55 protein-coding genes (1 of these 55 cut by a window edge) are annotated in these 56,497 nt (G+C 72.3%); 39 read left to right on the top strand and 16 right to left on the bottom strand.

Annotated features, from left to right (window positions below; genetic code table 11):
* Positions 1-74 precede the first annotated feature (74 nt).
* On the bottom strand, positions 75-1,025 hold the full coding sequence (locus tag AC4BGE_RS12725; RefSeq protein WP_490575524.1) for a tyrosine-type recombinase/integrase: 951 nt from the start codon (positions 1,023-1,025) through the stop codon (positions 75-77).
* Entirely contained in the window at positions 1,022-1,117 is a 96-nt protein-coding gene (locus AC4BGE_RS12730; protein WP_490575525.1) for a hypothetical protein, read from the bottom strand. Before AC4BGE_RS12730 ends, AC4BGE_RS12725 begins: the two co-directional genes overlap by 4 nt.
* Positions 1,118-1,597: 480 nt before the next feature.
* On the opposite strand from AC4BGE_RS12730, the gene AC4BGE_RS12735 reads away from it, so the two are divergent.
* Positions 1,598-3,097, top strand: a complete 1,500-nt coding sequence (locus tag AC4BGE_RS12735; protein WP_490575526.1) for a hypothetical protein — start codon at positions 1,598-1,600, stop codon at positions 3,095-3,097.
* Positions 3,098-3,134: 37 nt separating this feature from the next.
* Here AC4BGE_RS12735 and AC4BGE_RS12740 read toward each other — a convergent pair whose 3' ends face one another.
* The 4 genes from AC4BGE_RS12740 to AC4BGE_RS12755 form a co-directional block, all read right to left on the bottom strand.
* Positions 3,135-3,917, bottom strand: coding sequence for a sulfite exporter TauE/SafE family protein (locus AC4BGE_RS12740; protein WP_490575527.1), 783 nt, complete (start codon positions 3,915-3,917; stop codon positions 3,135-3,137).
* A gap of 55 nt (positions 3,918-3,972) precedes the next feature.
* On the bottom strand, positions 3,973-5,022 hold the full coding sequence (locus AC4BGE_RS12745; protein WP_490575528.1) for a phosphatase PAP2 family protein: 1,050 nt from the start codon (positions 5,020-5,022) through the stop codon (positions 3,973-3,975).
* 98 nt (positions 5,023-5,120) lie between these two features.
* Positions 5,121-5,729, bottom strand: a complete 609-nt coding sequence (locus tag AC4BGE_RS12750) for a DedA family protein (RefSeq protein ID WP_490575529.1) — start codon at positions 5,727-5,729, stop codon at positions 5,121-5,123.
* A 5-nt stretch (positions 5,730-5,734) separates the two neighbouring features.
* Complete coding sequence (locus AC4BGE_RS12755) at positions 5,735-6,910, bottom strand: AI-2E family transporter (RefSeq protein WP_490575530.1); 1,176 nt, start codon at positions 6,908-6,910, stop codon at positions 5,735-5,737.
* Positions 6,911-7,122: 212 nt separating this feature from the next.
* Here AC4BGE_RS12755 and thrS point away from each other — a divergent pair, with 212 nt between their 5' ends.
* The 6 genes from thrS to pdxS all read left to right on the top strand — a co-directional run bounded on the left by thrS (position 7,123) and on the right by pdxS (position 12,919).
* Positions 7,123-9,114, top strand: coding sequence for a threonine--tRNA ligase (gene thrS, locus AC4BGE_RS12760; RefSeq protein ID WP_490575531.1), 1,992 nt, complete (start codon positions 7,123-7,125; stop codon positions 9,112-9,114).
* The gene (locus AC4BGE_RS12765; protein WP_490571503.1) at positions 9,114-9,674 is read left to right on the top strand and encodes an HIT family protein; all 561 of its coding nucleotides are present in this window, start codon (positions 9,114-9,116) and stop codon (positions 9,672-9,674) included. The genes thrS and AC4BGE_RS12765 overlap by 1 nt, the downstream gene beginning before the upstream one ends.
* On the top strand, positions 9,671-10,462 hold the full coding sequence (locus AC4BGE_RS12770; RefSeq protein ID WP_490575532.1) for an inositol monophosphatase family protein: 792 nt from the start codon (positions 9,671-9,673) through the stop codon (positions 10,460-10,462). Before AC4BGE_RS12765 ends, AC4BGE_RS12770 begins: the two co-directional genes overlap by 4 nt.
* A 12-nt stretch (positions 10,463-10,474) precedes the next feature.
* Positions 10,475-11,104 (top strand): phosphatidylinositol phosphate synthase, encoded by a 630-nt coding sequence (gene pgsA, locus AC4BGE_RS12775; RefSeq protein WP_490575533.1) that lies wholly within the window; start codon positions 10,475-10,477, stop codon positions 11,102-11,104.
* Positions 11,105-11,109: 5 nt separating this feature from the next.
* On the top strand, positions 11,110-11,913 hold the full coding sequence (locus AC4BGE_RS12780; RefSeq protein WP_490575534.1) for a spermidine synthase: 804 nt from the start codon (positions 11,110-11,112) through the stop codon (positions 11,911-11,913).
* Positions 11,914-12,007: 94 nt separating this feature from the next.
* Entirely contained in the window at positions 12,008-12,919 is a 912-nt protein-coding gene (pdxS, locus tag AC4BGE_RS12785; RefSeq protein WP_490571499.1) for a pyridoxal 5'-phosphate synthase lyase subunit PdxS, read from the top strand.
* Between the two features lie 40 nt (positions 12,920-12,959).
* Here pdxS and AC4BGE_RS12790 read toward each other — a convergent pair whose 3' ends face one another.
* On the bottom strand, positions 12,960-13,358 hold the full coding sequence (locus tag AC4BGE_RS12790; RefSeq protein ID WP_490575535.1) for a VOC family protein: 399 nt from the start codon (positions 13,356-13,358) through the stop codon (positions 12,960-12,962).
* Positions 13,355-14,233 carry an AraC family transcriptional regulator gene (locus tag AC4BGE_RS12795; RefSeq protein ID WP_490575536.1) on the bottom strand — a complete coding sequence of 293 codons (879 nt, stop codon included), beginning with the start codon at positions 14,231-14,233 and terminating at the stop codon, positions 13,355-13,357. The genes AC4BGE_RS12790 and AC4BGE_RS12795 overlap by 4 nt, the downstream gene beginning before the upstream one ends.
* A 66-nt stretch (positions 14,234-14,299) precedes the next feature.
* On the opposite strand from AC4BGE_RS12795, the gene pdxT reads away from it, so the two are divergent.
* From pdxT to AC4BGE_RS12835, 8 genes are all read left to right on the top strand, one after another.
* Positions 14,300-14,896: a pyridoxal 5'-phosphate synthase glutaminase subunit PdxT gene (pdxT, locus tag AC4BGE_RS12800; RefSeq protein WP_490575537.1), complete on the top strand. Its 597-nt coding sequence runs from the start codon at positions 14,300-14,302 to the stop codon at positions 14,894-14,896.
* 60 nt (positions 14,897-14,956) lie between these two features.
* Positions 14,957-15,721 carry a YebC/PmpR family DNA-binding transcriptional regulator gene (locus AC4BGE_RS12805; RefSeq protein ID WP_490571495.1) on the top strand — a complete coding sequence of 255 codons (765 nt, stop codon included), beginning with the start codon at positions 14,957-14,959 and terminating at the stop codon, positions 15,719-15,721.
* A gap of 108 nt (positions 15,722-15,829) precedes the next feature.
* Positions 15,830-16,369: a crossover junction endodeoxyribonuclease RuvC gene (ruvC, locus tag AC4BGE_RS12810; protein ID WP_490571634.1), complete on the top strand. Its 540-nt coding sequence runs from the start codon at positions 15,830-15,832 to the stop codon at positions 16,367-16,369.
* Positions 16,366-16,965 (top strand): Holliday junction branch migration protein RuvA, encoded by a 600-nt coding sequence (gene ruvA, locus AC4BGE_RS12815; protein WP_490571494.1) that lies wholly within the window; start codon positions 16,366-16,368, stop codon positions 16,963-16,965. Before ruvC ends, ruvA begins: the two co-directional genes overlap by 4 nt.
* A gap of 1 nt (position 16,966) precedes the next feature.
* On the top strand, positions 16,967-18,043 hold the full coding sequence (ruvB, locus tag AC4BGE_RS12820; protein ID WP_490571493.1) for a Holliday junction branch migration DNA helicase RuvB: 1,077 nt from the start codon (positions 16,967-16,969) through the stop codon (positions 18,041-18,043).
* Positions 18,044-18,095: 52 nt separating this feature from the next.
* Positions 18,096-18,401 carry a preprotein translocase subunit YajC gene (gene yajC, locus AC4BGE_RS12825; protein ID WP_490571492.1) on the top strand — a complete coding sequence of 102 codons (306 nt, stop codon included), beginning with the start codon at positions 18,096-18,098 and terminating at the stop codon, positions 18,399-18,401.
* 37 nt (positions 18,402-18,438) lie between these two features.
* Positions 18,439-18,957, top strand: a complete 519-nt coding sequence (locus AC4BGE_RS12830) for an adenine phosphoribosyltransferase (RefSeq protein WP_490571633.1) — start codon at positions 18,439-18,441, stop codon at positions 18,955-18,957.
* 92 nt (positions 18,958-19,049) lie between these two features.
* Positions 19,050-21,284 (top strand): RelA/SpoT family protein, encoded by a 2,235-nt coding sequence (locus AC4BGE_RS12835; RefSeq protein WP_490571632.1) that lies wholly within the window; start codon positions 19,050-19,052, stop codon positions 21,282-21,284.
* A gap of 59 nt (positions 21,285-21,343) precedes the next feature.
* Here the strand turns inward: AC4BGE_RS12835 and AC4BGE_RS12840 are convergent, their stop codons facing one another.
* Positions 21,344-22,582, bottom strand: coding sequence for a DUF349 domain-containing protein (locus tag AC4BGE_RS12840; RefSeq protein ID WP_490575538.1), 1,239 nt, complete (start codon positions 22,580-22,582; stop codon positions 21,344-21,346).
* Positions 22,583-22,668: 86 nt separating this feature from the next.
* On the opposite strand from AC4BGE_RS12840, the gene AC4BGE_RS12845 reads away from it, so the two are divergent.
* The 18 genes from AC4BGE_RS12845 (at position 22,669) to nusB (ending at position 41,037) form a co-directional block, all read left to right on the top strand.
* Positions 22,669-23,391 carry an MBL fold metallo-hydrolase gene (locus AC4BGE_RS12845; protein WP_490575539.1) on the top strand — a complete coding sequence of 241 codons (723 nt, stop codon included), beginning with the start codon at positions 22,669-22,671 and terminating at the stop codon, positions 23,389-23,391.
* 1 nt (position 23,392) lies between these two features.
* Entirely contained in the window at positions 23,393-24,745 is a 1,353-nt protein-coding gene (gene hisS / locus AC4BGE_RS12850; protein WP_490575540.1) for a histidine--tRNA ligase, read from the top strand.
* Complete coding sequence (aspS, locus tag AC4BGE_RS12855; protein WP_490575541.1) at positions 24,742-26,556, top strand: aspartate--tRNA ligase; 1,815 nt, start codon at positions 24,742-24,744, stop codon at positions 26,554-26,556. The genes hisS and aspS overlap by 4 nt, the downstream gene beginning before the upstream one ends.
* A gap of 144 nt (positions 26,557-26,700) precedes the next feature.
* Positions 26,701-28,452, top strand: coding sequence for an ABC transporter substrate-binding protein (locus AC4BGE_RS12860; RefSeq protein ID WP_490575542.1), 1,752 nt, complete (start codon positions 26,701-26,703; stop codon positions 28,450-28,452).
* A gap of 38 nt (positions 28,453-28,490) precedes the next feature.
* Positions 28,491-29,870, top strand: coding sequence for a replication-associated recombination protein A (locus tag AC4BGE_RS12865; protein WP_490575543.1), 1,380 nt, complete (start codon positions 28,491-28,493; stop codon positions 29,868-29,870).
* Positions 29,871-29,881: 11 nt separating this feature from the next.
* On the top strand, positions 29,882-30,364 hold the full coding sequence (locus tag AC4BGE_RS12870; protein WP_490575544.1) for a hypothetical protein: 483 nt from the start codon (positions 29,882-29,884) through the stop codon (positions 30,362-30,364).
* Positions 30,361-30,702 carry a DUF6167 family protein gene (locus AC4BGE_RS12875; protein ID WP_490575545.1) on the top strand — a complete coding sequence of 114 codons (342 nt, stop codon included), beginning with the start codon at positions 30,361-30,363 and terminating at the stop codon, positions 30,700-30,702. The genes AC4BGE_RS12870 and AC4BGE_RS12875 overlap by 4 nt, the downstream gene beginning before the upstream one ends.
* The gene (alaS, locus tag AC4BGE_RS12880; RefSeq protein ID WP_490575546.1) at positions 30,702-33,419 is read left to right on the top strand and encodes an alanine--tRNA ligase; all 2,718 of its coding nucleotides are present in this window, start codon (positions 30,702-30,704) and stop codon (positions 33,417-33,419) included. Before AC4BGE_RS12875 ends, alaS begins: the two co-directional genes overlap by 1 nt.
* A 1-nt stretch (position 33,420) precedes the next feature.
* Complete coding sequence (ruvX, locus tag AC4BGE_RS12885) at positions 33,421-33,882, top strand: Holliday junction resolvase RuvX (RefSeq protein WP_490571482.1); 462 nt, start codon at positions 33,421-33,423, stop codon at positions 33,880-33,882.
* Positions 33,875-35,035, top strand: coding sequence for an endolytic transglycosylase MltG (gene mltG / locus AC4BGE_RS12890; RefSeq protein WP_490575547.1), 1,161 nt, complete (start codon positions 33,875-33,877; stop codon positions 35,033-35,035). The genes ruvX and mltG overlap by 8 nt, the downstream gene beginning before the upstream one ends.
* A gap of 4 nt (positions 35,036-35,039) precedes the next feature.
* Positions 35,040-35,897, top strand: a complete 858-nt coding sequence (locus AC4BGE_RS12895; RefSeq protein ID WP_490575548.1) for a shikimate dehydrogenase — start codon at positions 35,040-35,042, stop codon at positions 35,895-35,897.
* Positions 35,894-36,655 (top strand): prepilin peptidase, encoded by a 762-nt coding sequence (locus tag AC4BGE_RS12900; protein WP_490575549.1) that lies wholly within the window; start codon positions 35,894-35,896, stop codon positions 36,653-36,655. Before AC4BGE_RS12895 ends, AC4BGE_RS12900 begins: the two co-directional genes overlap by 4 nt.
* Positions 36,656-36,689: 34 nt before the next feature.
* Entirely contained in the window at positions 36,690-37,868 is a 1,179-nt protein-coding gene (aroC, locus tag AC4BGE_RS12905) for a chorismate synthase (RefSeq protein ID WP_490575550.1), read from the top strand.
* A complete protein-coding gene (locus AC4BGE_RS12910; protein ID WP_490575551.1) occupies positions 37,865-38,401 on the top strand; it encodes a shikimate kinase in 537 nt (178 codons plus the stop codon). The genes aroC and AC4BGE_RS12910 overlap by 4 nt, the downstream gene beginning before the upstream one ends.
* Positions 38,398-39,510, top strand: a complete 1,113-nt coding sequence (gene aroB / locus AC4BGE_RS12915; protein WP_490575552.1) for a 3-dehydroquinate synthase — start codon at positions 38,398-38,400, stop codon at positions 39,508-39,510. Before AC4BGE_RS12910 ends, aroB begins: the two co-directional genes overlap by 4 nt.
* Positions 39,507-39,962 (top strand): type II 3-dehydroquinate dehydratase, encoded by a 456-nt coding sequence (locus AC4BGE_RS12920; protein WP_490575553.1) that lies wholly within the window; start codon positions 39,507-39,509, stop codon positions 39,960-39,962. Before aroB ends, AC4BGE_RS12920 begins: the two co-directional genes overlap by 4 nt.
* A gap of 76 nt (positions 39,963-40,038) precedes the next feature.
* Entirely contained in the window at positions 40,039-40,602 is a 564-nt protein-coding gene (efp, locus tag AC4BGE_RS12925; RefSeq protein ID WP_490571474.1) for an elongation factor P, read from the top strand.
* Between the two features lie 27 nt (positions 40,603-40,629).
* Positions 40,630-41,037: a transcription antitermination factor NusB gene (nusB, locus tag AC4BGE_RS12930; protein WP_490575554.1), complete on the top strand. Its 408-nt coding sequence runs from the start codon at positions 40,630-40,632 to the stop codon at positions 41,035-41,037.
* Between the two features lie 28 nt (positions 41,038-41,065).
* Here nusB and AC4BGE_RS12935 read toward each other — a convergent pair whose 3' ends face one another.
* The 5 genes from AC4BGE_RS12935 to AC4BGE_RS12955 all read right to left on the bottom strand — a co-directional run bounded on the left by AC4BGE_RS12935 (position 41,066) and on the right by AC4BGE_RS12955 (position 47,012).
* Positions 41,066-42,754: a glycosyltransferase family 2 protein gene (locus AC4BGE_RS12935; RefSeq protein WP_490575555.1), complete on the bottom strand. Its 1,689-nt coding sequence runs from the start codon at positions 42,752-42,754 to the stop codon at positions 41,066-41,068.
* Positions 42,755-42,761: 7 nt separating this feature from the next.
* Positions 42,762-43,739: a class I SAM-dependent methyltransferase gene (locus tag AC4BGE_RS12940; protein ID WP_490571471.1), complete on the bottom strand. Its 978-nt coding sequence runs from the start codon at positions 43,737-43,739 to the stop codon at positions 42,762-42,764.
* 134 nt (positions 43,740-43,873) lie between these two features.
* The gene (locus AC4BGE_RS12945) at positions 43,874-44,578 is read right to left on the bottom strand and encodes a TetR/AcrR family transcriptional regulator (RefSeq protein WP_490571470.1); all 705 of its coding nucleotides are present in this window, start codon (positions 44,576-44,578) and stop codon (positions 43,874-43,876) included.
* Positions 44,579-44,647: 69 nt separating this feature from the next.
* Positions 44,648-46,153 (bottom strand): ATP-dependent DNA ligase, encoded by a 1,506-nt coding sequence (locus AC4BGE_RS12950; RefSeq protein WP_490575556.1) that lies wholly within the window; start codon positions 46,151-46,153, stop codon positions 44,648-44,650.
* Between the two features lie 4 nt (positions 46,154-46,157).
* Positions 46,158-47,012, bottom strand: a complete 855-nt coding sequence (locus AC4BGE_RS12955) for a tryptophan 2,3-dioxygenase (protein ID WP_490571468.1) — start codon at positions 47,010-47,012, stop codon at positions 46,158-46,160.
* Between the two features lie 167 nt (positions 47,013-47,179).
* Here AC4BGE_RS12955 and AC4BGE_RS12960 point away from each other — a divergent pair, with 167 nt between their 5' ends.
* Positions 47,180-48,886 carry an FAD-binding dehydrogenase gene (locus AC4BGE_RS12960; protein WP_490575557.1) on the top strand — a complete coding sequence of 569 codons (1,707 nt, stop codon included), beginning with the start codon at positions 47,180-47,182 and terminating at the stop codon, positions 48,884-48,886.
* A gap of 31 nt (positions 48,887-48,917) precedes the next feature.
* Positions 48,918-49,853: a DNA-3-methyladenine glycosylase family protein gene (locus AC4BGE_RS12965; RefSeq protein WP_490575558.1), complete on the top strand. Its 936-nt coding sequence runs from the start codon at positions 48,918-48,920 to the stop codon at positions 49,851-49,853.
* A gap of 30 nt (positions 49,854-49,883) precedes the next feature.
* On the opposite strand, the gene AC4BGE_RS12970 is transcribed toward AC4BGE_RS12965, so the two are convergent.
* A complete protein-coding gene (locus AC4BGE_RS12970; protein WP_490575559.1) occupies positions 49,884-51,140 on the bottom strand; it encodes a phospholipase D-like domain-containing protein in 1,257 nt (418 codons plus the stop codon).
* A gap of 96 nt (positions 51,141-51,236) precedes the next feature.
* Here AC4BGE_RS12970 and uvrB point away from each other — a divergent pair, with 96 nt between their 5' ends.
* Positions 51,237-53,369, top strand: coding sequence for an excinuclease ABC subunit UvrB (gene uvrB / locus AC4BGE_RS12975; protein ID WP_490571464.1), 2,133 nt, complete (start codon positions 51,237-51,239; stop codon positions 53,367-53,369).
* Complete coding sequence (locus tag AC4BGE_RS12980; RefSeq protein ID WP_490575560.1) at positions 53,366-53,815, top strand: VOC family protein; 450 nt, start codon at positions 53,366-53,368, stop codon at positions 53,813-53,815. The genes uvrB and AC4BGE_RS12980 overlap by 4 nt, the downstream gene beginning before the upstream one ends.
* A gap of 53 nt (positions 53,816-53,868) precedes the next feature.
* Here the strand turns inward: AC4BGE_RS12980 and AC4BGE_RS12985 are convergent, their stop codons facing one another.
* Complete coding sequence (locus AC4BGE_RS12985) at positions 53,869-54,588, bottom strand: ion channel (protein ID WP_490575561.1); 720 nt, start codon at positions 54,586-54,588, stop codon at positions 53,869-53,871.
* Positions 54,589-54,708: 120 nt separating this feature from the next.
* Between AC4BGE_RS12985 and AC4BGE_RS12990 the strand changes: the two genes are divergently transcribed.
* Together AC4BGE_RS12990 and AC4BGE_RS12995 are read left to right on the top strand one after the other, a co-directional pair.
* Positions 54,709-55,680: an NAD(P)/FAD-dependent oxidoreductase gene (locus AC4BGE_RS12990; protein ID WP_490571461.1), complete on the top strand. Its 972-nt coding sequence runs from the start codon at positions 54,709-54,711 to the stop codon at positions 55,678-55,680.
* A 174-nt stretch (positions 55,681-55,854) separates the two neighbouring features.
* Positions 55,855-56,497: the 5' portion of a glycosyltransferase family 4 protein gene (locus tag AC4BGE_RS12995; protein WP_490575562.1), read on the top strand. The gene runs 626 nt beyond the window's last position; only the first 643 of its 1,269 coding nucleotides appear in the window; its start codon is at positions 55,855-55,857; its stop codon lies beyond the right edge, outside the window.

Consider the following 56,497-nt stretch of genomic DNA (forward strand, 5'->3'; position numbering starts at 1 on the left):
CCCGGGGTGGTGTCCTTCGGCATGAATCCATCCTCGTTTCCAAACGATGGAGCCTCCAACCAACCCAGTGCGATTCAGAGGTCCTCGCGACCCGCGAGGCGTCGAGCTTCGTGCCAACCGAACCCTTGGGTGTCGGGCTTGCCTCGGCGCTTTTTGGAGACCTTGCCGTAGAACGCGCTGGGGGCCAGGTGGCCTCCGTTCGTGCCCGGGAACATGAGGCCTTGGTGCCCCGGGGCGGCGTATTGCGCCTTGTGTTCGGTGATGGCGTCGATGATGTCGGGCGGGATGGGGACGTCGCGGATCCCGGCTTCGCTCTTGGGCGCCTTGGCCACCACGCCGGCGGAGACGGAGCGGACGACGCTACGGCGGACGTGGATGACGGCGTTCTTGACATCGACGTCCATCCGCCGAAGCTCAGCCAGTTCACCGAAGCGCAGGGCGCAACTGTCGGCCAGGATCACCATGAGCCGGTACCGCTCCGGCATGTGGGCCACGATCGTGAGGATCTCCTCGACCGTGGCGGGTCGGATCTTGCGTTTGGCACCCGAGGACCCCCCACCCCTGATCCCGCAGGGGTTGAAGGGAATGAGGGGAGTGCCGTCGTTCTGGGTGGGGTCGGCCGCGCTCCGCATGATCGCGCGAAGTAGCGAGTAGCCATGTGCTCGGGCGGTGGGACGGCCGGGAGCCACTGTGTCGTACCAATCGGCCACGGCCTCAGTGGTGATGTCGCGCAACTGCATGGAGCCGAACGTCGGGAGAAGGAATCGGTCGAGCGCGTACCGGTAGTGGTCGATGGTGCGGTCTGCGAGCGGCCGACCCTTGACTCTTCGATTCCGCAGCCAGCGCTCCGCGTAGGGGGCGAACGTTTCGGTGGCGCGAGCGCGTTCCGCGCGCCGGATCGCCGGGGGCTTCCACTGGTCCGCGACGATGAGACGGCGTTCGTCGGCGAGCCACCCTTCAGCGTCGACCTTGCTGTCGAACGTGTGCGGAGCGTTGTGGCGCAGGACCTCGCCGTCGGCGGTCATGCGTCCGTCGGGTCGGCGTATCGTGCTCGGTAGCGGCCGCTGGGCAACTTGCTGATCTGCCCGAACTGCCGTCGTTCCGCTCGTCGAGGCATGGTCCCGAGACCTCATTTCGTGTCCACTACGTGTCCATAGATCCGGGTTTCGTGTCCATAAGTGCTCATATCTGGACAAGGCTTGAAATCAGCATAACCTCAGGTCAGAGGCCATTTTGGCACGTCATGTGAGGGGGGTCCAGAGGGCCAAATCTCACCTTCGAACCCAGTATCGCCCACCTCGAACAGCCTCTGTCCTGCGGAAACGCGGCCAGAGGCCGTTCTCGTTCCGATGTCGCATCGGATTGAAACCCTCACTGGCCAGTTCCGGCGCTTGGAATGCGGTGGCCGGATGCCTCCAGCTGTCGAGAAGTGTCGACGACCTCGAGATCGCGTCGCGGAGTACATCGACTGGTGCAACCACCGACGCCTTCAGGGCGAGATCGGACTCGTCCCCCCGTCGTGCGAAGACGGAAACTCAGGCACACCCCCCGGCCGAGCGCGGAGCCGGATCGTGCGCAGACCCTTAGGATCGCGCTCGTGCGCCTGATATCGGCTGTTCTCGGGTTCGCCCTGAGGAAGCTGGGTCTGCTCGGGGCGCTGGTGGTGTCGCTGTTCCTCGCCTACCTGCTCGTCCAGGTCCTGGTCCCCAGTCTGCGCGAGGCCGTGGCAGACCATGAACGCCTCGAGAAGGTGTCCGAGGAACGAGCAGCTCTGGAGGACGACCTCGCCCAGCTGCGGCGCACTGCCGCGGAGGGCCGAAGCGAGGCGGTCGAGTCGCTGGAGGGCAAGATCGGCGCCGAGATCGAGGAGGGGCGCCGCAACGTCGCGACGAAGAAGGCGGAGATCGAGCGGCTGCGTGCGGACCAGCAGGACCTTTGTGGCCTCGTGCAGGAGGTCATCGCCTGGTTGACCCCGGGCAACGCGTGCAGGTCCGCTGAGGCGGCCGTCGAGAAGGCGGACGAAGCGCTCGACACCCTGGAGGGAACCCTCGACCAGGCTGAGCAGGACGCCGCCGTCCTCGCCGACCCCACCCTGAGCCCTGAGCAGAAGCTGGACCGCCTCGGCGTCGGCGGCGAGAACTCCCTGATCGAGAGGGAGATCGACAACAAGGAATCCGAGCTTGGCCAGAAGAACGCCGAGGAGGAGAGCCTGGAGCAGTCCCAGGCGTCCGGGGTGGGATGGGTCCTCAACCAGTGGCTCCAGTCGTGGAGATGGTTGGCCGCCGTCGCCCTGCTCGTGCTCGTCCTGCCAGGAGCCCTGCGCACCTTCAGCTACTTCGTGCTGATGCCGCTGGTGAGTCGGGTGCACACCCCGATCCGGCTGGCGGAGGGCTCTGAGCGCTCGACCGCCGACCTGCGCACCAGTGCCGCGCAGCGGACCCTGAATATCGAGCTGGGGACCGATGAGGTGCTGTCCGCGCGGTCGGAGTACGTACGCCCGGTGCAGGGCAAGATCCGCAGCCGGCTCCTCTACGACTCCACGGCGCCCTTCATCAGCTTCGCGGCCGGGCTCTACTTCCTGAGCCGGATCACCGGCGACGGGGGCGTCACCTCGGCGACGCTGGCCTCGCCCGACCCGGACTCCTACCTGATGCGCATCGACTTCCAGGACCATCCGGGTCTGGTGATGCATCCCAAGCACGTGGTGGGCGTCATTGGCACGCCGGACCTGCAGACGCGCTGGCGGTGGGGCATCCAGTCCTTCGCGACCTGGCAGGTGCGCTACATCATGTTCGCGGGCACCGGCAGCCTCATCGTCCAGGGCATCGGCGACGTCGCGGCCACGGACCCCCGCGGCCGGTCCACCAGGATGGAGCAGCACCTGGTGATGGGGTTCGACTCCCGCCTGAGCGTGGGGGTCAACCGGACCGAGGTGTTCTGGCCCTACCTGCGGGGCAAGACCCCGCTCGTCGACGACGAGTTCACCGGTCACGACCCCCTCTTCTGGCAGAAGTCCAGCACCAGCGGGACCAGCAGCCCTGTCGCCAGGGCGTTCGGCGCGTTCTTCTCGGGGTTCGGCAAGCTGTTGGGCTTCTGATCTCCCTCGAGCCGGGGAACCACCCCGCCCAGAAGCGTCAGCGGGACTGGAGCGCGTACGCGAGCGCGAGCGCCGTGGCGGTGACACCCAGCATCAGCGCCAGCACCCGGTCCGGCATCCGGCTGTGCCAGCGCGCCCCCAGATAGCCACCGACCAACCCGCCCAGCCCGCAGGCGATCCCCACGGCCCAGTCCGGTGCCACCGAGCCGTCGGTGCGCACCGCGAGGACCGCGAACGCGATCGCGCCGACGATCGAGGTCACGAACGTCGAGGCCAGCGCCGCGGGCGCAACCCTGGCCACCGGCAGGCCGCGCGCGACCAGGATCGGCGCCAGCAGCGACCCGCCGCCGATCCCGTAGACGCCACCGACGACGCCCACCGCCAGTCCGAGCCCGGCGATCAGGCGGAGCGGGGGATCGTCCTCTCGCCGCACTGCCGGAGCAGGCCGCAGAGTGCGCCAGATCAACCACAGCCCCACGGGCAGCAGGACCGCTGCCGCCACCACGCGGAAGGTCCGGACATCGGGGATCGCATAGACCCGCACGAGCGCGCCGACGACCACCCCCGGGACCGTGCCCGCCAGCATGTACCGCGTCAGCTCACCGGGGCGCTGACCCTGCGCCCGGTAGCGCAGCAACGCCCCCGGGCCGGACACGACGTTGTAGAGCAGGTTCGTCGGCGTCACCGCCGGGCTCGGGATCTTCAGCAGGTCCATCTGGACCGGCAACAGGAAGACCGCGCCGGAGACACCCACCGGTGCGGTGAGCGTCGCGATCACCAGTCCCGCGACCAGTCCCAGCGCCAGATGTCCCCAGTCCACCGCCCGATCCTCGCAGCGCGGACCGAGGGACCCGTGCACCCCTCGCCGGTCCGGGTCAGGCCTTCCGCTCGGCGAGCCGGCCGGGGACGAGTCGGTGCCCGGTCGCGGTGGCCCCGAGACGGAAGGCGACCAGCGCGATCGCGATGCCGCCGAGGTCGTCGGCGATGTAGTGCCAGCCGAAGTAGAGGGTGGCCACGACGGTGGCGGCGAAGTTGACCCAGAAGACGACCCGGAGGAGCCGGCTCCGCACGGTGTACTGGACCATCAGCGCCCACAGCAGGCTGATCGCGGTGTGCAGGCTCGCGAAGCCCGCCACGCCCTGGTAGTCCTTGTCGGCCCACAGGAAGCCCTGCCGGGCATAGACCAGCGAGTCCATCAGCTGGGAGGTGGCGTTCGGTGCCAGGTCCATGACCAGGGAGGGGTACATGATGCCCGGGCCCAGCGTGGGCAGCAGGTAGTAGGAGAGCGCGCCGAGCGACCACGCGATCGCCTGGGCGGTGACGAACCACCAGCCGTAGCCGATGTTGTTCGACCACACCAGCCAGACGGTGACCAGGATGGCCACCAGGGGGATGTAGGCCAGGTAGACCGCGGAGAGCACGTGGGCCGAGATGTCGGTCCCGAGCAGGTCGTGCAGCACCCTCGCGGGGTCGTGGCCGAAGAGGATCGACCGGTCGAGGACGCGCATCTCGCGGTCGAACTTCTCCTCGCGCACCAGCGGCAGCAGCGACTTGAGGTTCCGGTAGGAGACGTAGACGACGTAGAAGCACGAGATGCCCACGACCACGAGCTGGAGCCGGCTCTGGGTCCAGTGCGTCCGGATCCGCTCGCGGATCTCGCTGATGGTCCGGGCGGGGTGCAGCCGGCCGCGCCACAGGGCGCGGGGGAGCAGGTCGACGATGATCGCGGAGCCGCAGAGCACCGGCAGCCGCACCCACGAGGGACCCAGGAAGCTGCCTTCCGGGTCGGCGATCGGCTGGTCGAGGACCAGGCTGGCGATCAGCGCGGCCAACCCGCTGACGACCGCGAGGCAGACCAGGACCAGGTAGTCACGCCGCCACCGGGAGCGGGTCCCTTCCGACCCGGGAGCGGACGAGGTTGACACGAGAGATCTCCTGAGAGGCGGCCGGGCGGGTCGGCATGAAGGTACTTGCCGGGCCCAAGGGTGCCTTCCCCCAGGGTGGTTCGCGCGACTCCGATCGCTCAGGCCCGACCGTCGTCCTCGTGTCGTCGGCTGCGTACCCACCAGACGGCTCCCAGCACGACGAGGGCGGTCAGGACGACGTCGCCGAAGACGCCGAGGTCCCTGGCCAGGGACTCGTACGAGGCGCCCAGGACGTAGCCCGCCCCGGCGATCACGACCGCCCAGAGGGTGCCGCCGACGACGTTCGCCACCGTGAACCGTCCCCGCGCCATGCCGCTGACACCGGCAGCACCGGGCGCCAGGGCCCGCAGCACGGCTGTCCACCGGGCGAGCACCACCGCCACGGCCCCGCGCCTGCGGATCAGGTCGAAGGCGCGGTCGAGACCTCCCGAGCCGCGGACCGAGGCAGGCAGGCGGTCCACGAGCCGGTCGCCGTAGCGGCGCCCGACCAGGAACCCGACCTGGTCCCCGGCCGCCGCACCGGTCGCGGCGGCCACGATGACCGCCCACAGCGGAAGTCCGCCGCCGTGTGCGACGACGCCCCCGATCAGCACCGCGATCTCGCCGGGCACGAAGACCCCGAGCAGGAGTCCGGCCTCGGCGGCGGGGAGGGCGAAGACGAGGGCCAGCACCAGCCAGGGCGGGAGGCCGAGGAGTGCCTCGACCACGGTCCTCAGCCGTCGCTCCGGGGGCCGGCGGCGTCTCCCTGCCCCGGCCCGGTGGCCACGGAAGCCGCCACCGGGGTCGCCTCGCGACCGGCCACCAGCGGGGTGAGCCACCGGCTGGCCGGGTCGGCGTCGATCAGCAGCGACCGGACCAGCAGGGAGAGCGGCACCGCCAGGATCGCCCCGATCGGGCCGATGACCCCGGCCCAGAAGATCAGGGAGACGAACGTCAGGGTGGTGGTCAGCCCGACCGAGTTGCCGACGACCCTCGGGTGGATCACGGACTGGATGGTGAAGTTGACCGCGAGGTAGACCAGCGCCACCCACAGCAGCAGCGACGGCCCGCCCTCGAGCAGGCCCAGCACGGCGGGCGGCACCAGCCCGATGAGGAAGCCGATGTGGGGGATGTAGCTGGTGAGGAAGGCCAACAGGCCCCACACCAGTGGCGCGGGGACGTCCAGCAGCGCCAGGGCGACCGTGTCGAGGACGGCGATGATCAGCCCGAAGACGGTGGAGACCAGGATGTACCGGCGGGTGTCGGTCGCGAAGCCGGAGAGCGCGGCCACCAGCTGGGGTCGCTCTTCGCGCACCGCCGCCAGCTGCGCGGGGAAGGCCCGCCCGTCGATGGTCATGAACAGCACCAGCGTCAGCAGCAGGACCAGGCCCGAGACGAGCCCGTAGGCGTCGGAGAGCGTGGCGGTGAGCACGTCCACGAGCTTGCCGGCGTCCAGCCCGCCGCCCAGGTGCTCGATCTGCTCGCGGGAGACCCCGGCCCTGTCGAGCAGGCTCGTCCCCTCCGAGACCAGGTCGTTGAAGTCGTCCTTGTACTGCGGGAGCAGCGTGGCGAAGCGGGCGGTGGCGGCCACGATCGAGACGGCCAGCCCGAGCAGCGTCGAGGCGACCAGCAGCACGCACACGACGGTCGAGACCCAGCCCCACACGTGCCGGTCGAGGCGGACCCGCAGGGGGTGGGCGACGATGACCAGGACCAGGGCGAGGAAGGTGGGTCCGATCAGGCTCGCCGAGGTGCGCATCCCGGAGATCACCAGGAAGGCCGCAGCCACCCCCAGCAGCACGACGATGGCCCGGGGCAGGCCCGCGGGGCGGGGCGGCGCGGGCGGGGGAGTGCCCGGCGGCTCCGGCGGAGGCGGGGCGTCGGAACTGTCGGAGGACAAGGTGGGCACGGGGCTCCCTCCCGCACGGCAGCGTCGCGACGCACCCGAGCTGGTCCGGCTCTGAGTGCCTGCCGATCCGCCGGCGCCGGGGTGACGGATCCCACTACCGCTCTCGACGATACGCCGTTGCGCCGGCGCGCGTCCCACCTGCGCGTCCGGCCACCCGCAGGACGACGGATAGCATCGTGGGCGAGACCAGCCCACCGAGACCAGGAGTAGCCGTGCCCGAGATCAAGGTCGTCCGCGTCCACGCCGCCGAGCGTCAGGAGCAGACCACCGCCACGGGCACCAAGGCGTGGGAGCTGTTCGCCGACGCCCCCGAGGTGATCGCCGCCCGGATCGGCGGCGAGCTGAAGGACCTGGCCACCCCCCTGGCCGACGGCGACGAGGTCGAGTCGGTGGCGATCGACAGTCCCGACGGCCGCGACATCCTGCGCCACTCCACCGCCCACGTGATGGCCCAGGCGGTCCAGCAGCTCTTCCCCGAGGCCAAGCTCGGCATCGGCCCGCCGGTGGAGAACGGCTTCTACTACGACTTCGACGTGGAGACGCCGTTCGTCCCCGAGGACCTCGCCAAGATCGAGACCGCGATGCGCAAGATCATCAAGGAGGGGCAGCGGTTCGAGCGCCGGGTCACCACCGACGCGGACGCGCTCGACGAGCTCCAGGACGAGCCCTACAAGGTCGAGCTGATCGGGCTCAAGGGCTCCGGGCACGCCGAGGGTGCGGCCGAGGGCGCCTCGGTCGAGGTCGGTGCCGGCGAGCTGACCATCTACGACAACGTGCGCCGCAACGGCGACGTGGCGTGGTCGGACCTGTGCCGAGGCCCGCACCTGCCCACCACCAAGCGGATCCCGGCCTTCAAGCTGATGCGCTCCGCCGCGGCCTACTGGCGCGGCGACGAGAAGAACAAGCAGCTCCAGCGCATCTACGGCACCGCGTGGGAGTCGAAGGAGGCGCTCGAGGCCCACCTGCACCGGATCGAGGAGGCCGAGCGCCGCGACCACCGCAAGCTCGGGCGCGACCTCGACCTGTTCAGCTTCCCCGACGAGATCGGCTCGGGCCTGCCGGTCTTCCACCCCAAGGGTGGCGTGATCAAGCGGGCGATGGAGGACTACGTCCGCCAGCGGCACATCGAGGAGGGCTTCGACTACGTCGGGACCCCGCACATCGCCAAGGAGGGGCTCTTCCACACCTCCGGACACCTGCCCTACTACGGGGAGGGGATGTTCCCCGCCCTCGACGTCGACGGCATGGACTACCGCCTCAAGGCGATGAACTGCCCGATGCACAACCTGATCTACCGCTCCCGGCAGCGCTCCTACCGTGAGCTGCCGCTGCGGCTCTTCGAGTTCGGCAGCGTCTACCGCCACGAGAAGTCCGGCGTCGTCCACGGCCTCACCCGGGTCCGCGGCTTCGCCCAGGACGACTCCCACTCCTACTGCACCCCGGAGCAGGCGCCCGACGAGGTCGAGCACCTGCTCAACTTCATGCTCAGCGTGCTCCGCGACTTCGGCCTCGACGACTTCTACCTCGAGCTCTCCACCCGCGACGCCGGCAAGGACAAGTTCATCGGCTCCGACGAGGACTGGGCGACCGCCACCAAGGTGCTCGAGGACGTGGCCACCCGGACCGGGCTCGAGCTGGTGCCGGACCCGGGCGGGGCCGCCTACTACGGCCCCAAGATCTCCGTCCAGGCCAAGGACGCGATCGGCCGGACCTGGCAGATGGGGACCGTCCAGTACGACTTCAACCAGCCCTCGGCCGACCGCTTCAACCTCGAGTACGTCGCCGCCGACGGCTCCCGGCAGCAGCCGGTGATGATCCACTCGGCCAAGTTCGGCTCGATCGAGCGGTTCCTCGGCGTGCTGGTCGAGCACTACGCGGGCGCCTTCCCGCCCTGGCTCGCCCCGGTCCAGGTGGCGGCGATCCCGATCGCCGAGCGGCACAACGACTACCTCTTCGACGTGGCCAAGCGGATGAAGACGCTGGGCCTGCGGGTGGAGGTCGACGACTCCGACGACCGGATGCAGAAGAAGATCCGCAACGCCCAGCTGCAGAAGGTCCCGTTCATGATCATCGCCGGGGACCAGGACGTCGAGGCGGGCGCGGTCTCCTTCCGCTACCGCGACGGGCGGCAGGACAACGGGGTGCCGCTCGAGGAGGCGATCGAGCGGGTCGCCGCCGCCGTGACGAGCCGCGAGCAGGTCTGATGGTGCCGGGCGGGACGGAGTCGGGGGAGAGCGCGCACCAGGACGGCATCGGCCGCCCCGACGACCTCGAGCGGCTCTGGACGCCCTACCGGATGGCCTACATCCGGGGGGAGAACAAGCCGAGCGACCCGTCCAGCCGGGAGTGTCCGTTCTGCCGGGTGCCGGGACTCGCCGACCCCGACGGTCTGGTGGTGCACCGGGGTGAGACCGCGTACGTGGTGCTCAACCTCTACCCGTACTCCTCGGGTCACCTGATGGTCTGCCCCTACCGGCACATCGCCGACTGGACCGAGACCACCGACGAGGAGGCCGTCGAGATCGGCCGGCTGACCAAGGAGGCGATGCGGACGCTGCGCAGGGTCTCGCGCGCCGAGGGGTTCAACATCGGGATGAACCAGGGCACCGCCGGGGGAGCCGGCATCGCCGCGCACCTGCACCAGCACGTGGTGCCCCGGTGGGTCGGCGACGCCAACTTCATGCCGATCATCGGCCACACCAAGACGCTGCCCCAGCTGCTGACCGACACCCGGGAGCTGCTCGCGGAAGCCTGGGACGCATGAGCCCGTTCCCCGCGGTGGGCGACGTCGGACCGCCCGACGACGCCCGTCTGGCCGCGGACCTGGTGCGCGAGGCCGCCGGCCTGGCCGCGCGGATGCGGGCCGAGGGCCTGGCGGTCGAGACCAAGACGTCGGTCTCCGACGTGGTCACCGCGGCGGACCGGGCGGCGGAGGAGCTGGTGGTGCGGACCCTGCGCCGGCTGCGACCGGACGACTCGATCCTGGGGGAGGAGGGTGCCGACCACGTCGGGAGCAGCGGCCGGACCTGGGTCATCGACCCGGTCGACGGGACCTACAACTTCGCGGCCGGCCTGGACTGGTGGTGCTCCGCGCTGGCCCTGCGCGACGGTGAGCGGCTGCTGCTCGGCGCCGTGCACCACGAGGCCTCCTCCGCGACGTACGTGGGCGGCCCGGACCTCCCCCCGACGGTCGAGGGCCGCCCGCTGGCACCGCTGGTCGACCGTGCCCTCGGCGAGTCGTGCCTGACGACCTACCTGCACCCGCCGTTCTACGGCGGCCCGGTGGGGGAGGCGTTCGGGCGGATGGCCAACGGCGCCGCCACGGTGCGGATGCTGGGGTCGGGCACGATGGACGCGATGGCGATCGCCTCGGGCCGGCTGCACGTGCTGTGCCAGCACTCGGTCCCGCCGTGGGACGAGCTGCCCGGGGCCGCGATCATCCGCGGGGTCGGCGGCCGGACCGAACGGGTGCGCGCCGCCGGCGTGGACTGGTACGTCGCGGGCGTGCCGACCGCGGTGGCCGAGGTCTGTGCGGCGCTCGCCGACCGATAGCCTGCTGACGCCATGCTCGAACATCTCCGGGGTCTCGTCACGAAGATCCTCATCGCGCCCATCGCCCGCCTGCTGCTGCGCCTGGGCCTGGGCCCCGACGCGATCACCGTGATCGGGACGGTGCTCACCTGCGCCTCGGCGCTCTGGTTCGCCCCCCGCGGCGAGCTGATGACCGCGCTGGTGCTGGTGACGGTCTTCGCCCTCTTCGACCTGCTCGACGGCACCATGGCCCGCATCAGCGGACGGACCAGCGCGTTCGGCGCGTTCCTCGACTCGACGCTGGACCGGATCGCGGACGCCGTCATCTTCGGCTCCGTGCTGCTCTACTTCGCGGGGCCCGGCGACACCGTCCTCGGGCAGGCCGCAGCCCTGTGGTGCCTGGTCACGGGGATCTCCACCTCCTACGCCCGGGCTCGGGCCGAGTCGGTGGGCTTCACGGCCCGGGTGGGGATCATGGAGCGGGCCGACCGCCTCGTCCTGCTCGCCCTGTCGGCCGTCGCCGCCGAGATCGCCGGCGACCCGCTCGTCTTCGCCTGGGGCCTGGTGCTGCTCGGGGCGCTCAGCACGGTCACCGTCCTGCAGCGCATCCTCAGCGTGCGACGGCAGGCGCTGGCAGCGGCGGCGCCGCCCGCCCGGGGCTGAGCCCCGTGGGCGATCGGCTCGGTGGCGCCGAGATCGTCGCGACCGAGCGGCGCTCGGCGCTCGTGCTGCGCCTCGACGGCCAGGCCCAGTCCTACGTGGACCTCGACGACCCCACCTTCCTCGCCTTCGACTACGTCCGCCGGCTCGGCGACGTGCTCGACGGGTTCACCGAGCCCGGCCGTGCCGTCCGGATCGTCCACGTGGGCGGAGCCGGCCTCACGCTGCCCCGCTACGTGGCCGCCACCCGGCCGCGCTCCGCGCAGATCGTGCTGGAGCCGGACGAGGCGCTGACGGCGCTGGTGCGCGCCGAGCTCCCGCTGCCGGCGCGCAGCGGCATCAAGGTGCGCCCGCTCGACGGCAGGACCGGGCTCGCCGGGCTCCGGACCGACAGCGCCGAGGTGATCCTGGTCGACGCCTTCGCCGACGGGCGGGTGCCCGGCGACCTGGTCACCACGGAGGCGTTCGCGGAGGCGGGCCGGGTCCTCGAGCCGGGGGGCCTGCTGCTCCTCAACGTCGCGGACCGAGCGCCGTTCGCCTGGACCCGTCGGGTGCTCGCCGCGCTGCTCACCTCCTTCGGCGCTGCGTCGGTCCACCTCGAGGCGGCGACCCGGCGGGGCCGCCGGGCGGGCAACCTCCTGCTGGTGGTCTCGCAGCAGGACGGCCCGGTGGACCGGGTGACGGCTCACCTGCAGGCGCGGCCCGGCGAGTTCCAGGTCGTGGCGGGGCGCAGCGTGGCCGACTCCTTCGGTGGCGGACAGGCCTTCACCGACGCCGACACTGAGCCCTCCCCGCGACCAGGGCAGCAGTAGCCGCGACCTGTCGAGGCAGCGCCCGGCGGGCAGCCGGCGGGTGGCCGGCGAGACCGCCCTTGCGCCGGGTCCGCCGGGGCCTACGCTGAAAGGCATGACCGAGGAGAGCACCGAGACGACCGGCGGCACCACCGGGACCTCGCGCGTCAAGCGCGGCATGGCCGAGATGCTGAAGGGCGGCGTCATCATGGACGTCGTCACTCCCGACCAGGCCAAGGTCGCCGAGGACGCGGGCGCGGTTGCGGTGATGGCGCTGGAGCGCGTCCCCGCCGACATCCGGGCTCAGGGCGGGGTGTCGCGGATGAGCGACCCCGACATGGTCGAGGGCATCAAGGAGGCGGTGTCGATCCCGGTGATGGCCAAGGCCCGCATCGGGCACTTCGCCGAGGCGCAGGTCCTGCAGAGTCTCGGGGTCGACTACATCGACGAGTCCGAGGTGCTCACCCCGGCCGACTACGCCCACCACATCGACAAGTGGTCCTTCACCGTTCCCTTCGTCTGCGGGGCCACCAACCTCGGCGAGGCGCTGCGCCGGATCACCGAGGGCGCCGCGATGATCCGCTCCAAGGGCGAGGCCGGCACGGGCGACGTGTCGAACGCCGTCACCCACATGCGCACGATCCGCGCCGAGCTGCGCCGGCTCCACGCCCTCGACCCCGAGGAGCTCTACCTGGCCGCCAAGGAGCTGCAGGCGCCCTACCCGCTCGTCCAGGAGGTCGCCGCCACCGGGACGCTCCCCGTCGTCCTCTTCACCGCGGGCGGCATCGCCACCCCGGCCGACGCCGCGATGATGATGCAGCTCGGGGCCCAGGGCGTCTTCGTCGGCTCGGGCATCTTCAAGTCCGGCAACCCGGCCCAGCGCGCCGAGGCGATCGTGAAGGCGACCACCTTCTACGACGACCCCGAGGTGGTGGCCAAGGTCTCCCGGGGGCTGGGCGAGGCGATGGTGGGCATCAACGTCGACGAGATCCCGCAGCCGCACCGGCTGGCCGAGCGCGGCTGGTGAACGGGGCGCCGACCTGAGGCGGTGACGGGACCGGGTGGGCTCAGCCGCGTCGGGGCTCTCCGGCGTAGGTGCCGAAGGACCACTGGTTGCCCTCGGGATCGCGGAGGAGGAACTCCCGGCTCCCGTACGACTTCTCGTCGATGTCCCCGGGCTCCAGGCCGGCGTCCTTGGCCCGCTGCCAGACGGCGTCGACGTCCGAGGTGACGACGTAGGCCGCGGTGGTGCCGGGTTGCTGCGTGAACGGGCCCTCCGGCTTGTGGCGGCCCAGCATCACGCCTCCGCCCTCGGGCCAGTCGAGCTGGGCGTGCTCCACCACGCCGCTCTCGTCGCGGTAGACCGCGGTCTCCTCGAAGCCCAGGGCGACGAGGCCGCGGATCAGCAGGTCGGGGTCGTGGGCCTGGAAGGCCGGCCAGACGGTGGGGGTGTGGTCTTCGCTCATGCCGACGATGCTCCCGCGTCGTCGCCTGCGCGATCTTGGAGATTTGGGAACTCCGCGGCCAGCCACGCCGAGGGTCCCAGTCCGGCGAACTCGTGGAAGTCGCGCACGAGGTGCGACTGGTCGTAGTAGCCGGCACGGGCGGCCACGCCGGCCAGGGTCGTGCCCGAGCCCGGCACCCGGGCCACCACCCGCCGGGCCACGTCGAAGCGGGCGAGCCGCTGCACCGTCTTGGGTCCGTGCCCCACCTCGGCCGCCAGCAGCTGTCCGAGCCGCCGCCGGCTGTAGCCGACCTCGCGGGCGACGTCGGCCACCGGGAGGTCCGGGCGGCGGGTGAGCAGCCGCCAGGCCTCACGGACCTCCTCGCGCGGGACCGGGGGCTCGGCCCCACGGCGGACCAGCCGCTGACGCCGGAGCAGGAAGCCGGCCACGGCGGCATATCGGCCGTGCCAGTCCGCAGCTGCGTGCAGCTCCTCGGTGACGCGGTCGACCTCGGGCCCGAAGAGGTCGCGGGCGTCCCAGCTGCCCACCGGCAGGTCCGCCGCCGGCACGCCCAGGAGCCCCCGGGCCGTGAGCGGGTGCAGCGTGAGCTGGACGCCCCGCCAGACGCCAGGCTGCTCGACCATCGCCGGCCGCGTGTGCAGCCCGCCGAGGGAGACCCACCGGCTGTCGCGAACGCCGTCGTGCCAGGCCTGCTCCGTGGGGGCGGTGCGCAGGGGTCGCTCCAGGCTGAGCACCAGGGTCACGGTGTCGGAGGGGAGCCCACGATGGACGCTGGGCTCGAGGCCGTGCGCCGCGTAGCCGAACATCGAGACGACGTGCTGACGCAGCGCGGCCGGGATCTCCGCCCTCGGCGGGCTCTGCCACGTGCGGCCCATGCCGGCGAGTCTGCCCGATCGCCGCCGCTGAGTCACCGGCCCTCGTCGGCCCTAGGATCGGAGACCGTGAGTCCCACCATCGGCGTGCTGGCGCTCCAGGGAGACGTCCCCGAGCACCTCGCGGCGCTCCGCTCGCTCGGGGCCGACCCCGTCCCCGTCCGCCGCCCGGCCGAGCTCGCCGTCTGCGACGGGCTGATCGTCCCGGGCGGTGAGTCGTCGACCATGAGCAAGCTCGCCGCCCTCTTCGACATGCTCGGTCCGCTGCGCGCCGCGGTCCGCGACGGACTCCCCGTCTTCGGGACCTGCGCCGGCATGATCATGCTCGCCGACCGGATCGAGGACGGCATCGCTGGCCAGGAGACGATCGGCGGCCTGCACGTCACGGTGCGCCGCAACGCGTTCGGGCGCCAGGTCGACTCCTTCGAGGAGAACCTCGACGTGACCGGGCTGGACGACCCGGTCCGGGCCGTCTTCATCCGGGCTCCCTGGGTCGAGAGCGTCGAGGACGACGTCGAGGTCCTGGCGCGGGTCGGGTCGGGGCCGGCCCTGGGTAGGATCGTGGCCGTCCGCCAAGGCCCCCTGATGGCGACCTCGTTCCATCCCGAGGTCGGCAGCGACGGCCGGGTCCACAAGATGTTCGTTGACCTGGTGCGTTCGGCCTGACGGCGTACCGAATCCAGGGCTGCACCCGAGAAGCCGTACTCGAGACTGATAGAGGGACTCATGTCAGGCCACTCAAAATGGGCGACCACGAAGCACAAGAAGGCCGCCATCGACGCGAAGCGCGGCAAGCTCTTCGCCAAGCTGATCAAGAACATCGAGGTGGCGGCTCGGCAGGGTGGTGGCGACCCCGGGGGCAACCCCACCCTCTACGACGCGATCCAGAAGGCCAAGAAGTCCTCGGTCCCCAACGACAACATCGACCGCGCCGTCAAGCGCGGCTCCGGCGCCGAGGCGGGGGGTGCGGAGTACCAGACCATCATGTACGAGGTCTACGGGCCCCAGGGCGTCGCGCTGCTCGTGGAGTGCCTCACCGACAACCGCAACCGCGCGGCCATGGAGGTGCGCACCGCGGTCACCCGCAACGGGGGCACCATGGCCGACCCCGGCTCGGTCTCCCGGCTCTTCACCCGCAAGGGCGTGGTCATGGTGCCCAAGGGCCAGGAGAGCCGTGAGGTCACCGAGGACGACGTCCTCGAGGCCACGCTCGAGGCCGGGGCGGAGGACGTCAACGACCTCGACGAGACCTTCCGGGTGATCTCCGAGGCCACCGACGTGGTGGCCGTGCGCACGGCGCTGCAGGCCGCCGGCATCGACTACGACTCCGCCGAGGTCGAGTTCGTGCCCAGCATGGAGATCCCGGTGGACGCCGACGCGGCGGCCAAGGTCTTCCGCCTCGTCGAGGCGCTCGAGGACCTCGACGACGTGCAGAACGTCTTCGCCAACTTCGACGTACCCGACGACGTGATGGCCCAGCTCGAGGACTGAGGCACCGCGCCCGGGCCGCCGTCTGCGTGTCGGCGGCGGCCCCCGCCGCGCCACGGGATAGCGTGTCGTGCGAACACACGTTCGGACGAGAGGGTGGCGATGCGTGTCCTGGGGATCGACCCCGGCCTGACCCGGTGCGGCATCGGCATGGTCGAGGGCGAGGTCGGCCGGCCGCTGAGCCTGGTCGACGTCAACGTGCTCCGCACCAGTGCCTCGCTCCCGGTCGCCGAGCGACTGGTCACCATCGAGAAGGGCATCGATGCCTGGCTCGACGAGTACCGGCCGGACGCGGTGGCTGTCGAGCGGGTCTTCGCCCGGTCCGACTCCAGCACGATCATGGGCACCGCACAGGCGAGCGGCATCGCCCTGGTCGCCGCGGCCCGGCGCGGGCTCCCGGTGGCCCTGCACACCCCCAGCGAGGTGAAGGCGGCCGTCTCCGGCAACGGACGGGCCGACAAGGCCCAGGTGGCCGCCATGGTGACCCGGATCCTGCGGCTGGCCGCGCCCCCCAAGCCCGCCGACGCCGCCGACGCGCTCGCCCTGGCCATCACCCACATCTGGCGCGGTGGCGCCCAGTCCCGTCTCGAGGCCGCGGTCGCCGCCCAGGCCGTCGCCGCCCGCCGACCCACCACCAGGAGACCCGCATGATCGCCTTCGTCCGCGGCCGGGTGGCCGCGCTCACCCTCTCCTCGGCGGTGCTGGAGGTGGGAGGGGTGGGCCTGGAGCTGATGTGCACCCCCGCCACCCTGGCGACGCTGCGTCCCGGCCACGAGGCGACCCTGCCCACCAGCATGGTCGTCCGCGAGGACTCCCTGACCCTCTTCGGGTTCAGCGACGACGACGAGAAGGCGTGCTTCGAGCTGGTGCAGACCGCCAGCGGGGTGGGGCCCAAGCTGGCCCAGGCCATCCTGGCGGTGCTGACTCCCGACGTGCTGCGGTCGGCGGTGGCCTCGGAGGACGTCAAGACCCTCACCAAGGTCCCCGGGATCGGTCAGAAGGGCGCCCAGCGCATCATCCTGGAGCTGCGGGACCGGCTGGGCGCCCCGGCCGGCGGCCCGCGGGCCGCCGGCGCCGTGCCCGCGGCCGAGGCGTGGCGCGACCAGGTGCAGCAGGGCCTGGTGGGGCTGGGCTGGTCGGCGCGTGAGGCCGACAAGGCGGTCGAGGCCGTCGCCGGGCAGGCCGGGCCGGCCCCTGACGTCGCGGCGCTGCTCAGGGCCGCCCTCCAGACGCTGAGCAGGACCTGAGATGGATCCCGAGGAGTTCCTCTCGCTCAGCGAGGACGCGCACCTGCGCTCGCTGACCGCGGCGGAGGCCGAGGGCGACGAGCGGGCCGTGGAGGCGGCGCTGCGCCCCCGGGCCCTCGACGAGGTGGTGGGGCAGGTCCGGGTCAAGGACCAGCTCGGGCTCGTCCTCGAGGCCGCTCGGCAGCGCGGCCGGGCGCCGGACCACGTGCTGCTCTCCGGCCCGCCCGGGCTGGGCAAGACGACCCTGGCGATGATCATCGCGGCGGAGATGTCGGTGCCTCTGCGGCTGACCAGCGGGCCGGCGATCACCCACGCCGGCGACCTGGCGGCCATCCTCAGCGCGGTCAACGAGGGCGACGTCGTGTTCGTCGACGAGATCCACCGGATGTCGCGCCCGGCCGAGGAGATGCTCTACATGGCCATGGAGGACTTCCGGGTCGACGTGATCATCGGCAAGGGCCCGGGGGCCACCGCCATCCCCCTGGAGATCCCGTCCTTCACCCTGGTCGGCGCCACCACCCGGGCCGGCCTGCTGCCGGGCCCGCTGCGCGACCGGTTCGGCTTCACCGCCCACCTGGAGTACTACGAGCCGGCCGAGCTCGACCAGATCGTGCACCGGTCCGCCGGGCTGCTCGACGTCGACCTGACCGAGGGCGGATCGGCGGAGATCGCCTCGCGCTCGCGCGGCACCCCGCGGATCGCCAACCGGCTGCTGCGCCGGGTCCGCGACTACGCCCAGGTGCGCGCCGACGGCGTGCTGACCCGCGAGGTGGCGCGCGCCGCCCTGGATCTCTACGAGGTGGACGAGCTCGGACTGGACCGGCTGGACCGGGCCGTGCTCGACGTCCTGTGCCGCCGCTTCGGCGGCGGCCCGGTGGGCGTCTCCACCTTGGCGGTGGCGGTGGGGGAGGAGCGCGAGACCGTGGAGGAGGTCGCCGAGCCCTTCCTGGTGCGCAACGGCTTCCTGGCCAGGACGCCCCGGGGTCGCGTCGCCACCGCCGCCGCGTGGCAGCACCTGGGGCTCCCCGTGCCGGCCTCCGCGGGGCCGAGCCTCGACGAGGGTCTCTTCGACGACTAGGACCCACGTAGACTCGCGGGCGCACACCCACCCCCCGTCGAGAGGTCTTTTCGTGGAGTTCCTGCCCCTGGTCGCCATCGCCCTGGTCTTCTGGCTGCTGATCGTGCGGCCTGCCAGCCGACGCCAGAAGGAGGTCGCGAAGCTCCAGGCCGCCCTCGCCCCCGGCGACCGGGTGCTGCTCAGCTCGGGCATCTACGCGGTCGTCCAGGAGACCCAGGACGACCGGATCCGGGCCGAGATCGCCCCCGGTGTGGTCGTCGAGGTGGCCCGCGGTGCCGTGGCCGCGATCCAACCCGCCCTCGTCGAGGGGCAGGGGCCGGACGACGCCCCGGACGGCCCGGCCACCCCGGGCTCCTGACGTGGAGTCTCCGGCCCTGCTCGAGGCGCGTGCCGCGATGACGCGTCTGGTCGTCGACGTGCCCGACTTCCCCACCCCCGGGGTGGTCTTCAAGGACATCACCCCCCTGCTCGCTGACCACACGGCCTTCGAGCTGGCCGTCGCCGCCCTGGCCGCCGCCGGGCAGGACCGGTCCGGCCGGGTGGTCGTGGACAAGATCGTGGGCATGGAGGCGCGCGGTTTCATCCTCGGCGCCCCGGTCGCGCTGGCCCTGGGGGCCGGCTTCGTGCCGGTGCGCAAGGCGGGCAAGCTGCCGCGCGAGACCCGCGCGGAGTCCTTCGACCTCGAGTACGGCTCAGCCACCCTCGAGATGCACCGTGACGCGGTCGCGCCCGGCGACCGGGTGCTGCTGGTCGACGACGTGCTGGCGACCGGGGGCACCATGGCCGCGGCCCGCCGGCTGGTCGAGGCGTGCGGGGGAGAGGTGGTCGGGATCTCGGTGCTGATGGAGCTGGGATTCCTCGAGGGCCGGGCAGCCTGCGGGGACCTCCCCGTGACCGTGCTGCAGACGGTCTGAGCCGGACTAGACTGACGGTTGTGACCGAGGAGACCGGAACGACCCAGGAGCCCGCCGCTCGCGGTGCCGAGCTTCCCGTCTCCGCCCGCTCGATGCGCGCCCGGCTGGCGCGGATCGGCACCAGGAGCCAGCCGGGGAACCCGGTGCTCGAGCCGCTCTTCCGAGCGGTCCGGGCCAACCACCCCAAGGCCGACCTGGCGCTGCTGGAGCGCGCCTACCTGACGGCCGAGAAGATGCACGGCACCCAGACCCGCAAGAGCGGCGATCCCTACATCACCCACCCGCTCGCCGTCACCACGATCCTGGCCGACATCGGGATGACCGAGCCCACCCTGGTCGCCGCGCTGCTGCACGACACGGTCGAGGACACCCCGTACACCCTGGAGGAGCTGCGCACCGACTTCGGTGACGAGGTCGCCGTGCTCGTCGACGGCGTCACCAAGCTGGACAAGGTCAAGTACGGCGACGCCGCCCAGGCCGAGACCATCCGCAAGATGATCGTGGCGATGTCGCGCGACATCCGGGTGCTGGTGATCAAGCTGGCCGACCGGCTCCACAACATGCGCACGCTGCGCTACGTGCCGCAGGCGAGCCAGGAGCGCACCGCCCGCGAGACCCTCGACATCTATGCCCCGCTGGCCCACCGGCTCGGCATGAACACCCTCAAGTGGGAGCTCGAGGACCTCGCCTTCGCGACCCTGCACCCCAAGATCTACGACGAGATCGTGCGGATGGTGGCCGAGCGGGCCCCGTCGCGCGACCAGTTCCTGGCCCAGGTGATCGCCCAGGTCAAGGAGGACCTGAAGAACGCCCGGATCAAGGCCAAGGTCACCGGCCGTCCCAAGCACTACTACTCGATCTACCAGAAGATGATCGTCGGCGGCCGCGAGTTCTCCGACATCTACGACCTGGTCGGCATCCGCATCCTCGTCGAGGAGGACCGCGAGTGCTACTCGGTGCTGGGCGTCCTGCACTCGCGCTGGAACCCGGTCCTGGGGCGCTTCAAGGACTACGTGGCGATGCCCAAGTTCAACATGTACCAGTCGCTGCACACCACGGTGATCGGCCCGGCCGGCAAGCCGGTCGAGGTCCAGATCCGCACCTACGCGATGCACCGGCGTGCCGAGTACGGCGTCGCGGCGCACTGGAAGTACAAGGAGAACTCGCGCGACGGGGTCGACACCGACAAGCGCGGCGACCTCGACGACATGCACTGGCTGCGCCAGCTGATGGACTGGCAGAGCGACGTGGAGGACCCGGGCGAGTTCCTGGAGTCCCTGCGCTTCGAGATCAACCGGGCCGAGGTCTACGTCTTCACCCCCCGGGGCGACGTGATCGCGCTGCCGACCGGGGCGACGCCCATCGACTTCGCCTACGCCGTCCACACCGAGGTCGGGCACCACACCATCGGCGCCCGGGTCAACGGCCGCTTGGTGCCGCTGGAGTCCACCCTGGACAACGGCGACGTGGTCGAGGTCTTCACCTCCAAGGCGCCCACCGCCGCCCCGTCGCTGGACTGGCTCAACTTCGTCAAGTCCCAGCGGGCCCGCTCCAAGATCCGTCAGTGGTTCACCAAGGAGCGGCGCGAGGAGGCCACCGAGCGCGGCAAGGAGCAGATCGCCCGGCTGATGCGCAAGGAGGGGCTGCCCCTCAAGCGGCTGCTGTCGCACGAGTCGCTCACCGAGGCGGCCACCCACTACAAGCTGGGCGACGTCTCCGCCCTCTATGCCGCCGTCGGTGAGGGCAACCTGTCGGCCCAGGCCGTGGTGCGCCGGGTCATCGAGCTGCACGGCGGCGACGACGGCGCCGCCGAGGACCTCGCCGAGGCCGTGACCATCACCGGCCGCCGGAAGCGGCCGGACAAGGTCGTGTCGGTCGGCGACAGCGGCGTGGTCGTCCAGGGGAGCGGCGACGTCTGGGTCAAGCTGGCCAAGTGCTGCACCCCGGTGCCGCCGGACCCGATCCTGGGCTTCGTGACCAAGGGCGGCGGGGTGTCGGTGCACCGCAAGGACTGCACCAACGCCGAGAGCCTGCAGAGCCAGCCGGAGCGGCTGGTCCCGGTCGACTGGGCGCCGACGGCGCACTCGACCTTCCTGGTCAACATCCAGGTCGAGGCCCTGGACCGGGCGCGGCTGCTCTCCGACATCACCATGGCGCTGGCCGACACGCACGTCAACATCCTCAGCGCGACGCTGCAGACCACCCGCGACCGGGTCTCCAAGAGCCGGTTCACCTTCGAGATGGCCGACGCCACCCACCTGGACAGCGTGCTGCGTGCGGTGCGCGGGGTGCCCGGCGTCTTCGACGCCTACCGGGTCACCCAGTAGGCCGACGACTCCCGGTCACCCGGGAGAGCGGGACCTGCCGGGTCACCCGGTCCTCGGCCTCAGCCGGAGAACTCCTCGGCGGCGCGCCGCGCGGCGTCGAGGAACGCCTGCCGGGAGGCGAGGTTCTCCTCCAGCTCGCGCACCTGCTTGTCGTTGCCGGCGGCCCTGGCCTTCTCCAGCTTGGCCTCGAGGTCGTCGATGGCCGTCTGCAGCTTGCCGATCATGTCGTCGGCCCGGGCGGACTTCTCGGGGTCGCTCTTGCGCCACTGGTCGTCCTCGACGCCGCGGATCGCCTGCTCCACCTTGCGCATCCGGCCCTCGAGGTCCTTGATCCGCTCGCGGGGGACCTTGCCGGCCTCGTCCCACCGGTCGGCCAGCGCCCGGAAGGCGGCCTTGGCGGCGTCCAGGTCGGTCACGGGCAGCAGCGCCTCGGCCTCGACCAGCAGCGCCTCCTTGACCTCGGCGTTCTTGGCGAACTCGGCGTCCGTGGCGGCGTTGGCCGCGTCACGGTTGCCGAAGAAGGTGTCCTGGGCGCCACGGAAGCGCTTCCAGAGCTTGTCGTCGACCTCGCGGGGCGCCGGTCCGGCGGCCTTCCAGTCGCGCATCAGGTCGCGGAAACGGCCCGAGGTGGGGCCCCAGTCGGTGGAGTCCGCGAGTGCCTCGGCCTCCTTGACCAGGCGCTCCTTGACCACGCGCGCCGCGTCGCGCTTCTCGTGCTGCTCGGCGAAGTGGCTCTTGCGGTGCCGGGTGTAGGTGGTGCGGGCCGAGGAGAAGCGGCGCCACAGGGTGTCGTCGGTGGCCTTGTCGAGGCGGGGGAGCGCCTTCCACTCCTCCAGCAGGTCACGGAGCCGGTTGGCGCCGTTGCGCCAGTCGCTGCTCTGGGCGAGCTTCTCGGCCTCGTCGACGATCTGCTCCTTGCGGGCCTTGGACTCCGCGGTGCGCTGGGCCTTCTCGGCCTTGCGCGCCTCCCGCTGGGCGGCGATGACCGGGCCCAGTGCGTCCAGCTTGGCCGCGAGCGAGTCGAGGTCGCCCACCGCGTTGGCCTCGACGACCTGGGCCCGCACCGTCTTGACGGCGGTGGTGGCCTCCTCCGGTGAGACCTTGCCGGCGGCGATCCGCTGCGCCAGCAGTCCCACCTCGAACTCGAGCGCCGCGTAGCGTTCGGTGAAGAACGCCAGGGCCTCCTCCGGGGTGCCGGCAGGGTAGGACCCCACCGCCCGTTCCCCTGCGGTGGTCGTGACGTAGACGGTGCCGTCCTCGGCCACCCGGCCCCACTCGGACTGCTTGCTCGCGCTCATGGGCGCCCATGCTAGTCAATGATCGGCTGGTCCTCGGTAGGCTGCTGACCGACAACCTCTCCTGAGTCGATCGAAGGTCCATCACCGTGTTCATCGCCGGCTTCCCCGCAGGCCCCTGGGGAACCAACTGCTACGTCGTCTCCACCGGTCCCGGCAACGAGTGCGTGGTGATCGATCCTGGCAAGGACGCGGCCGCCGGCGTCGACCAGGTCGTCCGCGAGAACCGCCTCAAGCCGGTGGCCGTGCTGGTGACCCACGGGCACGTCGACCACATGTGGTGCGTGGCCCCGGTGGCCGGCAGCTACGACGCCACCGCCTGGATCCACCCCCGCGACCGTCACCTGCTCGCCGACCCGATGGCCGGGATGTCGCGGGAGACCACCCAGATGCTCCTCGGCGGGAAGTACGAGTGGGCCGAGCCCGACGACGTCCGCGAGCTCAGCGACCGGCAGACCCTCGAGATCGCCGGCCTGAGCTTCCTGGTCGACCACACGCCGGGTCACACCGAGGGGTCGGTGACCTTCCGTACGCCGTACGGCGTGTCGGCCGGACAGCCGGACGTCTCCGAGGTGATGTTCTCCGGGGACCTGCTCTTCGCCGGGTCCATCGGCCGCACCGACCTGCCCGGGGGCGACCACCCCACGATGCTGCGCAGCCTCACCGACAAGGTGCTGCCGCTGGCCGACGACATCGTGGTGCTGCCGGGCCACGGTGAGCAGACCTCCATCGGCCGTGAGCGGGCGACCAACCCCTACCTGCGCGAGCTGCTCGACCAGGGCTCCTCCGCGCCCGTCACCCGGGGGCTGTGAGATGGCGCGGATCGCCCCGCTCAGCGGGTTCCCCGAGCTGCTCCCCGCCCAGCGGGTCGTCGAGCGCGAGGTCGTCGCCTCGCTCTCGCACACCTTCGAGCTCCACGGCTTCGCCAACATCGAGACCCGCGTCGTCGAGCCGCTGGACAGGCTGGCCAAGGGCGGCGAGATCGACAAGGAGATCTACGTCCTGCGGCGGCTCCAGGCCGACGACACGGCCGACGACACGGGTCTGGGCATGCACTTCGACCTCACGGTGCCGTTCGCCCGCTACGTCCTCGAGCACGCCGGTCACCTGGAGTTCCCGTTCCGCCGCTTCCAGATCCAGCCGGCCTGGCGCGGCGAGCGCCCGCAGGAGGGGCGCTACCGCCAGTTCACCCAGGCCGACGTCGACATCGTCGGCAAGGACACGCTGCCCTTCCACCACGACGTGGAGGTCATGTCGGTCATGGTCGACGCGCTGGACCGCCTGCCGGTGCCGCCGGTCTCGTTCCAGTTCAACAACCGCAAGCTGATCCAGGGCTTCTACCGCGGCCTCGGCCTCGAGGACGTGACCGGGGCGATCAGGATCATCGACAAGCTCGACAAGCTGCCGGCCGAGGAGGTGGCCCGCCTGCTGGTCGAGCAGGCCGGAGCCACCCCCGAGCAGGCGGCGCAGTGTCTGGAGCTGGCCACGATCCGGGTCCCCGACACCTCGTTCGTGGAGCGGGTGCGGGCGCTGGGCGTCACCGACGACCTGCTCGAGGAGGGGCTGGCCGAGCTCGCCGCCGTGGTGGAGGGCTGCGCCGCGATCGACGCGCCGTCGGTCACGGTCGAGGCGAACCTGCGCATCGCCCGTGGGCTGGACTACTACACCGGCACCGTGGTCGAGATCTTCATGACCGGCTACGAGCGTCTCAAGTCGGTCGGCGGCGGTGGGCGCTACGACGCCCTGGCCAGCGACGGCAAGACGACCTACCCCGGCGTGGGCGTCTCCTTCGGCGTCTCCCGCAGCGTGCTGCCGCTGATCGCGGACGGCGTGCTGGCGGGCTCCCGGCCGGTGCCGAGCGCCGTCCTGGTGGCGGTCGTCGACGAGGAGACCCGGAGCCGCTCCACCGAGGTGGCCGCGTCGCTGCGACGCAGCGGCGTACCCTGCGAGGTCGCGCCGGCGGCCCAGAAGTTCGGCAAGCAGATCCGCTTCGCCGAGCGCCGCGGCATCCCCTGGGTCTGGTTCCCCGGGGAGGACGGCGCGCACACTGTCAAGGACATCCGTACCGGGGAGCAGGTGGCCGCGGACCCGGCCGTCTGGACCCCGCCCGTCGAGGACCTGCGACCGCGGGTCCTGACCACCACCCCCGAGGAGACCACCCCGTGATCCGCACCCATGACGCCGGCACCCTGCGACCCGAGCACGTCGGCGAGACCGTGACCCTCGCCGGCTGGGTGGCGCGGCGCCGTGACCACGGCGGCGTCGCCTTCCTCGACCTGCGCGACGCCAGCGGGGTGGTCCAGGTCGTGGTCCGCGACGAGGCGGTGGCACACAGCCTGCGCAACGAGTACTGCCTCAAGGTGACCGGCGAGGTCGGCACCCGTCCCGAGGGCAACGCCAACGCCGCGATCCCCACCGGGGAGATCGAGGTCGTCGCGCTGCCCGGGACCGAGGGGGTGGAGGTGCTCTCCGCCTCGGCCCCGCTCCCGTTCCCGATCGACGACGCCGCCTCGCACAAGGGCGGCGACGTGGGGGAGGAGGTGCGCCTCAAGCACCGCTACCTCGACCTGCGCCGCTCCGGCCCGGCCGCCGCCATCCGGCTGCGCAGCCGGATCAACCGGGCCGCCCGTGCGGTCCTCGACGCCCACGACTTCGTCGAGGTCGAGACCCCCACCCTGACCCGGTCCACGCCCGAGGGCGCCCGTGACTTCCTGGTGCCGGCCCGGCTCGCCCCCGGCAGCTGGTACGCGCTGCCCCAGAGCCCGCAGCTGTTCAAGCAGCTGCTGATGGTCGGCGGGCTCGAGCGCTACTACCAGATCGCCCGGTGCTACCGCGACGAGGACTTCCGCGCCGACCGCCAGCCGGAGTTCACCCAGCTCGACATCGAGATGAGCTTCGTGGACCAGGAGGACGTCATCACGCTGATGGAGGACGTCCTCGAGGCCATGTGGGCCGTGGCCGGTCACACCATCAGCCGGCCGATCCCGCGGATGACCTACGAGGAGGCCATGCGCCGGTTCGGCTCCGACAAGCCCGACCTGCGGATGGGCCTGGAGCTGGTGGAGTGCACCGAGTTCTTCGCCGACACCACCTTCCGGGTCTTCCAGGCGCCGTACGTCGGCGCCGTGGTGATGCCGGGCGGGGCTTCGCAGCCCCGCAAGAAGCTGGACGCCTGGCAGGAGTGGGCCAAGCAGCGCGGCGCCAAGGGGCTGGCCTACGTGCTGGTCCAGGAGGACGGCTCGCTCACCGGCCCGGTCGCCAAGAACCTCTCGGAGACCGAGGCGGCCGGGCTGGCCGCGCACGTGGGTGCCTCGCCCGGCGACTGCATCTTCTTCGCCGCCGGGGCCGCCAAGCCGAGCCGGGCGCTGCTCGGCGCGGCGCGGCTGGAGATCGGCCGTCGCGGCGGCTTGATCGACGAGTCGCGCTTCGCCTTCACCTGGGTCGTCGACGCGCCCCTCTTCGAGCCCGCCTCCGACGCCGTGGCCAGCGGCGACGTGGCTGTCGGGGCCGGGGCCTGGACCGCGGTGCACCACGCGTTCACCAGCCCCAAGCCGGAGTTCCTCGACACCTTCGACACCGACCCCGGTTCCGCGCTCGCCTATGCCTACGACATCGTCTGCAACGGCAGCGAGCTCGGCGGCGGCTCCATCCGTATCCACCGCGAGGACGTGCAGAAGCGGGTCTTCGCGGTGATGGGGATCGGCGAGGAGGAGGCGCAGGAGAAGTTCGGCTTCCTGCTCGACGCCTTGAAGTACGGCGCGCCGCCGCACGGCGGCATCGCCGTCGGCATGGACCGGATCGCGGCGATCCTGGCGGGGACCGACTCGATCCGCGACGTCATCGCCTTCCCCAAGTCGGGTGGCGGCTACGACCCGCTGACCGCCGCTCCGGCGCCGATCTCGCCCGAGCAGCGGGCGGAGGCCGGCGTGGACGCGGTGCCGGACGACGAGAGCTCCTCGGAGTCTCCGCAGGAGTGACGCCGGGGGGTCACCTGGGTGAGACCCGATCGTTATCGCCGGGTGATCCCACGTGACCCAGCGGTCGCCTAGAGTCCCAGACGCGCCGTCGTGCCAGGCGCAACTGCTCCTCGGCACGCTCTGGTGGGTGAAAGGCGTGACAGCATGAAGCGGAACAGGTCTCTCGGTCTGATCGCCTGCGCTGTCGTCCTGCTGATCGCCCCGGCCTGCTCCGGGGACGACGCCTCCGACCCCCGCGGGTCGGGGGACGACGCCACCACGGCCGTCACCCGCGACGCCGAGCGCCAGGGGCCGGCCCCCGACGTCGACGGCGCCACCCCGGGGGGCACCCTGACCGTCCACGTCCCCGAGGACGAGGGCCCCACCACCCTGGACGCCACCGCCGGCTGGCAGGGGAGCGGCCGGGCGATCCAGCAGGCCCTCACCCACCGGTCGTTGACCCAGTACGCCCGCGGCGAGGACGGTCGCCCGATCCTGGTGCCGGACCTCGCGGTCGACCTCGGCCAGCCCAACGACGACTTCACGGAATGGCGGTTCACCATCCGCGACGACGCGACCTGGGAGGACGGCAAGCTCATCACCCCCCGCGAGGTCGCCTTCGGGATCAAGCGGTCGCTGGACACCAAGGCGTTCCCGCTGGGGCCGGGCTCGGAGTACTCGAAGCGCTACTTCGCCGGCGCCGACGACTACGCCGGGCCGTACGCGAAGCAGGCCGGCAAGTTCGACGGGGTCACCGTGGAGGGCTCCGACGTGGTGATCCGCATGTCCGAGCCCTTCCCCGACATGGACCACTGGGGCGCCTTCATGGCGATGGGTCCGGCACCCGAGGGGAAGGCCTCCAAGCCCCCCGCCTACGGGCAGGACCCCCTCTCCAACGGCCCCTACAAGGTCGAGACCTTCAAGCCCGGCCGGGAGCTGGTGCTGGTCCGCAACGAGCAGTGGAACCCGGCCAGCGACCCGGCGCGTCACCAGTACGTCGACAAGTGGGTCTTCCGGTTCGGCCAGGACCAGCCGCAGGTCGACGAGGTCATGCTCTCGGGCAGCCCGGAGTCCCAGACGGCGCTCTCCACGTCGCTGGGCCAGGAGAACTACGAGCAGGCCGTGCTGGAGCTGGAGGACCGTCTGGTCCACCAGTCCTCGCCCTGCGTCACCACCCTGACCCCCGACTACACCAAGATCACCGAGCCCGAGGTGCGCCGGGCGCTCGCCTACGCCTACCCCTACGAGGACGCCTGGCTGGCCGCGGGCGAGGTGCCGGGCGCGACCCGGGTGCACGCCGCCTCCGTCCTGCCCCGCTGGACGGCCGGCCGGCGCGACCCCGGCCCCGACGACGCCTCCGTGCGGACCGACCCCGAGCGCGCCAAGGAGCTGCTGGCCGAGGCGGGCTACCAGCCGGGCGACTACGAGATCACGATGATCTACTACACCGTCGACCCGCTGGCCCGGGCCGTGCAGGACGAGGTCACCCGCGGACTCGAGGCGGGCGGGTTCTCGGTGCGCGCGATCCCGGTCCGGGAGTCGCCCTACAACGTGTGGTCCGAGCCCGGCAGCGGCCTCGACAAGCGCCTCAACGTGCGCGGCGTCAGCCTCTGCGCCGACTGGCCCACCGGCTCCGCGCTGCTGCGCCCGCTGCTGGCCTCCGGCTCCGACTACAACACGGCGCGCTTCGAGGAGGCCTCCGTCGACCGCGAGATGGCCCGGATCGCCACCCTCCCGCTCGACGAGCAGGACGCGGCCTGGGGCGAGCTCGACGAGCGGGTGCGCGAGGAGTTCTTCCCCCTGGTCCCCGTCGACCACCGCAACGAGCTCTTCGTCTTCGGGGAGAAGGTCGGGAACCCCACCGGGGACGCCTCCATCGGCGCCCCCAACTACAAGGACCTCTTCGTCGCCAGGTGAGGCACCGGCCTCCCGGCCGGCCACCTAGGCTGGGGTCCGTGGCCGCGCCGTCGTCCGAGCCAGGACTCTTCGACACCCCCGACCCCGGAGCCGGGTCGCTGGGGGCCAACACCCACGCCTCGGCGCCCCTGGCCGTGCGGATGCGGCCCCGCACCCTGGACGAGCTGGTGGGGCAGGACCAGCTCCGCGCCCCCGGCTCGCCGTTGCGCCGCCTGGTCGAGGGCGACCAGTCGATGTCGCTGCTGCTGTGGGGGCCGCCCGGGACGGGCAAGACCACGATCGCCGGCATCGTGAGCCTGCAGACCGACCGGCGCTTCGTGGAGGTCTCCGCGGTCTCGGCGGGGGTCAAGGAGGTCCGGGCGGCGATCGACGCGGCGCGCGCCGAGCTCTCCCGTGGCGGGCGGGAGACGGTGCTCTTCGTCGACGAGGTGCACCGGTTCTCCAAGGCCCAGCAGGACGCCCTGCTGCCGGGGGTGGAGAACCGCTGGGTGACCCTGGTGGCGGCGACCACCGAGAACCCCTTCTTCTCCGTCATCTCCCCGCTGCTCTCGCGGAGCCTGCTGCTGCGGCTGGAGTCCCTCAGCGACGAGGGCGTCGGCCAGGTCATCGACCAGGCGCTGGAGGACGAGCGCGGCCTGGCGGGGGAGTTCGAGCTCGCGGACGACGCCCGCCGGCACCTGGTGCGCCTGGCCGGGGGCGACGCGCGGCGAGCCCTGACCTACCTCGAGGCGGCCGCGGGTGCCGCCGCGTCGGTGGGCGGGCCGGGTGCGCGGCTGATCGACCTGGAGCTGACCGAGACCGCGGTCGACCGGGCGGCGGTGCGCTACGACCGCCAGGGCGACCAGCACTACGACGTCACCTCGGCGTTCATCAAGTCCGTCCGCGGCTCCGACGTCGACGCAGCCCTGCACTACCTCGCGCGGATGGTCGAGGCCGGGGAGGACCCCCGCTTCATCGCCCGGCGCCTGGTGATCCTGGCCAGCGAGGACATCGGCCTGGCCGACCCGACCGCCCTGACCACCGCGGTGGCCGCGGCCCAGGCGGTCCAGCTCATCGGGATGCCCGAGGCCCGGCTCAACCTCGCCCAGGCCACCATCGCGCTCACCATCGCCCCGAAGTCCAACGCGGTGATCAAGGCGATCGACGCCGCCAGCGCGGACGTGCGCGCCGGCAAGATCGGCCCGGTGCCCCCGCACCTGCGCGACGCCCACTACGGGGGCGCCAAGAAGCTCGGGCACGGCGGGGGCTACGTCTACCCCCACGACGAGACGTACGGCGTCGCCGCGCAGCAGTACGCACCCGACGTGGTGCTCGACGCCAAGTACTACCGACCCACCAGCCTCGGGGCCGAGTCCGCGGTCAAGGAGCGCTGGCAGCGGATCCGCAGCCTCGTCCGTGGTGGGCGGGGCGGCAGGTAGGGTTCCCCTCTGTGAACCAGCCCACGACCCTCGCGCTGACCGGTGCCGCCGCGCTGGTGGTGCTGGTGCTCGCTCTCGCGGTCGTCCTGCTCCGCACCCGCCGGCACACCGCCGCCGCGCTGGACCGGGCAGCCGGCGAGCAGGCCGCCCTGCTGTCCCGCCTCGAGGAGCTCGAGCGGGCCGGTGCCGCCGCTCCGGCCGCCCGGACCACCGCCGAGTTCGTGATCACCGACGTGGGCGCCGAGGCCGTGCCGGCCACGGCCCCCGCCGGGCGGATCGAGGGGCGCCTCTTCGCCGACCTGGTGGTCCGCGAGTCGGTGGTGAAGGCCGCCTCATGGGCGCACGGCGTGCGCCACGTGCTCTCCTGGGAGGTGCGTGAGCGGCTCCGGGCCGAGATGAGCCGCGAGGTCAGGCGTTCGGCGCGTCAGCGCCGCGCCGACGTCAAGGAGGCGCTGCGCCAGTACTACGCGCGCGAGCGGGGTGACGCGGCATGAGCCGCGGCCTGTGGTTCGTCGCCGGCGCGGGCGCCGGCGTCTACGCCGTCTCGCGGGCACGCCGTGCGCTGGACAGCGTGAGCGCCGAAGGGCTCCGCAACCGGTGGCACGGTCTCACCCACGCCGCCCGGGTGGCGGGGGAGGAGCTCCACTCCGCCCGCGCCGACCGGGAGGCCGAGCTGCGGGAGCGGCTGGGCCTCGCCCCGCCCGTGGGGCCCCGGCTGGTCGCGCCGGGCCCTCCCGCGCCGGTGCTGGCCACCGGCCGCCCCGACCCCCTGACCCCCGTACCGGCGGAGCACCAGCTCCGGCCGGCCGACGACACGAGAGACGACACCTGATGGAGACCGCCGAGATCCGCCGCCGCTTCCTCGCGCACTTCGAGCGCGACGCGACCGTCGGGCCGCACACCGTGGTGCCGTCGGCCTCGCTGCTGCTCGACGACCCCAACCTGCTCTTCGTCAACGCCGGGATGGTCCCCTTCAAGCCGTTCTTCCTCGGCCAGGAGACCCCGCCCTACCAGCGGGCGACCAGCGTGCAGAAGTGCGTGCGCACCCCCGACATCGAGGACGTCGGCAAGACCACCCGCCACGGCACCTTCTTCGAGATGTGCGGCAACTTCTCCTTCGGTGACTACTTCAAGGAAGGCGCCATCCGCCTCGCCTGGGACCTGATCACCAAGCCGGTCGCCGACGGCGGCTTCGGGTTGGAGGAGTCGCGGCTCTACCCCTCGGTGCTGGCCGGCGACGACGAGGCCGTGGCCCTGTGGACCAAGGTCACCGGCCTGCCCGAGCACCGGATCATCAAGCTCGGCCCGCGGGAGAACTACTGGTCCATGGGCGTCCCCGGTCCGGGCGGCCCGTGCTCGGAGATCCTCTACGACCGGGGCCCGGAGTTCGGCCCCGACTTCGACTCCGCCACCCTGGGGCCGGACATGCCGCTGGCCCTGGAGGACCGGCTGCTGGAGATCTGGAACCTGGTCTTCATGCAGGACGAGCTCTCCGCCGTGCGCTCCAAGAGCGACTTCGACATCGCCGGTTCGCTGCCGATGAAGAACATCGACACCGGCATGGGCCTGGAGCGGGTGGCCTTCCTGCTCCAGGGCAAGCAGAACATGTACGAGATCGACGTGATGTTCCCGGTGATCGAGAAGGCGATGGAGCTCACCGGGCGCCGCTACGGCGCCGACCCCGACGACGACGTCCGGTTCCGGGTGGTCGCCGACCACGTGCGCTCCTCGATGATGCTGATCAGCGACGGGGTCACCCCGGGCAACGAGGGCCGCGGCTACGTGCTGCGCCGGTTGCTGCGCCGCGCCGTGCGCTCGATGCGGCTCCTGGGCTACGAGGACCGGGCGCTCCCGGAGCTGATGCCGGTCTCGCGCGACCGGATGGCGGAGACCTACCGCGAGCTGCACGACGACTGGGAGCGCATCTCGCGGGTCGCGTACGCGGAGGAGGACGCCTTCCGCAAGACGCTCCGCTCCGGCACCCAGATCTTCGACCTGGCGGCCACCGAGGTGAAGTCCTCCGGGGGTCGGGTCCTCTCCGGCGACCAGGCGTTCTCGCTGCACGACACCTACGGCTTCCCCATCGACCTGACCCTCGAGATGGCCGCCGAGCAGGGGCTCCAGGTCGACGAGGAGGGCTTCCGCAACCTGATGGCCGAGCAGCGTGCCCGGGCCAAGGCGGATGCCCGCGCCAAGCGGGGCCAGCACGCCGACACGGCCGCCTACCGCGCCGTCCTGGACGCCCACGGCCCGACCGAGTGGCTGGCCTACGAGACGCTCGAGACCGAGTCGCGGCCGCTGGCCGTGCTGCGCGAGGGCCGGCCCGTCCCGGCGCTCGCGCAGGGTGAGGTGGGCGAGCTGGTCCTGGACCGCACCCCCTTCTACGCCGAGTCCGGCGGCCAGGCGGCCGACGCGGGCCGGATCGAGCTCGACGGCGGGGTGCTGGAGGTGCTCGACGTGCAGCGCCCCGTGCGGGGCCTGGTCGTGCACCAGGTCAGGGTCCTGGAGGGGGAGCTGCCCTCGGACGCCGCGCTGCTGCACGCCAAGGTCGACCCGGAGTGGCGCACCGGTGCGCGGCAGGCCCACTCGGGCACCCACGTGGTGCACGCGGCGCTGCGCGAGGTGCTCGGCCCCACGGCGCTGCAGTCGGGCTCCTACAACCGCCCCGGCTACCTGCGGCTCGACTTCGGCTGGACCGCGGGCCTCTCGCCCGAGCAGGTCCACGACATCGAGACGGTCTCCAACCAGGCCCTGCGTGCCGACCTCCCGGTGGGCTGGCAGTACATGACCCTGGCCGAGGCCAAGGAGTGGGGCGCGATCGCGCTCTTCGGGGAGACCTACGACGACCAGCAGGTGCGCGTGGTCGAGATCGGCGGTCCCTGGTCGCGCGAGCTCTGCGGCGGTACGCACGTCGACCACAGCTCCCAGATCGGCACGGTGGTGATCACCGGCGAGTCGTCGGTCGGCTCGGGCAACCGGCGGATCGAGGCGTTCACCGGCGTGGAGGGCTTCGCCTACCTGGCCCGCGAGCGCGACGTGGTCGGCGAGTTGACGACCCTGCTCAAGGCGCAGCCGGACGACGTGGTCGGTCGGGTGCGTGACCTGGTCGAGCGGCTGCGGTCCACCGAGAAGGAGCTGGAGCGCGCCCGCCTGTCCCAGCTGCTCGCCGGCGGCGCCGCGCTCGCCCAGGGTGCCCAGGACGTGGCCGGGGTGGCCGTGGTCGCGGGCCGGCTCGACGGTGCGGCCGGCGGCGACGTCCGCACGCTCGCGGTCGACGTGCGCGCCCGACTGGCCGCGGACCGGCCGGGCGTGGTGGTGCTGCTCGGCGCCGCGGACGGCAAGGTCTCCGTGGTCGCGGCGACCAACGAGGCCGCACGCGAGCGCGGTCTCTCCGCCCACGAGCTGGTCCGGGTGCTCGGCCCGCACGTCGGGGGCCGCGGCGGTGGCAAGGCGGACCTCGCCCAGGGCGGCGGGACCGAGGTCGCCGGGGTCGACGCGGCGGTGGCCGCCGTTCCGGCCGAGGTGGCGCGAGTCGTCGGCGGGAGCTGAGGTGCGTCACGGAGTGCGCCTCGGCATCGACCCGGGGGACGCCCGTATCGGGGTCGCCAGGAGCGACCCCTCCGGGTTCCTGGCCACTCCGGTCGAGACCGTGCCCCGGGGCCGCGGCGACCTGCGCAGGCTCGCCCGCATCCTGGCGGAGGAGGGGGCCGTGGAGGTCGTGGTGGGGCTGCCCCGCTCGCTCTCCGGTGCCGAGGGACCCGCGGCCGCCAAGGCCCGCGAGTTCGCCCGGACCCTCGCTCGCCGGGTGGCGCCGGTCCCCGTGAGACTCTGTGACGAGCGCCTGACCACGGTCAGCGCCGAGTCGATGCTGCGCGAGCGCGGCAGCAAGGGCAGCAAGCGTCGTGCGGTGGTCGACCAGGTCGCCGCCGTCGTGATCCTGCAACACGCGCTGGACACGGAGCGAAGCACCGGAACAGCTCCCGGAGAGATCGTCGAGGTCAACGATGAGTGAGCACGAGGACACGCTGGTGCAGTTCGCGCGCGAGGAGGGCGGCTACACGGCCGGCGGCGCGCGGAAGAAGAAGCGCAGCCCGGTCGGCTGCCTCGCCGTGCTGGCGGTGCTCGCGGCCGTCGTCGGAGGTCTCTACCTGGCCGTCGACAAGGGGGTGCAGTTCGTCTCCGAGCAGTTCGGGTCGGTGGAGGACTACCCGGGCCCCGGCGAGGGCGCGGTGATGTTCGAGGTGGAGCCGGGCGACGTGGTGGCCGAGATCGGGCGCAACCTCAAGGACGCCGGTGTCGTGGCCTCGGTGCAGGCCTTCATCGACGCGGCGGCCGCCAACCCCGACTCCAACCGGATCCAGCCGGGCTCCTACGAGCTGGCCGAGGAGATGCGGGCGGCCGACGCGCTCGACCTGCTCGTCGACCCCGCCAACCAGGTGAAGTCGACCGTGACGGTGCCCGAGGGGCTGCGGGTCGTGGACATCGTCGACATCCTGGTGGAGCAGACGCCGTTCAACCGCAAACGCTACGAGAAGGCGCTGGCCGACCCCGCGGCGCTGGGCCTGCCCGACTACGCCGGCGGCAACCCGGAGGGCTACCTCTTCCCGGCCACCTACGAGATCGGCCCCAAGGACAAGCCCGCCGACATCCTGGCCAAGATGGTGGCCCGGTGGCGCCAGGCCGCCGACGAGGCCGGGCTGGAGGAGCGTGCCGCCGAGCTGGGCAAGACGCCCGCCGAGCTGATGATCATCGCCTCGCTGGTGGAGGCCGAGGGCCGCGGCGACGACATGCCCAAGGTGGCCCGGGTGATCTACAACCGGCTCGACGGCCCCGGGGACAAGGGCGGTACCAACGGCCTGCTCCAGGTCGACGCGGCCAACGCCTACGGCATCGGCAAGTCCGGGACCACGGCGCTGTCCACCGAGGAGCTCGCCGTGGACACGCCGTACAACACCCGGCTCTACCCCGGCCTCCCGCCCACCCCCATCGAGGCCCCGGGCGACGACGCCATCGAGGCGGCGGCGAACCCGGCCGAGGGCCCCTGGTACTACTACGTCACCGTCGACCTGCGCACCGGCGAGACGAAGTTCACCGACTCCTACGACGAGTTCCTGGAGTTCAAGGACGAGTACCTCGCCTACTGCGAGACCTCGGACGCGTGCTGAGGCGATGACGTCGTCCTGGCGCAGGTGCGGCGTCCTGGGGGACCCGATCGCGCACTCGCTCTCCCCGGTCCTGCACCGGGCGGGGTACGCCGTGACCGGCCTCGACTGGAGCTACGACGCTCACCGGGTGCCGGCGGGGGGCCTGCGTGAGTTCGTCGCCGGCCTGGACGAGAGCTGGCGCGGCCTGTCGGTGACCATGCCGCTCAAGGTCGAGGCGCATGAGCGCGCCGACCGGCTGACGCCGCTCGCCCGCCTCTCCGGGGTGGTCAACACCCTGGTGCTCGACGGCGAGGTGGTCGGAGACAACACCGACCTGCCGGGTGCGGTCGCCGCGGTGCGCGAGCGGACGACGGCCGACCCCGCGACCGCGGTGGTGCTGGGCGCCGGCGCGACCGCAGCCTCGGTCGGCCTCGCGCTGGCCGAGCTGGGGGTGGAGCGGCTGCGGCTCGCCGCGCGGAGCCCGGAGCGCGCCGCCGCCTGCGTCGAGGCGATCCGGCGCCACCCCCGCGCACCCCGGGTCGAGGTCGTGCCCCTGGAGGCGGGGGCGCTCGCGGCCGCGGCCGGCGCGAGCGGGCGGCCGGACATCGTCGTCTCGACGATCCCGGCCACCGCCCAGGGGCCGGAGCTCGTCGAGGCCCTGGCGGGCGTGCCGTGCGTCTTCGACGTGCTCTACGACCCGTGGCCGACCCCCCTGGCCCACGCCGCCGAGGGGGTCGTCGTCTCCGGCCTGGATCTGCTGGTGCACCAGGCCGCCCTCCAGTTCGCGGCGTTCACCGGGCGCGAGGCGCCGCTGGCGGCCATGCGCGAGGCGGGGGAGCGGGCCCTGGCGGCACGAGCGGCCTCCCCTCGGAGCGCGACGTGATCGGGCCGGCCCTGGTGGGGCTCGGCCTCTCCGGGCTGGGCGGCGCGCTGGTGCCCGCCCTGGTCGCGCGCATCCCCGAGCCCGGACCCGAGCCCGGCCCCGAGCCCGGCCCCGAGCCCGGACCTGATGCCCGACCCGGAGCCGAGCCCGAGCCCGAGCCCGAGCTCAAGGAGCTCTACGCCGACATCGCCGCGTCGCGGGGGCTGGGCCCGCGCTGCGCGGTGGCCGCCGGCGTCGCCGGCGCCGCGGTGGGGGCGGGGGTGGGCTGGAGCTGGGCCCTGCTCTTCCTGCTGCCCCTGGTCCCGGTGCTGGTCGCCCTCTCCGTGGTCGACTGGCGCACCCGCCTGCTGCCCACCTGGGTGATCGCCCGCACCTACGTGCTGCTCCTCGCCGGGGTCGCGCTGGCCGCCCTGCTCTCCGCCGAGCCCGGTGACCTGGTCCGCGCCGGGTGCGGATGGCTCGTCGCCGGTGCCTCCTACTTCGTGCTGTGGTTCGTCCACCCCCGAGGGCTGGGCTACGGCGACGTCCGGCTCTCCGGCGTCCTGGGCCTGGCGCTCGGCTACCTGGGCTGGGGGGAGCTGCTCGCCGGCCTCTATGCGGGGTTCCTGCTCGGGGGCGTGGGCGGTGGGCTGCTGACCCTGCTCGGCGTCACCGAGCGCAAGAGCCTGCCCTTCGGCCCCTTCATGGTGCTGGGCGCCCTGGTGGGCGTGCTGAGCGGGCCCTGGGTCTGGTCGTATCTCGTGGGACGCTGGGCCTGATCGGTCGCCGAGAGGCCCGTGAAAGACTGCGCCCATGTTGCGATGGCTCACGGCGGGCGAGTCCCACGGACCGGCCCTGGTCGCGATCCTGGAGGGCCTCCCGGCCCATGTCCAGGTGACGACCGACGACATCTCCGACTCCCTCGCCCGGCGTCGCCTCGGCTACGGCCGCGGTGCCCGGATGAAGTTCGAGCAGGACGCGGTGCGCATCCTGGGCGGGGTCCGGCACGGACTCACCCAGGGCGGGCCGGTGGCCATCGAGGTGGGCAACAGCGAGTGGCCCAAGTGGGAGCAGGTGATGTCGGCCGACCCGGTCGACCCCGACGAGCTCGCGACGATGGCCCGCAACGCGCCGCTGACCCGTCCCCGGCCGGGCCACGCCGACCTGGCCGGCATGCAGAAGTACGACTTCGACGAGGCGCGTCCGGTGCTGGAGCGGGCCTCCGCCCGCGAGACCGCCGCCCGGGTGGCCCTGGGCCGGGTGGCCACGAACTTCCTGCGCCAGGCCCTCGACGTCGACGTGGTCTCCCACGTGGTCGAGCTCGGCGGCGTGCCCGCGCCCTCGGGCCTGCTGCCGGGGCCCGACGACGTCGCGCGCCTCGACGAGGACCCGGTCCGGTGCCTGGACCCCGAGGCGTCCGCGGCGATGGTCGCGGCCATCGACCAGGCCCACAAGGACGGTGACACCCTCGGCGGCGTCGTCGAGGTCGTCGTCCACGGCCTGCCGCCGGGCCTGGGCTCCCACGTCCACTGGGACCGCCGGCTCGACAGCCGGCTGGCCGGGGCCCTGATGGGCATCCAGGCGATCAAGGGCGTCGAGGTGGGCGACGGCTTCGAGCTGGCCGCCACCCCCGGGTCCCTGGCCCACGACGAGATCGTGCCCACCCCCGACGGGCTGCGGCGCACCTCCGGGCGCGCCGGCGGCACCGAGGGCGGCATGACCACCGGTGAGGTGCTCCGGGTCCGGGCCGCGATGAAGCCGATCGCGACCGTGCCCCGCGCACTGCGCACGGTCGACGTCTCGACCGGCGAGGAGGCGGTGGCCCACCACCAGCGCTCCGACGTCTGCGCCGTGCCGGCCGCCGGCATCGTGGCCGAGGCGATGGTGGCGCTCGTCCTCGCCGACGCGGCCCTCGAGAAGTTCGGTGGCGACTCCGTCGCCGAGACCCGGCGCAACGCCCGGGCCTACCTCGACGCGCTGCGGTTCCGGTGACCGGCGCGACCGATCCCGCCCGGGAGGCCGTCGACGGGCCGCGGGTCGTCCTGGTCGGGCCGATGGGTGCGGGCAAGTCCACGGTGGCGCGGCTCCTGGCCGAGGCCTGGCAGCTGCCCGTGCGCGACACCGACGACGACGTCGAGCGCGCCGAGGGCCGGTCGATCTCGGACATCTTCGTCGACTCCGGCGAGGAGCACTTCCGCCGGCTCGAGGCCGCCGCGGTGGCCCGTGCGCTCGTCGAGCACACCGGCGTGCTGGCGCTGGGCGGGGGAGCGGTGCTCGACCCCGGCACCCGCGAGCTGCTCGCCGGACAGCGGGTCGTCTTCTTGCAGGTCGGGCTCTCCGACGCCGTCAAGCGCGTCGGGCTGGGCTCCGCGAGGCCCCTGCTGCTCGGCAACGTGCGCGCCCGGGTCAAGGCGCTGCTCGACGAGCGGGCCCCCCTCTACGAGTCGGTGGCCACCCTCACGGTGAGCACGGACGGACGCACCGCCCGGGAAGTGGCGGACGAGATCATGGAGGCGCTGGGATGAGCGCGGGAGCCGACGAGACCGTGCTGCACGTGGCCGGGCCCACCCCCTACGACGTGCTGGTGGGCCACGACCTCGCCGCGCGGCTGCCCGACCTGCTCGGCGAGCAGGTGGCGCGGGTGGCCCTGCTCTACGCCGGTGACCTCGGTGCCCTGGCCCAGCCGGTGGCCGACGTCCTCGCCGCCCACTACGACGTCCTGGCGCTCGGCCTGCCCGACGGCGAGCAGACCAAGACCGCGGCCGTGGCGGCCGACTGCTGGGAGGCGCTGGGCGAGGCGGGCTTCACCCGCTCCGACGCGGTGGTGACCCTCGGCGGCGGCGCGACCAGCGACCTCGGGGGCTTCGTCGCGGCGACCTGGCTGCGCGGCGTGCGCGTGGTCCACCTCCCGACCACGGTCGTGGGAATGGTCGACGCCGCGGTCGGCGGCAAGACGGGCATCAACACCGGCGCCGGCAAGAACCTGGTGGGCGCCTTCCACGAGCCCGCCGGGGTGCTCTGCGACCTCCGCTTCCTGGAGACCCTGCCCCGGGCCGAGCTGGTCGCCGGGCTCGGCGAGGTGGTCAAGTGCGGCTTCATCGCCGACCCGCGGATCCTCGAGCTGGTGGAGTCGTGCGATCCCGCGGAGCTGGTCCCCGGCTCGCCGGTGCTCCGCGAGCTGGTCGAGCGGGCCATCCGGGTCAAGGTCGAGGTGGTGGCCGACGACCTCAAGGAGACCGGCGGCACCGGCGGCCACCCCGGCCGCGAGGTGCTCAACTACGGCCACACCATGGCCCACGCCATCGAGCGCGCCTCCGGCTACGCGGTGCGCCACGGCGAGGCGGTGGCGCTGGGCTGCGTCTTCGTGGCCGAGGTGGCGGTGCGGGCCGGGATCCTGCCCGAGCCGGTGGCCCGCCGGCACCGGGAGGCGCTGGAGCGGGTGGGCCTGCCGGTCACCTGGGACGGCGCCACCTTCGAGGAGCTGCGCGCCGCGATGGCGGTGGACAAGAAGACGCGCGGGTCCCAGCTGCGCCTGGTGGTCCTCGACGACGTCGCCCGGCCGCGGATCCTCGCCGGACCCGACGAGGCGCACCTGCGGGCCGCCTACGAGGTGATGGCCGGAGCCGGCGGATGAGCGCGGGGGAGGGCCGCCCGGTCCTGGTGCTCAACGGCCCCAACCTGGGCCGGCTCGGCCGGCGACAGCCCGAGATCTACGGCACCACCACCCACGCGGAGCTGGTGGAGCTCTGCCGGGCCTGGGGAGCCGAGCTCGGCCTGGCCGTCGAGGTGCGCCAGACCAACCACGAGGGCGTCCTGCTCGACTGGCTCAACCAGGCCGCCGACGACCGCGTCCCGGTGGTCCTCAACGCCGGCGCCTGGACGCACTACTCCTTGGCCCTCTACGACGCCTGCGCCCAGCTCGAGGCCCCGCTCGTCGAGGTGCACCTCTCCGACCCCCGGAGCCGGGCCGAGGAGTTCCGGCACACCTCCTTCGTGGAGCCCCACGCCGACGCCACGGTGGTGGGCCGCGGCGTGGAGGGCTACCGGGACGCCCTGAGGGCCGTCGCCGACGCCACCACCCCCTGATTTCCTCCGCACGCCACCCGGGGCGATAGACTCCATCGGCTGACCCCACCACGACGACGAAGGCTGACACGCGCGCATGGCAACCACGAACGACCTGAAGAACGGCATGGTGCTCAACATCGACGGACAGCTGTGGTCCGTCGTGGAGTTCCAGCACGTCAAGCCCGGCAAGGGCCCGGCGTTCGTGCGGACCAAGCTGAAGAACGTCGAGTCGGGCAAGTCGGTCGACAAGACCTTCAACGCCGGTACCAAGGTGGAGACCGCCAACGTCGACAAGCGGACGATGCAGTACCTCTACAACGACGGCACCTCCTACGTCTTCATGGACACCCAGACCTACGAGCAGCTCGAGGTCTCCCCGGAGGTCGTCGGGGACGCGAAGAACTTCATGCTCGAGAACCAGGACGCCATCGTGGCGACCAACGAGGGCCGGGTCCTCTACATCGAGCTCCCCGCCTCCGTCGAGCTGCTGATCGCCGAGACCGAGCCCGGCCTCCAGGGCGACCGCTCCACCGGCGGGACCAAGCCGGCCACCCTGGAGACGGGTCACGTCATCCAGGTGCCGCTCTTCATCACCAGCGGCGAGAAGGTCAAGGTCGACACCCGCGACTCCTCCTACCTCGGCCGGGTCAAGGGCTGAGCGCGGCCGGAGGACGGGACACCCCTGATGGCTGCGCGCAGCAAGGCCCGCAAGCGGGCACTCGACATCCTCTTCGCCTCCGAGCTCCGCTCGGAGTCCCCGGTGGAGGCGCTGGATCGCGCCATCGCCGAGGGCGAGGGGCCCACCAACGACTACACCAGCACGCTGGTGCGGGGCGTGTGGGAGCACCGCGAGCGGATCGACGAGGTCCTGAGCCGCTATGCCGAGGGGTGGACGCTGGTCCGGATGCCGGCGGTCGACCGCAACGTCCTGCGGCTCGGTGTCTACGAGCTGCTGCACGTCGACGACGTGCCCGACGCGGTCGCGGTGAGCGAGGCGATGGCACTGGTCCGCGACCTGTCCACCGACGAGTCGCCGAACTTCGTCAACGGCGTGCTGGGCAACATCGCCCGGCACAAGGACGCCCTGGACTGAGGCGGCGCGGGGCTGCCGGTCCCGCGTGCTAGCCCAGGACCGGGGCGGTCGCCGGCTCGTTCGACCTGGCCTCGCCCGACCCGGTCTCGCCCGACCTGGTCCCGTTCGACCTGGTCCCGTTCGACCTGGTCCCGTTCGACTTCGTCCGGGGCCGGACGGGTTTCGGCTCGGGCAGGTACCGGTCGTTGACCGGCTTGCCCCACCGAGCCACCGCGGCCGACTTCTCCCACGCCTCCACCACCCGCTGGCGGGTGCGCGACTCGAAGTGGAAGAGCTCGCAGGTGGCGACCCAGACGATCCGGTAGGCGTGGTGCCGGACCTTGTAGCAGAGGTCGACGTCGTTGAAGTTGAGGGGGAGGGTCTCGGTGAACCCGCCCACCTCGAAGTAGGTGTCGCGGCGCATCGCCGCGCAGGCCGCGGTCACGCCGCTCGCCTCGCGGTTGATCACCAGGGCGCCGAAACGACCCGGAGAGTCCCCCGGACTCCCGATGTACGGGTGCAGGTAGTGCCCGCCGTTGTAGGAGTGCCCCGCGTGCTGGATCGTGCCGTTGCTGAAGTAGAGCTTGGCCCCGGTCATCCCGACCCCCGGCTCGGAGAGCGGAGCCACCAGGTCCTCGAGCCAGCAGTCGGAGCGGACCGACACGTCGTCGTTGAGCAGCACCAGGCGCTCGCCGGTGGAGTGCAGCACGCCCAGGTTCATCTTGCGGCTGTAGTTGAAGGGCTCGGTGAACGGCACCAGGACGAGCTTGTCCCCGGCGAGCTCGCTCAGCTCGTCGAGCACGGCCGCCGGGGTGGGCGGGTCGTAGACGACGACGATCTCGAGGTTCTTGTGCCGGGTGTGCTCCAGGACCGTGCGCACCGCCTCCAGCACGAAGACCCGGTTGACTCCCCAGACCAGGCCGGCCTTGCCGATGGTGGGGATCACCAGGCTGACCCGCAGCGAGGGGTCGAGCCGTCGCCGCAGCAGGTAGTGGCCGGGGTGGGGGCCGAAGTCGACGTCGGCCTGCAGGCCGAGGCGGTCCACGTGGTCCTGCACGGCCTGACGGCCGGCCACCCAGGCGTAGGGCTTCGCGTTGGCATCCGCCGCCGCCGAGCCGGGAACCACCCGCCAGTGGTAGAGCACCTCGGGGATGTGCACCACCCGGCGTGCCCGCTCGGTGACGCGGAGCACGAGGTCGTGGTCCTGGGAGCCGTCGTAGCCCTCACGGAACCCGCCGACCTCGCGTACCAGCGAGGTGCGCAGCACGGAGAGGTGGCTGGTGTACATCTGGCCGCGGAGCCGCTCCGGTGACCAGTCCGGCTTGAGGAAGGTGTCGTAGTGCCGGCCGGTGTCGTCGACCTTGTCCTCGTCGGAGTAGAGGTAGTCGACGTCGTCGCGCGCCTCGATCACCTCGGCGTTGCGGGCCAGGGCGTCGGGGGTGAGCAGGTCGTCGTGGTCCAGCAGCACGATGAACTCGCCGCGGGCGCGCTGGATGCCGTCGTTGGAGGCCTGCACGATGTGCCCGTTGGTCTCCCGCTCCACCACCACGATCCGAGGGTCCCGGGCCGCGTGCTCGCGCAGCAGCGTGAGGACGCCGGGGTCGGGGGAGCAGTCGTCGACCAGGATCCACTCCCAGTCCTGGTGCTCCTGGGCGAGCACGGACTCCACCGTCTCGGCGAGGACGTCGAGCGGAGGGGCGTAGACGGGGGTGACGATGGAGAAGAGGGGGGCGGGCATGCGTTCCTCAGAGCTCGGGCGTCTTGGTGCGGGTGAGCCGGCGCCCGAGTCGCCAGGCCCGCGAGGTGCGGACCTCCTCGAGCTTCCGCTCGGCGCGGCGCGCGCGGCGCTGCTGGTTGGCGAGACGGACCCTCATCTTCTGCACGCGGGACTGCTGGGCGGCGAGCCGGCTCTCCACCCTGGCCATGTCGATCCGGAGCCGCGTGTTCTCCGCCTCCAGGCCGATGATGTGGTCGCGGGTGGTGAGCACGTCGTGCTGGGCCTTGCGCAGCTCGTCGCGCAGCCGGACCAGCTCGTCGGGGGAACCACCCGCGCGCTGCAGTCGCAGCAGGGCCTCGCGGCGCTCGCGCAGCTCGGTGTCCAGCGGCACCAGGGTCGCCTCGTAGCGGTGCACGATGTCGCGGGGCTGGAGGTCGGCTCGTTCGAAGAGCACGGCGTGCCCGGCGACGAGCCCCAGGTTGACGTCGGTGCGCCGGTAGAACCCCTGCTCGGCGAAGGCGGCAGCCCAGTCCCAGACCGGGTGCACGTTGACGTGCAGGGGCTCAACGTAGGAGTCGGGAGAGGAGGAGAACACGACCCGGTCGGTGACCGAGCAGGCTGCGTCGATGACGCTCTGCGCGACCCGAGGCTCCAGCCGCTCGACCAGGTCGAGGCAGGAGACGAGGTCGTAGCGCCCGGTCAGGGCGTCGGTCCAGGGGCCGACCGTCAGCCGGTCGCGCACCTCGGGGTGGGCGCCGGCCACGCGGGCCTCGTCCTCGTCGGTGCCGCGGGCGTCCACGCCCTTCTCCGCCAGCGCCTGCACGAGAAGGCCGGGACCGCACCCCAGGTCGAGGGTGTTCTTGGGGTTGGCGATCGCGATGAGCCGGTCGGCGACCGCCCGGTACCGCGCGTGCGACGCACGGTCGTCCCACGAGGACCGGACCGTGGCGTCGTCCTGGGTCCGCGCAGCCGTGCGACCCTCCGGCGCTGCCTCCTGCGACGACATCAGACACGTCCCTCGTTGATCTGCCCCAGCGCAGAGCCATGCCCCGAACGCTGCCTTGAATGCGCCGCCACCCTACCTCATGGAAGCATCAGGTCCCCGGCACCGCCCGGTGGTGCGACGCTGCGCGTCGTGGATCACGCCCGGACGTCGAGCCCGTGGACGGCGGCGGCGAGTGCGGAGCCCACCAGGTACTCCTTGACCTGCTGGGCGGAGATCTCGGTGGCGGCCGGAGTGCCCGGGGCGATCTCGCGCACCAGGATCCCCACCCGGGCCAGCTGGAGGGCGCCGAGCCCGCTGGCATAGAGGTTGTTGGCCAGCACGTGCGGGTCGCCCACCTTGAACTCGCCGGTGGCCACCCCGTCGTCCAGCACGCCGGTCAGCAGGACCAGGCAGCCCGAGATCGCGCGCCCCAGCTTGAGGGCGGTCTCCTCGCTGACCTCGTCGAGGAGCTCGGGGCCGGTGCGGCCCATCAGCGACTGGGCGCAGTCGACGAAGGCGGGGTGGGAGATGCCGTAGTCGGCGAAGGTGCCGACCAGGGCGACCAGGCGCCGGCTGCACGGCTCGCCGTGCGCGTCGGCGGCCTCGAGGGCCTCTCGGAGCTCCTCGAGGTAGCCGACCAGGGTGAGGGCGAAGAGCTCCTCCTTGCCGCTGAAGTGCCGGTAGACGATCGCCCGGTTGATGCCCACCGCGCTGGCGATGTCCTCGATCTGGGCGTCTCGCACCCCGCGCTCGTCGAAGAGGGCGCGGGTGGCCGCCAGGATCTCCTGCGTGCGCTGGCGCCGCCGGGCGGCCGCGGCGCTGCGCCGGACGGGGCGCGCAGGGGTTGCCGGTTCGCTCATGTGACCGAGTCTAGACGAAAGTGCAACAGCGTGTGACACACGTGTGATGCAAGAGTCCGGACCGGGTGCTCAGGCCAGGTGCTCCCGGACGGTCTCCAGGGTGTCGGCCTGCTCGGCGCTCTTGTCGTCGCGGTAGCGCAGCACCCTGGCGAAGCGCAGCGCGACTCCGCCCGGGTAGCGGGAGGAGCGCTGGACGCCGTCGAGGGCGACCTCGACGACCTGCTCGGGCCGGAGCGTCACCACCCACCCGTCGTCGGAGACCGCCAGCTCGCCGAAGCGCTCGGTCTGCCAGGCCAGCATCTCGTCGCTCATCCCCTTGAACGTCTTGCCGAGCATGACGAACCCCTCGTCGGTGCGGGCGGCGAGGTGGATGTTGGAGAGCAGGCCCTGGCGGCGGCCCGAGCCCCGCTCGACGGCGACCACCACCAGGTCGAGGGTGTGGACGGGCTTGACCTTCACCCAGGACGCCCCGCGCCGGCCCGCCGCGTAGGGGGCCTCCGGGTCCTTGACCACCACACCCTCGTGACCGGCGGCCAGGGCCTCCCGCGCGAACTCCTCCGCGCTCGCCCTCGAGGCGGTGACCACCCGCGGCGCACGCGAGCCCGCGGGAACCAGCTCGTCCAGCAGCCGCCACCGCTCGCGGGCCGGGGTGTCGAGGAGGTCCCGGCCGTCGAGGTGGAGGAGGTCGAAGAAGTAGGCGCTCACCTCCAGGCCCGACGCGCTCCGGGCGATCCGCGAGGCGGTCTCCTGGAAGGCGCGGGGCCGGCCGTCCGGCCCGAGGAGCAGGGCCTCGCCGTCCAGCACCGCGGAGGAGACCGGCAGGCCCGCGACGAGCTGCACGACCTCCGGCAGCCGCGCCGTGATGTCGTCCAGGGAGCGCGTCCAGATCCCGATCCCGTCCGGGCCGCGGTGCACCTGGATGCGGATGCCGTCGAGCTTGGTGTCCACCGCCACCTCGCCGGCCGGCCCGGCCTTCGTCATCGCCGCGCCCACGTCGGTCGCACTGGAGGCCAGCATCGGCAGCACGGGCCGGCCGACGCTGAGCCCGATCTCCGCGAGGGCGGCGCCGCCCTCGCGCAGGGCGGTGCCGACCACCGAGACGGTGCTGCCCGAGAGCATCGCGGCCCGGCGCACCACGCCCAGCGGGACGTCGGCGGCCCGCGCCACCGCCTCCTGGAGCAGCGCGTCCAGGGCACCCTGGCGCACCTGGCCGGTGAGCACGGCCCGGAGCCACTCCTGCTCCGGGGCGGTGGCCCGTGAGAAGAGCGCCGCGACCGCCTCGGTCCGGGCGCCCTGGGAGCCGGGTCCGGTCAGCCGGGAGAGGTGGTCGAGGGCCTCGTGGACCTCACCCACCTCCAGACCCGGCTCCGGTGCCGGGGCCGGCAGGGTGGCGAGGCCCCGCCAGCCCAGGCCCGTACGACGCTGCAGCACGCGGCCGGAGAGGTAGGCGGCCACCACGTCGCTCTCCTCGTGCTCGGCCGCCGCCAGCACCGCGGCCAGGGTCTCCACCTTCGCCTTGCGTGAGCGGGTCGCGGCGACCTCGGCGGAGGCGCGGACCACCCGGTCGAGCAGCACCCCCTCAGCCCCCCACCAGGCTGCGGACCTCGTAGAGCTCGGGGAAGAAGCTGAGGTCGAGGGCGCGGCGGAGGAAGTCGACCCCCGAGGACCCGCCCGTCCCGGTCCGGTGCCCGATGGTGCGCCGCACCACCTGGAGGTGGCGGAAGCGCCACTGCGCGAAGGAGTCCTCGATGTCGACCAGCTCCTCGCAGGTCTCGTAGACGCCCCAGTGCCGCGCGGGGTCCTCGTAGACCGCCAGGAAGACCTCCACCACGCCCGGGTCCGAGCGGTGGGGCAGGGTCCGGTCCCGGTCGAGCACCTCCTCGGGCACCGGGTGGCCGTGCCGGGCGAGGTAGGCGAGGAAGGCGTCGTACAGGGACGGCTCGGCCAGGAGCCGGCCCAGGGTCTGCTGGACCGGCGGGTCGTGCGCGAAGACCTCGACCATCGCCGGGTCCTTGTTGCCGAGGAGGAACTCCACCTCCCGGTACTGGGCGGACTGGAACCCCGAGGAGCTGGCCAGGAACGGCCGGATCTGCGCGTACTCGCTCGGGGTCAGGGTGGCCAGCACCGACCACTGCTCGGTGAGCGTGTGCTGGACGTGCTTGACCCTGGCCAGCCGCTTCAGCGCCTGGGGCAGCTCGTCCTCGGCGATCAGGTCCCGGGCCGAGCGCAGCTCGTGCACCAGCAGCTTGAGCCACAGCTCGGTGGTCTGGTGCTGGACGATGAAGAGGAGCTCGTCGTGCTGGGCGGGACTGGCCATCGGCACCTGCGCGGCCAGCAGCTCGTCGAGGTGCAGGTAGTCGGCGTAGGTCATCCGCCCGGCCAGGTCGCGGGTGACCGAGTCCTCGAGGGCGCGCCGGTTCTCGTGGGAGGTCATCCACCCACCGTAGGCCCCGCCCCACAGGCGCCGGCCAGCTCGAGCACGGAGCGGTCCCAGGGCAGCCGCAGGTCGAGCCGGTCAGGACCCGGGAGATCCCCGGCCGGCGATGGCGGCCGGTGAGATCCGGAGTTGACCCGAGCCCCGCGCCCGCCGAGGCTGCGGTCATGACCTCCAGCTCTCCCAGCACTGCCGGTCCGGGCTCCGCCGGCCGCCCCCCGCGTGACACCGACGTGCTGGTGGTGGGGCACGGGCTCGCCGGCCTGGTGGCCGCGGCAGAGGCGGCGGACGCCGGGCGGCGCGTCGTGGTCGTCGACCAGGAGCCGGAGCAGTCGCTCGGCGGTCAGGCCCACTGGAGCCTGGGCGGGCTCTTCCTCGTCGACACCCCCGAGCAGCGGCGGATGGGCATCCGGGACTCCCGCGACCTCGCGCTCTCCGACTGGTGGGGCAGCGCCCAGTTCGACCGGGACGAGGACCGCTGGCCGCGCGCCTGGGCGGAGGCCTACGTCGACTTCGCGGCGGGGGAGAAGCGGGCGTGGCTGCGTGGGATGGGTCACCGGATCTTCCCCGTCGTCGGATGGGCCGAGCGCGGTGACGGCCGGGCCGACGGCCACGGCAACTCCGTCCCCCGCTTCCACCTCACCTGGGGCACCGGCCCCGGGGTGGTGGCGCCCTTCGAGCGGCGGGTGCGCGAGCACGTCGCCGCGGGCCGGATCACCCTGGCCTTCCGGCACCGGGTCGACGAGCTGGTCCTCACCGCGGGCGCCGTGACCGGCGTCAGGGGCGCGGTGCTGGCCGCCAGCGACGTCGCCCGGGGGAAGGCCAGCAGCCGCGACGTGGTGGGCGAGTTCGAGCTCTCCGCGGAGGCGGTGATCGTCGCCGCCGGCGGGATCGGCGGCGACCACGACCTGGTGCGCAAGGCGTGGCCGAGCCGGCTCGGCACCCCGCCGCGGACGATGGTCTCCGGGGTCCCCGCCCACGTGGACGGTCGGATGGTCGGCATCTCGACCGGAGCCGGGGCCAACCTGATCAACCCCGACCGCATGTGGCACTACGTGGAGGGGATCCGCAACTGGGACCCGATCTGGGCCAACCACGGCATCCGGATCCTGCCCGGACCCTCCTCGATCTGGCTGGACGCCGAGGGCAACCGGCTGCCCGCGCCCCTGCTGCCCGGCTTCGACACCCTCGGCACCCTCAAGCACCTGCGGGCCACCGGCTACGACTACTCGTGGTTCGTGCTCACCCGCAAGGTGATCGAGAAGGAGTTCGCGCTCTCCGGCTCCGAGCAGAACCCGGACCTGACCGGCAAGGACGTGCGGCTGCTGCTCTCCCGGGTCACCGGGGACGGCCCGCCGGCGCCGATCCAGGCCTTCCTCGACCACGGTGCCGACTTCGTGGTCGCCGAGGACCTCGGCGAGCTGGTGGCCGGGATGAACAAGGTCGGCCCCGACGCGGTGATCGACGAGGACCGGCTGCGCCGCACCATCGAGGCCCGGGACCGTCAGCTGGACAACCCGTTCGGCAAGGACGCCCAGGTGACCTTCCTGCGCTCGCACCGCCAGCACCGCGGGGACCGGATCGTCCGGACGGCCCGTCCGCACAAGTTCCTGGACCCGCGCAACGGCCCGCTGATCGCGGTGCGGCTCAACATCCTCACCCGCAAGACCCTCGGCGGCCTGGAGACCGACCTCGGCGGCCGGTGCCTGACCAGCACCGGGGCGGTGCTGCCGGGGCTCTACGCGGCCGGGGAGGTCAGCGGCTTCGGCGGCGGCGGGATGATGGGCTACAACGCGCTGGAGGGCACCTTCCTCGGCGGCTGCCTCTTCTCCGGGCGCCAGGCCGGCCGCACCGCCGCCGCCGACCTGGCGTGAGCGCGTCGGTGGCGCGGGCTACCGTCGTGGGGTGAGCGGATCCCTGGAACGGCGCTGGCGCCCGGCGTGGCCCTGCCCGGCCGACCGGATCCTGGGCCAGCACCGGCGCGGCGCCGGGGACCCCACCCTCCGGCGGGTGGGCGAGACCACCTGGCGGGCGATGCGGGCGCCGTCCGGCCCCGTCACCCTGTGCGTCGAGCCCCGGCCCGCCGACGGGGAGGTGGCGGCCAGGGCGTGGGGCCCGGGGGCCGAGTGGGCGCTGGAGCGGCTGCCGTCGCTGCTGGGCGCCGACGACGACGTCACCGCCTTCCGGGCGGGTCACCCCCTGGTGGCCGAGGGGCAGCGACGCAACCCGCACTGGCGGCTCTCGCGCACGGGGCTGCTGATGGAGTCACTGGTGCCGTCGGTGATCGAGCAGAAGGTCACCGGCCAGGAGGCGTTCGCGTCGTTCCGCCGGCTGGTGCGGCGCTTCGGGGAGCCGGCGCCCGGGCCCGGGCCCGACCACGGGCTGTGGGTCCAGCCGGAGGCCTCGCGGATCCGGCGCATCGCCTCCTGGGAGTGGCTGGAGCTCCACGTCGACCACGCCCGCTCGCAGAGCCTGGTGCGGGCCGCGCGGGTGGCGCAGTCACTGGAGCGCCTCGTCGGCCAGGGCCCCGAGGCCCTCGACCGGGGGCTGCGCAGCCTGCCCGGCATCGGGGTGTGGACCAGCGCCGAGGTGCGGGCCCGGGTGCTCGGTGACCCCGACGCGGTGAGCTTCGGCGACTACCACGTCGCCAAGGACGTCGGCTGGGCGGTCTCGGGGGCGCCCTTCACCGACGAGGAGCTGGCCGCCTTCCTCGAGCCGTGGCGCCCGCAGCGAGGACGGGTGGTGGCCTACCTCGCGATGGCCGCGGGGCACCGCCCGCGCCGAGGCCCGCGGATGGCGCCGCGGACCCACCTGCCGGCCCGTCCGGTGACCCGGCGCTGACCCCGCCCGACGACCCGGTCCCCGACCGGCTCAGAGCAGCGGGCGCAGCGGGGCCAGGACGAACTCGGTGAACTTGCGGTGCAGGTCCCTGGCCTCCCACTCCTCGCGGGTCAGCTCCAGGGCGTTGGACTGGTCGACCTCGAAGATCTCCTCCATCACCGCCGCCATCTGCTCGTCGATCAGCTCCACGTTGATCTCGTAGTTGCCGGTCAGGCTCAGCCGGTCGACGTTGGCCGTCCCGACCGTCGTCCACTGCCCGTCGATGGTGGAGGTCTTGGCGTGCACCATCGCGTCCTTGTAGCGCAGGATGCGGATGCCGGCGGAGAGCAGCTGGGAGTAGTAGCCGCGGGAGATCCAGTCGGCCACGATGTGGTTGGACTTCAGCGGCAGCAGGATCCGCACGTCGACCCCGCGGCCGGCCGCGAGGACGAGCGCGTCGACGAAGTCCTGGTCGGGGATGAAGTAGGCGTGGGTCATCCAGATGTTGTGACCGGCCCGGTTGATCGCCTCCAGGTACATGGAGCGGATGGGGAACATCCACAGCCGCGGGATGTTGCGGGAGAGCCGGATCCGCGACTCCCAGGCCGAGCTGGCCTCCAGCAGCAGCGGCGGCTCGCTGGGGCGCAGCCGGTTGCGGCGGTGCAGGTTCCAGAAGTCGGCGAAGGCTCGCTGGAGGTCCCAGACCGCGGGGCCGGTGATGCCGATGTGGGTGTCGCGCCACTCCGTGGCGTAGGGCGTCCCGATGTTGTAGCCGCCGACGAAGCCGACCTTGTCGTCGACCACCAGGATCTTGCGGTGATCGCGCCCGTAGCGGCTGATGTCCCAGAACCGGAAGCCGGCGTTGTAGATCGGGTAGCGAAGGACCTTGAGGCTGCGCGGGAAGTGCTTGAAGCGGGGGGAGACGACCAGGTTGGCGAACGCGTCGTAGATGCAGTAGACCTCCACGCCCCGCTCCGCGGCGGCGACCAGTGCGCGCTTGAAGGCCTCCCCGACCTCGTCGCCCTTCCACATGTAGGTCTCGAAGAGGACCATCCGGTCGGCCGAGTCGATGGCGGCCAGCATCGCGTCGTAGAGGTCCTGGCCGTAGGTGTAGGTGGTGATGGTCCCGTCGCCGACGTCGACGGTGCGCGGCTCAGTGCGGGGGAACGGCTTCGGCTTCTTGCCCCGGCGGCGGTAGGAGTCGACGAGGGTCAGTCCCACCGCCAGCAGGAACGGGGTGCCGACGACGGTCAGGAGTGCTCGGCGCAGGTGGCGCAGGAGACGATCGGTGCTGGAGTGGCGACTCACGTGCTCAGGGTAGCGAGCGCCGCCCGCCCGTCCCGCCGTTCGGGTGCGGTCCTCGGTGCCCCTGGTGCTGTCGGTGGCTGCCCGTAGGCTCGGGACATGCGTCCAGTGACTGATCTCGAGCGTCGGGTGGCCCCGTTCCGGGTGGAGTCCGACTACTCGCCCTCCGGTGACCAGCCCGCCGCCATCGCGGAGATCAGCAAGCGGCTCGATGCCGGCGTCGAGGACGTGGTGCTGCTGGGTGCCACCGGCACCGGCAAGACGGCCACCGTGGCGTGGGTGGCCGAGCAGGTCCAGCGGCCGATGCTGGTGCTCCAGCCCAACAAGACGCTGGCCGCCCAGTTCGCCAACGAGCTGCGTCAGCTCTTCCCGCACAACGCCATCGAGTACTTCGTCTCCTACTACGACTACTACCAGCCCGAGGCCTACGTCCCCCAGACCGACACCTACATCGAGAAGGACTCCTCGATCAACGAGGAGGTCGAGCGGCTGCGGCACTCCGCGACCAACTCGCTGCTCACCCGGCGCGACGTCATCGTGGTCTCGACGGTCTCCTGCATCTACGGCCTGGGCACCCCGCAGGAGTACGTCGACCGGATGCTCCGGCTCAAGGTCGGGCAGGAGCGCGACCGGGATCAGATCCTGCGCCAGCTGGTCAACATCCAGTACTCCCGCAACGACATGAGCTTCACCCGCGGCACCTTCCGGGTCCGCGGCGACACCCTGGAGATCTTCCCGGTCTACGAGGAGATGGCCGTCCGGGTGGAGTTCTTCGGCGACGAGATCGAGCGGCTGATGACCCTGCACCCGGTCACCGGCGAGGTGCTGACCGAGGACGAGGAGCTCTACGTCTTCCCCGCCACCCACTACGTGGCCGGTCCGGAGCGCATGGAGCGGGCGATCCGCGGCATCGAGCACGAGCTCGAGGAGCAGCTCAAGACCTTCGAGCGCCAGGGCAAGCTGCTGGAGGCCCAGCGACTGCGGATGCGCACCACCTACGACGTGGAGATGATGCGCCAGGTGGGCTCGTGCTCGGGCATCGAGAACTACTCCATGCACATCGACGGGCGGCAGCCCGGCTCGGCGCCCAACTGCCTGCTCGACTACTTCCCCGAGGACTTCCTGCTCATCGTCGACGAGTCCCACGTGGCGGTGCCGCAGATCGGCGGCATGTACGAGGGCGACATGTCACGCAAGCGCAACCTGGTCGACCACGGCTTCCGGCTGCCGAGCGCCATGGACAACCGCCCGCTGAAGTGGGAGGAGTTCCTCGAGCGGATCGGCCAGACGGTCTACCTCTCGGCCACCCCCGGCGACTACGAGCTCGACCGGATCGGCGGGGTCGACAACGCGGTGGAGCAGATCATCCGCCCGACCGGGCTGGTCGACCCCGAGGTGGTCGTGAAGCCCACCAAGGGGCAGATCGACGACCTGATCCACGAGATCCGGGAGCGGACGGCCAAGAACGAGCGGGTGCTGGTGACCACGCTGACCAAGAAGATGTCGGAGGACCTCACCGACTACCTCCTCGAGGCGGGGATCCGCACCAGGTATCTCCACTCCGAGGTCGACACCCTGCGCCGCATCGAGCTGCTCCGCGAGCTGCGGATGGGGGAGTACGACGTGCTGGTCGGCATCAACCTGCTCCGCGAGGGCCTCGACCTGCCCGAGGTGTCGCTGGTGGCCATCCTCGACGCCGACAAGGAGGGCTTCCTGCGCTCTGACAAGTCGCTCATCCAGACCATCGGCCGAGCCGCCCGCAACGTCTCGGGCCAGGTGCACATGTATGCGGACAAGATCACCCGCTCGATGGAGGCGGCGATCGAGGAGACCAACCGTCGCCGCGAGAAGCAGGTGGCCTACAACCGCGCGCACGGTGTCGACCCTCAGCCGCTGCGCAAGAAGATCGCCGACATCACCGAGATGCTGGCCCGCGAGGACGAGAACACCGCCGAGCTGCTGGCCACCTGGCAGGGGACCGGGGCACGGGGAGACAAGTCCAAGAAGTCGCCCGTCCCGGGGCTGTCCAAGCTCAAGACCGCCGAGCTGCACGAGAGCCTCCCCGACACCGCGGGGATCCCCTCGACCGACCTGGCCGAGCTCATCCAGCAGCTCACCGAGCAGATGAGGGCGGCGGCGGCGGAGCTCCAGTTCGAGGTCGCCGCTCGCCTGCGCGACGAGATCAGCGAGCTCAAGAAGGAGCTCCGCCAGATGATGGAGGCAACGAGATGAGGGGCACCCGCGAGTTCCAGGTCACCTTCGACGCGCACGACCCCGACCGCCTCGCCCGGTTCTGGGCCGAGGCCCTCGGCTACCGGCTCCAGCCGCCCCCGCCGCCGTTCGCGGACTGGGACCAGGCGTTGGAGGCCTGGGGAGTGCCCCCGCAGGCGCGCAACTCCAAGTCGGCGATCATCCCGCTGGAGGGCGAGCCCGGGCCCAGGGTCTTCTTCCAGCAGGTCCCCGAGGCCAAGACGGCGAAGAACCGGGTCCACCTGGACCTGCGGGCAGCACCGGGGCTCACGGGCGAAGCCGCGCTCGACGCCCTGGAGGCCGAGTGCACCCGGTTGGTCGGGCTCGGCGCCTCCCGGCTCCGGCGCTCCGAGCCGGGCGCGGAGCCGGGCAGCGACGGCTACCTGGTGATGGCCGACCCGGAGGGCAACGAGTTCTGCCTCGACTGACCGTCCCCGACTGACAGTCCCGGGCGGCCTGCCGCGCCTGACCTGTCCGGATCTCAGAAGGTGCTGCGGGCGCGCGCCACGGTCAGGCCGACCAGCCGGGAGACCACGAGCGCGATGTAGAGCACGCCGACCACCTGCTCGACCATCACCACCGACCGGGCGTGGTCGAGCACCGGCAGCACGTCCGAGAGCCCCACGCTGGTCAGGTTGGTGAAGGAGAGGAAGAGCAGGTCGAACCACGGGAGGTCATCCCCGCTGGCGCCGGCGAACGAGCCTGGCCAGATCACCTGCACCGCGGCGAAGACGTAGGCGAAGGCCCAGGCCACCACGGTGAACGCTGCCCCGGTGGCGAAGAGCTCGTCGCGGCTGACCCGGTCGTCCTCGTAGAGGTAGCGCACCATCGCGTAGGAGACGTAGAGGTAGAACGGCGCGTGCAGCGCTGACGACGTCAGGACCACCACGTCGTTGTCGGGCAGGTTCGCCTCGAGCACGGTGAGCACCAGGGCGGGAAGGCCGAGCACGAGCACGATCCAGCCGAAGGCGGAGGTGCGGCGCACCGCCATCACCGCCGCCAGCACGACGACCATGTTGATCACGCCGAGCAGTGCGCGTCCGACTACCGTGTGGTCGAAGAACGGATACAGCAGCACGGCAGCCAGCTGGGCGGCCAGCAGGCCCGCCGAGGGATGGGTGCGCACGGCGCGCAGCATCCGGGACCGTGTCGCCGGCTCGTGCCCGCTGCGGGGGCTCGACTCCTCAGCGCTGCCGGACATGGCGAGAGGCTACCGGGCCGCGCCCCGCCAGGCTCGTTGCCCGGCCGGAGCGTCGTCGGGGTGCTATACCTGAGCCTCACAGGCCCCGGGAGGGGGCGCCACCAGGCGAAAGGACGACACGTGAGCCTCGTCGAGACCGACCTGCTGGTGCTGGGGGCCGGCCCCACCGGCCTCTTCTCCACCTACTACGCGGGCTTCCGCGGGCTCCGGGTGGCCGTGGTCGACTCGCTGCCCGAGCTCGGCGGCCAGGTGACCGCGATGTACCCCGAGAAGGCGATCCTGGACGTGGCGGGCTTCCCCCGCGTCAAAGGTCGTGACCTGGTGGCGGGTCTGGTCGAGCAGGCCGCCACGGCGTCGCCGACCTACCTGCTGGAGCGGACCGCGGTGACCCTCGAGCACGCGGACGACCACGTCCTGGTCGGCCTCGACGACGGGACCACGGTGCGCGCCGGGGCCGCCCTCATCACCGCCGGCATCGGGAAGTTCAGCCCTCGCCCCCTGCCTGCCGGCGACGGGTGGATCGGTCGCGGGCTGGAGTTCTTCGTGCCGAGCTTCGAGCCCTACCGGGACAAGGACGTCGTCATCGTCGGCGGTGGTGACAGCGCCTTCGACTGGGCGCTCCACCTCGAGCCCGTCGCGCGCTCGGTGAGCCTGGTGCACCGGCGCGACGCGTTCCGCGCCCACGAGCGGACCGTGGACCAGGTCCGCGCCTCCCGGGTCGAGCTGGTGACCAAGGCGCAGGTGACCGCCCTCAGCGGCGCCGACATCCTCGAGGAGGTCGAGATCACCGTCGACGGCGGCGAGGTCCGCCGGGTGCCCTGCCAGGCAGTGGTGGCCGCGCTGGGCTTCCTCGCCGACCTCGGGCCTCTCCAGGAGTGGGGGCTGGAGACCCACAAGCGCCACATCGTGGTCGACCCCGCGATGAGGACGAACCTGCCGCGGGTCTTCGCGGCCGGCGACATCACCGAGTACCCGGGCAAGGTGCGGCTGATCGCCGTGGGCTTCGGCGAGGCCGCCACCGCCGTCAACAACGCCGCGGTCGCGCTCGACCCGGAGGCGCGGGTCTTCCCGGGGCACTCCAGCGAGGCCTGACCCGGAGCGGTCCCAGGGGCGCGCGACAGTCCCGCGCGGCGGCCCGGGTCTGTGACCCAGCACTCACACGGCGCCGGAACAAGGTGGACGATGCCGTCCGTTGAACCGGGGCACGCGGTACCCGCCGTGGGACGTGATACAAACTCGTTTCACCTGTCTAGGAAGGCTCGGGCGATGCGAGTTGCACTGCTGTCGTACCGGAGCAAGCCGCACTGCGGTGGTCAGGGCATCTACATCCGGCACCTGAGCCGGGAGCTGGTCGCCCTGGGCCACGACGTGGAGGTCTTCTCCGCTCAGCCCTACCCGATCCTCGACGAAGGCGTGCGCCTGACGAAGGTCCCCTCGCTGGACCTCTACCGCGAGCCCGACCCGTTCCGGGTCCCCAAGCTCAAGGAGTTCCGCGACCTGGTGGACGTCGAGGAGTTCCTCACCATGTGCACCGCCGGCTTCCCCGAGCCGAAGACCTTCAGCACCCGGGTCGCCCGGCTGCTGCGCGACCGGGTCGACGACTTCGACGTGGTCCACGACAACCAGGTCCTGGGCTACGGGATGCTGGAGATCGAGAAGATGGGGCTCCCGCTCGTCACCACGCTGCACCACCCGATCACCTTCGACCGGCGCATCGACCTGGAGGCCGCCCCGACGCTGCGCAAGAAGCTGTCGCTGCGCCGGTGGTACGGCTTCCTCCGCATGCAGGTCAAGGTCGCCCGACAGGCCCGCAAGATCCTGACGCCGTCGGAGTCCTCGAAGCGCGACATCGTGCGCGACTTCGGGATCGACCCCGACCGGCTCCAGGTGGTGCTGCTCGGGGTGGACG

The sequence above is a fragment of the Nocardioides sp. Z50_6 genome, from assembly GCF_058215755.1.

Excerpts from the sequence above, each read along its gene's own strand:
- AC4BGE_RS12725 (WP_490575524.1), bottom strand. The coding sequence starts at position 1,025 with ATGACCGCCGACGGCGAGGTCCTGCGCCACAACGCTCCGCACACGTTC.
- AC4BGE_RS12730 (WP_490575525.1), bottom strand. The coding sequence starts at position 1,117 with ATGCCTCGACGAGCGGAACGACGGCAGTTCGGGCAGATCAGCAAGTTG.
- AC4BGE_RS12765 (WP_490571503.1), top strand. The coding sequence starts at position 9,114 with ATGGTGCCGGGCGGGACGGAGTCGGGGGAGAGCGCGCACCAGGACGGC.
- AC4BGE_RS12770 (WP_490575532.1), top strand. The coding sequence starts at position 9,671 with ATGAGCCCGTTCCCCGCGGTGGGCGACGTCGGACCGCCCGACGACGCC.
- pgsA (WP_490575533.1), top strand. The coding sequence starts at position 10,475 with ATGCTCGAACATCTCCGGGGTCTCGTCACGAAGATCCTCATCGCGCCC.
- pdxS (WP_490571499.1), top strand. The coding sequence starts at position 12,008 with ATGACCGAGGAGAGCACCGAGACGACCGGCGGCACCACCGGGACCTCG.
- AC4BGE_RS12790 (WP_490575535.1), bottom strand. The coding sequence starts at position 13,358 with ATGAGCGAAGACCACACCCCCACCGTCTGGCCGGCCTTCCAGGCCCAC.
- AC4BGE_RS12795 (WP_490575536.1), bottom strand. The coding sequence starts at position 14,233 with ATGGGCCGCACGTGGCAGAGCCCGCCGAGGGCGGAGATCCCGGCCGCG.
- AC4BGE_RS12805 (WP_490571495.1), top strand. The coding sequence starts at position 14,957 with ATGTCAGGCCACTCAAAATGGGCGACCACGAAGCACAAGAAGGCCGCC.
- ruvA (WP_490571494.1), top strand. The coding sequence starts at position 16,366 with ATGATCGCCTTCGTCCGCGGCCGGGTGGCCGCGCTCACCCTCTCCTCG.
- ruvB (WP_490571493.1), top strand. The coding sequence starts at position 16,967 with ATGGATCCCGAGGAGTTCCTCTCGCTCAGCGAGGACGCGCACCTGCGC.
- AC4BGE_RS12830 (WP_490571633.1), top strand. The coding sequence starts at position 18,439 with ATGACGCGTCTGGTCGTCGACGTGCCCGACTTCCCCACCCCCGGGGTG.
- AC4BGE_RS12835 (WP_490571632.1), top strand. The coding sequence starts at position 19,050 with ATGCGCGCCCGGCTGGCGCGGATCGGCACCAGGAGCCAGCCGGGGAAC.
- AC4BGE_RS12840 (WP_490575538.1), bottom strand. The coding sequence starts at position 22,582 with ATGAGCGCGAGCAAGCAGTCCGAGTGGGGCCGGGTGGCCGAGGACGGC.
- hisS (WP_490575540.1), top strand. The coding sequence starts at position 23,393 with ATGGCGCGGATCGCCCCGCTCAGCGGGTTCCCCGAGCTGCTCCCCGCC.
- AC4BGE_RS12860 (WP_490575542.1), top strand. The coding sequence starts at position 26,701 with ATGAAGCGGAACAGGTCTCTCGGTCTGATCGCCTGCGCTGTCGTCCTG.
- AC4BGE_RS12875 (WP_490575545.1), top strand. The coding sequence starts at position 30,361 with ATGAGCCGCGGCCTGTGGTTCGTCGCCGGCGCGGGCGCCGGCGTCTAC.
- alaS (WP_490575546.1), top strand. The coding sequence starts at position 30,702 with ATGGAGACCGCCGAGATCCGCCGCCGCTTCCTCGCGCACTTCGAGCGC.
- mltG (WP_490575547.1), top strand. The coding sequence starts at position 33,875 with ATGAGTGAGCACGAGGACACGCTGGTGCAGTTCGCGCGCGAGGAGGGC.
- AC4BGE_RS12895 (WP_490575548.1), top strand. The coding sequence starts at position 35,040 with ATGACGTCGTCCTGGCGCAGGTGCGGCGTCCTGGGGGACCCGATCGCG.
- aroC (WP_490575550.1), top strand. The coding sequence starts at position 36,690 with ATGTTGCGATGGCTCACGGCGGGCGAGTCCCACGGACCGGCCCTGGTC.
- aroB (WP_490575552.1), top strand. The coding sequence starts at position 38,398 with ATGAGCGCGGGAGCCGACGAGACCGTGCTGCACGTGGCCGGGCCCACC.
- AC4BGE_RS12920 (WP_490575553.1), top strand. The coding sequence starts at position 39,507 with ATGAGCGCGGGGGAGGGCCGCCCGGTCCTGGTGCTCAACGGCCCCAAC.
- efp (WP_490571474.1), top strand. The coding sequence starts at position 40,039 with ATGGCAACCACGAACGACCTGAAGAACGGCATGGTGCTCAACATCGAC.
- nusB (WP_490575554.1), top strand. The coding sequence starts at position 40,630 with ATGGCTGCGCGCAGCAAGGCCCGCAAGCGGGCACTCGACATCCTCTTC.
- AC4BGE_RS12935 (WP_490575555.1), bottom strand. The coding sequence starts at position 42,754 with ATGCCCGCCCCCCTCTTCTCCATCGTCACCCCCGTCTACGCCCCTCCG.
- AC4BGE_RS12940 (WP_490571471.1), bottom strand. The coding sequence starts at position 43,739 with ATGTCGTCGCAGGAGGCAGCGCCGGAGGGTCGCACGGCTGCGCGGACC.
- AC4BGE_RS12945 (WP_490571470.1), bottom strand. The coding sequence starts at position 44,578 with ATGAGCGAACCGGCAACCCCTGCGCGCCCCGTCCGGCGCAGCGCCGCG.
- AC4BGE_RS12955 (WP_490571468.1), bottom strand. The coding sequence starts at position 47,012 with ATGACCTCCCACGAGAACCGGCGCGCCCTCGAGGACTCGGTCACCCGC.
- AC4BGE_RS12960 (WP_490575557.1), top strand. The coding sequence starts at position 47,180 with ATGACCTCCAGCTCTCCCAGCACTGCCGGTCCGGGCTCCGCCGGCCGC.
- uvrB (WP_490571464.1), top strand. The coding sequence starts at position 51,237 with ATGCGTCCAGTGACTGATCTCGAGCGTCGGGTGGCCCCGTTCCGGGTG.
- AC4BGE_RS12980 (WP_490575560.1), top strand. The coding sequence starts at position 53,366 with ATGAGGGGCACCCGCGAGTTCCAGGTCACCTTCGACGCGCACGACCCC.
- AC4BGE_RS12985 (WP_490575561.1), bottom strand. The coding sequence starts at position 54,588 with ATGTCCGGCAGCGCTGAGGAGTCGAGCCCCCGCAGCGGGCACGAGCCG.